At 67.1% G+C, this 56,410-nt stretch carries 51 protein-coding genes (1 of these 51 cut by a window edge); 22 read left to right on the top strand and 29 right to left on the bottom strand.

Translation table 11 applies throughout. From position 1 onward, the window contains the following. The 8 genes from C693_RS0115600 to C693_RS0115565 all read right to left on the bottom strand — a co-directional run. A protein-coding gene (locus C693_RS0115600) for a response regulator (protein WP_017463210.1) crosses the window boundary here: on the bottom strand, positions 1 to 24 show its beginning. Its footprint begins 342 nt before the window's first position; 24 of the gene's 366 nt are visible here — the first part of the coding sequence; it begins with the start codon at positions 22 to 24; its stop codon lies off the left edge, out of view. 79 nt (positions 25 to 103) lie between these two features. Further along, on the bottom strand, positions 104 to 1,099 hold the full coding sequence (locus tag C693_RS0115595; RefSeq protein WP_017463209.1) for a YhdH/YhfP family quinone oxidoreductase: 996 nt from the start codon (positions 1,097 to 1,099) through the stop codon (positions 104 to 106). Between the two features lie 15 nt (positions 1,100 to 1,114). Further along, complete coding sequence (locus C693_RS0115590; RefSeq protein ID WP_017463208.1) at positions 1,115 to 1,711, bottom strand: TIGR00730 family Rossman fold protein; 597 nt, start codon at positions 1,709 to 1,711, stop codon at positions 1,115 to 1,117. A 219-nt stretch (positions 1,712 to 1,930) separates the two neighbouring features. Beyond that, positions 1,931 to 3,358 carry a dihydrolipoyl dehydrogenase gene (gene lpdA / locus C693_RS0115585; protein WP_017463207.1) on the bottom strand — a complete coding sequence of 476 codons (1,428 nt, stop codon included), beginning with the start codon at positions 3,356 to 3,358 and terminating at the stop codon, positions 1,931 to 1,933. Between the two features lie 148 nt (positions 3,359 to 3,506). After that, a complete protein-coding gene (odhB, locus tag C693_RS0115580) occupies positions 3,507 to 4,712 on the bottom strand; it encodes a 2-oxoglutarate dehydrogenase complex dihydrolipoyllysine-residue succinyltransferase (RefSeq protein WP_017463206.1) in 1,206 nt (401 codons plus the stop codon). A gap of 81 nt (positions 4,713 to 4,793) precedes the next feature. Continuing rightward, complete coding sequence (locus C693_RS0115575; RefSeq protein ID WP_017463205.1) at positions 4,794 to 7,628, bottom strand: 2-oxoglutarate dehydrogenase E1 component; 2,835 nt, start codon at positions 7,626 to 7,628, stop codon at positions 4,794 to 4,796. A gap of 226 nt (positions 7,629 to 7,854) precedes the next feature. Next, positions 7,855 to 8,805 (bottom strand): GNAT family N-acetyltransferase, encoded by a 951-nt coding sequence (locus C693_RS0115570; RefSeq protein WP_017463204.1) that lies wholly within the window; start codon positions 8,803 to 8,805, stop codon positions 7,855 to 7,857. Then, positions 8,802 to 10,007: a cupin domain-containing protein gene (locus tag C693_RS0115565; protein WP_017463203.1), complete on the bottom strand. Its 1,206-nt coding sequence runs from the start codon at positions 10,005 to 10,007 to the stop codon at positions 8,802 to 8,804. The genes C693_RS0115570 and C693_RS0115565 overlap by 4 nt, the downstream gene beginning before the upstream one ends. A gap of 133 nt (positions 10,008 to 10,140) precedes the next feature. Between C693_RS0115565 and C693_RS0115560 the strand changes: the two genes are divergently transcribed. Genes C693_RS0115560 through C693_RS21945 form a run of 3 tightly spaced genes read left to right on the top strand, consistent with a single transcriptional unit; the run spans position 10,141 to position 14,344 of the window. Then, entirely contained in the window at positions 10,141 to 11,925 is a 1,785-nt protein-coding gene (locus tag C693_RS0115560) for an assimilatory sulfite reductase (NADPH) flavoprotein subunit (protein WP_017463202.1), read from the top strand. A gap of 2 nt (positions 11,926 to 11,927) precedes the next feature. Next, positions 11,928 to 13,625 (top strand): assimilatory sulfite reductase (NADPH) hemoprotein subunit, encoded by a 1,698-nt coding sequence (gene cysI / locus C693_RS0115555; RefSeq protein WP_017463201.1) that lies wholly within the window; start codon positions 11,928 to 11,930, stop codon positions 13,623 to 13,625. Continuing rightward, the gene (locus C693_RS21945; protein WP_017463200.1) at positions 13,622 to 14,344 is read left to right on the top strand and encodes a phosphoadenylyl-sulfate reductase; all 723 of its coding nucleotides are present in this window, start codon (positions 13,622 to 13,624) and stop codon (positions 14,342 to 14,344) included. The genes cysI and C693_RS21945 overlap by 4 nt, the downstream gene beginning before the upstream one ends. 271 nt (positions 14,345 to 14,615) lie before the next feature. On the opposite strand, the gene C693_RS21940 is transcribed toward C693_RS21945, so the two are convergent. After that, positions 14,616 to 15,623 carry a LysR substrate-binding domain-containing protein gene (locus C693_RS21940; RefSeq protein WP_017463199.1) on the bottom strand — a complete coding sequence of 336 codons (1,008 nt, stop codon included), beginning with the start codon at positions 15,621 to 15,623 and terminating at the stop codon, positions 14,616 to 14,618. A 256-nt stretch (positions 15,624 to 15,879) separates the two neighbouring features. Here C693_RS21940 and cysG point away from each other — a divergent pair, with 256 nt between their 5' ends. The 5 genes from cysG to gstA all read left to right on the top strand — a co-directional run bounded on the left by cysG (position 15,880) and on the right by gstA (position 19,935). Then, a complete protein-coding gene (gene cysG / locus C693_RS0115540; protein WP_017463198.1) occupies positions 15,880 to 17,352 on the top strand; it encodes a siroheme synthase CysG in 1,473 nt (490 codons plus the stop codon). Positions 17,353 to 17,422: 70 nt separating this feature from the next. Then, complete coding sequence (gene cysK, locus C693_RS0115535) at positions 17,423 to 18,364, top strand: cysteine synthase A (protein WP_017463197.1); 942 nt, start codon at positions 17,423 to 17,425, stop codon at positions 18,362 to 18,364. Positions 18,365 to 18,544: 180 nt separating this feature from the next. Next, complete coding sequence (locus C693_RS22715; protein WP_017463196.1) at positions 18,545 to 19,015, top strand: hypothetical protein; 471 nt, start codon at positions 18,545 to 18,547, stop codon at positions 19,013 to 19,015. 23 nt (positions 19,016 to 19,038) lie between these two features. Next, positions 19,039 to 19,260, top strand: a complete 222-nt coding sequence (locus tag C693_RS0115525) for a hypothetical protein (protein WP_017463195.1) — start codon at positions 19,039 to 19,041, stop codon at positions 19,258 to 19,260. A 66-nt stretch (positions 19,261 to 19,326) separates the two neighbouring features. After that, a complete protein-coding gene (gene gstA / locus C693_RS0115520; protein WP_017463194.1) occupies positions 19,327 to 19,935 on the top strand; it encodes a glutathione transferase GstA in 609 nt (202 codons plus the stop codon). A gap of 91 nt (positions 19,936 to 20,026) precedes the next feature. Here the strand turns inward: gstA and C693_RS0115515 are convergent, their stop codons facing one another. The 3 genes from C693_RS0115515 to C693_RS0115500 form a co-directional block, all read right to left on the bottom strand. After that, positions 20,027 to 20,650 (bottom strand): cytochrome c oxidase assembly factor Coa1 family protein, encoded by a 624-nt coding sequence (locus tag C693_RS0115515; protein WP_017463193.1) that lies wholly within the window; start codon positions 20,648 to 20,650, stop codon positions 20,027 to 20,029. Positions 20,651 to 20,797: 147 nt separating this feature from the next. After that, positions 20,798 to 21,019: a hypothetical protein gene (locus tag C693_RS0115505; protein ID WP_017463192.1), complete on the bottom strand. Its 222-nt coding sequence runs from the start codon at positions 21,017 to 21,019 to the stop codon at positions 20,798 to 20,800. Between the two features lie 83 nt (positions 21,020 to 21,102). Further along, entirely contained in the window at positions 21,103 to 21,498 is a 396-nt protein-coding gene (locus C693_RS0115500; RefSeq protein WP_017463191.1) for a GFA family protein, read from the bottom strand. A 369-nt stretch (positions 21,499 to 21,867) separates the two neighbouring features. On the opposite strand from C693_RS0115500, the gene tolB reads away from it, so the two are divergent. Next, the gene (gene tolB, locus C693_RS0115495) at positions 21,868 to 23,175 is read left to right on the top strand and encodes a Tol-Pal system beta propeller repeat protein TolB (RefSeq protein ID WP_017463190.1); all 1,308 of its coding nucleotides are present in this window, start codon (positions 21,868 to 21,870) and stop codon (positions 23,173 to 23,175) included. 70 nt (positions 23,176 to 23,245) lie between these two features. On the opposite strand, the gene purB is transcribed toward tolB, so the two are convergent. Beyond that, positions 23,246 to 24,613, bottom strand: coding sequence for an adenylosuccinate lyase (purB, locus tag C693_RS0115490; protein ID WP_017463189.1), 1,368 nt, complete (start codon positions 24,611 to 24,613; stop codon positions 23,246 to 23,248). A 5-nt stretch (positions 24,614 to 24,618) separates the two neighbouring features. On the opposite strand from purB, the gene C693_RS21930 reads away from it, so the two are divergent. The 3 genes from C693_RS21930 (at position 24,619) to C693_RS0115475 (ending at position 28,394) form a co-directional block, all read left to right on the top strand. Continuing rightward, a complete protein-coding gene (locus C693_RS21930; RefSeq protein WP_241762684.1) occupies positions 24,619 to 25,473 on the top strand; it encodes a TetR/AcrR family transcriptional regulator in 855 nt (284 codons plus the stop codon). Between the two features lie 30 nt (positions 25,474 to 25,503). Beyond that, complete coding sequence (locus C693_RS0115480) at positions 25,504 to 26,901, top strand: cytochrome P450 (RefSeq protein ID WP_052329405.1); 1,398 nt, start codon at positions 25,504 to 25,506, stop codon at positions 26,899 to 26,901. 107 nt (positions 26,902 to 27,008) lie between these two features. After that, positions 27,009 to 28,394 (top strand): class II fumarate hydratase, encoded by a 1,386-nt coding sequence (locus tag C693_RS0115475; RefSeq protein ID WP_017463186.1) that lies wholly within the window; start codon positions 27,009 to 27,011, stop codon positions 28,392 to 28,394. Between the two features lie 92 nt (positions 28,395 to 28,486). Here C693_RS0115475 and C693_RS0115470 read toward each other — a convergent pair whose 3' ends face one another. The 8 genes from C693_RS0115470 to C693_RS0115435 all read right to left on the bottom strand — a co-directional run bounded on the left by C693_RS0115470 (position 28,487) and on the right by C693_RS0115435 (position 34,113). Beyond that, positions 28,487 to 28,873, bottom strand: a complete 387-nt coding sequence (locus C693_RS0115470; RefSeq protein WP_017463185.1) for a PDZ domain-containing protein — start codon at positions 28,871 to 28,873, stop codon at positions 28,487 to 28,489. A 61-nt stretch (positions 28,874 to 28,934) separates the two neighbouring features. Beyond that, complete coding sequence (locus tag C693_RS0115465; RefSeq protein ID WP_017463184.1) at positions 28,935 to 29,639, bottom strand: hypothetical protein; 705 nt, start codon at positions 29,637 to 29,639, stop codon at positions 28,935 to 28,937. Positions 29,640 to 29,699: 60 nt separating this feature from the next. Then, a complete protein-coding gene (locus C693_RS0115460; RefSeq protein ID WP_017463183.1) occupies positions 29,700 to 30,248 on the bottom strand; it encodes a DUF2884 family protein in 549 nt (182 codons plus the stop codon). A gap of 75 nt (positions 30,249 to 30,323) precedes the next feature. Further along, on the bottom strand, positions 30,324 to 31,289 hold the full coding sequence (locus C693_RS0115455; RefSeq protein WP_017463182.1) for a hypothetical protein: 966 nt from the start codon (positions 31,287 to 31,289) through the stop codon (positions 30,324 to 30,326). Further along, complete coding sequence (locus C693_RS0115450) at positions 31,286 to 32,143, bottom strand: ABC transporter ATP-binding protein (protein ID WP_017463181.1); 858 nt, start codon at positions 32,141 to 32,143, stop codon at positions 31,286 to 31,288. The genes C693_RS0115455 and C693_RS0115450 overlap by 4 nt, the downstream gene beginning before the upstream one ends. Continuing rightward, positions 32,140 to 32,514 (bottom strand): GntR family transcriptional regulator, encoded by a 375-nt coding sequence (locus tag C693_RS0115445; protein ID WP_017463180.1) that lies wholly within the window; start codon positions 32,512 to 32,514, stop codon positions 32,140 to 32,142. The genes C693_RS0115450 and C693_RS0115445 overlap by 4 nt, the downstream gene beginning before the upstream one ends. A 4-nt stretch (positions 32,515 to 32,518) precedes the next feature. Beyond that, positions 32,519 to 32,845 (bottom strand): hypothetical protein, encoded by a 327-nt coding sequence (locus tag C693_RS0115440; RefSeq protein ID WP_017463179.1) that lies wholly within the window; start codon positions 32,843 to 32,845, stop codon positions 32,519 to 32,521. Positions 32,846 to 33,528: 683 nt separating this feature from the next. Beyond that, a complete protein-coding gene (locus tag C693_RS0115435; RefSeq protein ID WP_017463178.1) occupies positions 33,529 to 34,113 on the bottom strand; it encodes an FMN-dependent NADH-azoreductase in 585 nt (194 codons plus the stop codon). Positions 34,114 to 34,233: 120 nt separating this feature from the next. Here C693_RS0115435 and C693_RS0115430 point away from each other — a divergent pair, with 120 nt between their 5' ends. The 4 genes from C693_RS0115430 (at position 34,234) to C693_RS0115410 (ending at position 38,696) form a co-directional block, all read left to right on the top strand. Next, complete coding sequence (locus C693_RS0115430) at positions 34,234 to 35,205, top strand: LysR substrate-binding domain-containing protein (RefSeq protein WP_017463177.1); 972 nt, start codon at positions 34,234 to 34,236, stop codon at positions 35,203 to 35,205. 50 nt (positions 35,206 to 35,255) lie between these two features. After that, a complete protein-coding gene (locus C693_RS0115425; RefSeq protein WP_017463176.1) occupies positions 35,256 to 36,401 on the top strand; it encodes a pyridoxal phosphate-dependent aminotransferase in 1,146 nt (381 codons plus the stop codon). Then, positions 36,398 to 37,207, top strand: a complete 810-nt coding sequence (locus C693_RS0115420) for an amidohydrolase (protein WP_017463175.1) — start codon at positions 36,398 to 36,400, stop codon at positions 37,205 to 37,207. The genes C693_RS0115425 and C693_RS0115420 overlap by 4 nt, the downstream gene beginning before the upstream one ends. Positions 37,208 to 37,676: 469 nt before the next feature. Beyond that, positions 37,677 to 38,696 carry a peptidoglycan-binding domain-containing protein gene (locus tag C693_RS0115410; protein WP_017463173.1) on the top strand — a complete coding sequence of 340 codons (1,020 nt, stop codon included), beginning with the start codon at positions 37,677 to 37,679 and terminating at the stop codon, positions 38,694 to 38,696. An 89-nt stretch (positions 38,697 to 38,785) separates the two neighbouring features. Here the strand turns inward: C693_RS0115410 and C693_RS0115405 are convergent, their stop codons facing one another. Genes C693_RS0115405 through C693_RS0115395 form a run of 3 tightly spaced genes read right to left on the bottom strand, consistent with a single transcriptional unit; the run spans position 38,786 to position 42,113 of the window. Further along, positions 38,786 to 40,183, bottom strand: coding sequence for a pseudouridine synthase (locus tag C693_RS0115405; RefSeq protein ID WP_017463172.1), 1,398 nt, complete (start codon positions 40,181 to 40,183; stop codon positions 38,786 to 38,788). A gap of 12 nt (positions 40,184 to 40,195) precedes the next feature. Then, positions 40,196 to 41,197, bottom strand: a complete 1,002-nt coding sequence (gene scpB / locus C693_RS0115400; RefSeq protein WP_017463171.1) for an SMC-Scp complex subunit ScpB — start codon at positions 41,195 to 41,197, stop codon at positions 40,196 to 40,198. Then, entirely contained in the window at positions 41,190 to 42,113 is a 924-nt protein-coding gene (locus C693_RS0115395; protein ID WP_026107463.1) for a segregation and condensation protein A, read from the bottom strand. The genes scpB and C693_RS0115395 overlap by 8 nt, the downstream gene beginning before the upstream one ends. 731 nt (positions 42,114 to 42,844) lie before the next feature. Here C693_RS0115395 and C693_RS0115390 point away from each other — a divergent pair. After that, entirely contained in the window at positions 42,845 to 43,210 is a 366-nt protein-coding gene (locus C693_RS0115390; protein ID WP_017463169.1) for a PilZ domain-containing protein, read from the top strand. Between the two features lie 78 nt (positions 43,211 to 43,288). On the opposite strand, the gene C693_RS0115385 is transcribed toward C693_RS0115390, so the two are convergent. Then, complete coding sequence (locus C693_RS0115385; RefSeq protein ID WP_017463168.1) at positions 43,289 to 44,977, bottom strand: AMP-binding protein; 1,689 nt, start codon at positions 44,975 to 44,977, stop codon at positions 43,289 to 43,291. A 126-nt stretch (positions 44,978 to 45,103) separates the two neighbouring features. Here C693_RS0115385 and C693_RS0115380 point away from each other — a divergent pair, with 126 nt between their 5' ends. Further along, positions 45,104 to 45,544: a hypothetical protein gene (locus C693_RS0115380; protein ID WP_043598846.1), complete on the top strand. Its 441-nt coding sequence runs from the start codon at positions 45,104 to 45,106 to the stop codon at positions 45,542 to 45,544. 68 nt (positions 45,545 to 45,612) lie between these two features. Here C693_RS0115380 and acnA read toward each other — a convergent pair whose 3' ends face one another. Next, positions 45,613 to 48,363, bottom strand: coding sequence for an aconitate hydratase AcnA (gene acnA, locus C693_RS0115375; protein WP_017463166.1), 2,751 nt, complete (start codon positions 48,361 to 48,363; stop codon positions 45,613 to 45,615). Positions 48,364 to 48,801: 438 nt separating this feature from the next. On the opposite strand from acnA, the gene acnB reads away from it, so the two are divergent. Together acnB and C693_RS0115365 are read left to right on the top strand one after the other, a co-directional pair. Then, entirely contained in the window at positions 48,802 to 51,393 is a 2,592-nt protein-coding gene (acnB, locus tag C693_RS0115370; protein WP_017463165.1) for a bifunctional aconitate hydratase 2/2-methylisocitrate dehydratase, read from the top strand. A gap of 115 nt (positions 51,394 to 51,508) precedes the next feature. Then, entirely contained in the window at positions 51,509 to 52,414 is a 906-nt protein-coding gene (locus C693_RS0115365) for a LysR family transcriptional regulator (RefSeq protein ID WP_017463164.1), read from the top strand. A 17-nt stretch (positions 52,415 to 52,431) separates the two neighbouring features. Here C693_RS0115365 and hflD read toward each other — a convergent pair whose 3' ends face one another. From hflD to C693_RS0115350, 3 genes are read right to left on the bottom strand one after another with little or no spacing between them, the layout of a single operon-like run. Further along, on the bottom strand, positions 52,432 to 53,055 hold the full coding sequence (gene hflD / locus C693_RS0115360; RefSeq protein ID WP_017463163.1) for a high frequency lysogenization protein HflD: 624 nt from the start codon (positions 53,053 to 53,055) through the stop codon (positions 52,432 to 52,434). Positions 53,056 to 53,079: 24 nt separating this feature from the next. Further along, positions 53,080 to 54,192: a tRNA 2-thiouridine(34) synthase MnmA gene (gene mnmA, locus C693_RS0115355; RefSeq protein WP_017463162.1), complete on the bottom strand. Its 1,113-nt coding sequence runs from the start codon at positions 54,190 to 54,192 to the stop codon at positions 53,080 to 53,082. Next, a complete protein-coding gene (locus tag C693_RS0115350; RefSeq protein WP_017463161.1) occupies positions 54,189 to 54,674 on the bottom strand; it encodes an NUDIX hydrolase in 486 nt (161 codons plus the stop codon). Before C693_RS0115350 ends, mnmA begins: the two co-directional genes overlap by 4 nt. A gap of 123 nt (positions 54,675 to 54,797) precedes the next feature. Here C693_RS0115350 and clpS point away from each other — a divergent pair, with 123 nt between their 5' ends. Next, positions 54,798 to 55,124, top strand: a complete 327-nt coding sequence (clpS, locus tag C693_RS0115345) for an ATP-dependent Clp protease adapter ClpS (RefSeq protein ID WP_026107461.1) — start codon at positions 54,798 to 54,800, stop codon at positions 55,122 to 55,124. A 66-nt stretch (positions 55,125 to 55,190) separates the two neighbouring features. Next, a partial coding sequence (locus tag C693_RS0115340) for a Clp protease N-terminal domain-containing protein (RefSeq protein WP_017463159.1) occupies positions 55,191 to 56,410 on the top strand: 1,220 nt, incomplete at its 3' end.

Raw genomic sequence — 56,410 nt, 5'->3', positions numbered from 1 at the left:
GTCGACGATGAGGATGCGGGCCATAAGGTGGGGATCCCTTGTTCGAAGTGAATGGATTCTAAGGCGCGCCCGACGCGCTTCCAAGTCGAGGCGGCGATTGGGGTCAAGTGTTGGCGTGGCGCACGATGGTACGGCCGAAGGAGCCGCCGGCAAGCATGGCGGGGAACACCCCCGGCAGCTCCTCCAGCGTGACTTCGCGGGTGGCGATGCGATCCAGGTGCAGGGGCTTCCACGGAGCGGCCAGGTGTTCCCAGACCCGCTGGCGCTGGTCCCGCGCGGTTCCGGCCGAGGCAACGCCCAGCAGGTTCACGCCGCGGATGATGAACGGCATCACGGTACTTTCGAAACCGATGCCGCCGGCATTGCCGCACAGCGCCACGTTGCCATAGGGGGCGATCAGCGGCAGCAGGCCGGCGAGCATCGCTCCGCCGACGTTGTCCAGCGCGCCGCCGAAACGGGCGGAGTCCATCGGTTTGCCGCTGAATGCCAGTTCGTGGCGGTCCAGGCACTGCGCCGCACCGAGCTGGCGCAGAAACTCGAAATGGTCGGCCTTGCCGCTGATCGCGTGGACTTCGAAGCCGGCGCGGCTGTAGATGTCGATCGCCAGCATGCCCACGCCGCCGGTGGCACCGGTCACGGCGAGCGGGCCCTGTTCCGGGGTCTGGCGGTTGTCGAGCATCTGCAGCAGGCCCAGCGCAGCGGTGAAGCCGGCGGTGCCGAGGATCATGCTCTCGCGCAGCGAGAGGCCGTCGGGCAGGGGAATCGTCCAGCGAGCGTCCAGCCGCACGTATTCGCCGTAGCCGCCGTCGCGCGTCTCGGACAGGCCGGAGCCGGTGCAAAGCACGGCGTCGCCCTCCCGGAACGCCGGATCGGTCGAGGCGACCACGTGACCGGCAACGTCGATGCCGCCGTTGAGCGGGAACTGCCGCAGGATCCGCCCCTTGCCGGTGCCGGCCAGCGCATCCTTGAAGTTGACCGAGGAGTAGGCCGCCTTGACCAGCACCTCGCCGGGGGAGAGATCGCCGCTGTCCATGGTTTCAATGCCGGCACGGTAGCCGGCATCGTCCTGGCGGATGCGAAAGGCGCGGAAGGCAGTCATCGGCACGTCCTCGGATCAGGCCCGGATGCTGGCCGGGCCGATCACACGGGCAGCCTGGCCTCCGTCGTAGTCGATCATCCAGTCGAACAGCTCGGGCATCGAAGAGCCGAACCATACACTGTCGCGCTGCCCCGGTTGAACAAAGCCCTCGTCGACCATGTGGCTCATCAGCGTCTTGAGCCCGGCGTAGTAGCCGCGCACGTCGAGGAAAGCGCAGGGGTAGCGGTGCAGTCCAAGCTGGGCCCAGGTGAGCATCTCGAACATCTCGTCCATGGTGCCGAATCCGCCGGGCAGGGCGACGAAGGCATCGGACAGCTCGTACATGCGCGTCTTGCGCTGGTGCATGGTTTCCACCACCACAAGCTCGGTCAGGCCGGTATGCGCGACTTCCTTCTCGACCAGCTGGCGCGGGATCACGCCCACCACCTTGCCGCCGGCGGTCAGCACCGCATCGGCCACGGTGCCCATCAGGCCGACCTTGCCACCGCCGTAGACCAGGGCGACCCCGCGTCGGGCCAGCTCCGTGCCGAAGTCGCGCGCCAGCGCGAGGTAGGCCGGGTCGTTGCCGTTGGCAGAGCCGCAGTAGACGCAGAGGGAGGTGATGTGGGGCATGGGGCGAGAAGTGAGTTAAGAGAAGTGAGGAGTGAGAGGTGCCGTGCGAGGCAGCAGGTGGATGGTGGCGACGAGGAAGGGATCAGGGGATGTGGGGAAAAGAGCGAGCCGGCATTGGCGTTTCTCTCACTTCTCACTTCTCACTTCTCTTCACTCACTCCTAAAAAAGACAGCCCGCCCATGTCACCACGAGCGGGCCGCGATGTATCAACCGGGCGATCAATTGCCCTTGTGGATGGCGCGCTTGTCGACCGACAGGGCGGCCTCATGCACGGCTTCGGACAGCGTCGGATGGGCGTGGACGATGCGCGCCAGGTCTTCCGACGAACCCTTGAACTCCATCGCCACCACGCACTCGGCGATCAGCTCGGACACGCCCGGGCCGACCATGTGCACGCCGAGGATGCGGTCGGTCTCGGCGTGGGCCAGCATCTTCACCTGGCCGAACGCCTCGTTCATGGCCACGGCGCGGCCGATGGCGGCGAACGGGAAGGTGCCGACCTTGTAAGGCACGCCTTCTTCCTTGAGCTGCTTCTCGGTCTTGCCGGCCCAGGCGATCTCCGGCTCGGTGTAGATGACCCACGGGATGGTGTCGAAGTTGACGTGGCCGGCCTTGCCGGCGATCCACTCGGCCACCGCCACGCCTTCCTCGGAACCCTTGTGCGCGAGCATCGGGCCGCGCACCGCGTCGCCGATCGCCCATACGCCATCGACGCCGGTGTGGTTGTGCTCGTCGACCACGATGCGGCCACGCTCGTCCAGCTTCACGCCGGTGTCGTCGGCCAGCAGGCCATCGGTGTAGGCGCGGCGGCCCACGGCCACCAGCAGCTTGTCGACCACCAGGCTCTGCTCGCCGTCCTTGTCGGCGTAGACCAGGTGCACGCCGTCCTTCTTCACCTCGGCCTTGGACAGCTTGGCGCCCATCTTGATGTCCAGGCCCAGCTTGGTGAATTCCTTGAAGGCGATCTTCGCGATGTCCGCATCGGCCGCGCCGAGGAACTCCGGCATGGCCTCGAGCACGGTCACTTCCGCGCCCAGGCGGCGCCACACGCTGCCCAGCTCCAGACCGATCACGCCGGCACCGATGACGCCCAGGCGCTTCGGCACCTCGGTGAAGTCCAGCGCGCCGGCATTGTCGACGATGTGCTTGCCGTCGAACTTGGCGAACGGCAGCTCGATCGGCACCGAGCCCGAGGCCAGCACGACATTGGTCGCGCCGATCGTCTGCTTGCTGCCGTCGTTGGCGGTGATTTCCACCTGGTTGCCCTTGAGCAGCTTGCCCTTGCCGTAGAACGCAGTGACCTTGTTCGCCTTGAACAGCTGGCCGATACCGCCGGTGAACTGCTTGACGATCTTGTCCTTGCGGCCGATGAAGGTCGTCAGGTCGACCTTGGCGCCGTCGACGGTGATGCCGTGCACCGGCAGGTTGTGCGCGATGTTGTAGAACTGCTTGGACGAATCCAGCAGCGCCTTGGACGGGATGCAGCCGACGTTGAGGCAGGTGCCGCCGAGGGCCTGCTTGCCGTCCTTGCCGGTGAAGGCGTCGATGCAGGCCACCTTCAGACCGAGCTGCGCGGCGCGGATCGCGCCGACGTAGCCGGCGGGGCCGGCGCCGATGAAGATGACGTCGAATTTCTGGTCGCTCATGGCGGGGTTCCTTGCTGGCGAGCATCGGGCTCGCTGGTGAAGCGGAAGGTGGGCTCGATTGCCGGAAAGGCAACCGGCAAGGCCGTGGTTTCAGGCGCTTGCCGGCATCGGAGCCTCGTTACCTATTTTCTGATGGCGGGGGCCGCCATCAGAGACCAAGAAGCATGCGCTGCGGGTTCTCGAGCTGGTTCTTGATGTCGACCAGGAACAGCACCGCATCCTTGCCGTCGATGATGCGATGGTCGTAGGACAGCGCCAGGTACATCATCGGCGCGGCGATCACCTGGCCGTTCTCCACCACCGGACGCTCCTTGATGGTGTGCATGCCCAGGATCGCGCTCTGCGGCGGGTTCACGATCGGCGTGGACAGCAGCGAACCGAAGGTGCCGCCATTGGTGATGGTGAAGGTGCCGCCCTGCAGGTCGTCCAGGCCCAGCTTGCCGTCGCGCGCCTTCTTGGCGTAGCCGGCGATGCCCTTCTCGACGTCGGCGAAGCTCATGTCCTGCACGTCGCGCAGCACCGGCGTCACCAGGCCCTTGTCGGTGGACACGGCGATCGAGATGTCCTGGTAGCCGTGATAGATGATGTCGTTGCCGTCCACCGAGGCATTGATGACCGGGTGGCGCTTGAGCGCCTCGGCCGCGGCCTTCACGAAGAAGCTCATGAAGCCGAGCTTGATGCCGTTCGCCTTCTCGAACGACTCGCCCAGCGTCTTGCGCATCTTCACCACCTCGGCCAGGTTCACCTCGTTGAACGAGGTCAGCATGGCGATCGAGTTCTTCGACTGCATCAGGCGCTCGGCGATGCGGGCGCGGATGCGGGTCATCGGCACGCGCTCTTCCGGACGGGCGCCCGGGGTCGGCTTCGCGGCCGGTGCGGCGGCCGGGGCGCTGCCACCCTTGGCGTAGTTGACCAGGTCTTCCTTGGTCACGCGGCCGTCGCGGCCGGTGCCGGCGACCTTGGAGGGATCGATCTTCTCTTCCTCGGCGACGCGGCGGCCGGCGGGGGAGAGGTCGTCGGTGCCCTTGCCGGAGGCCGCGGGGCCGGCGGCCTGGGCCGGGGCGGCCGCCTTCGGCGCTTCAGCGGCCGGAGCCGGGGCCGGAGCGGAAGCCGCGGCGCCTTCCTCGATGATCGCGATCACCTGCTCGCTGTTCACCGTGTCGCCTTCGGCGTGGCGGATCTCCTTGAGCACGCCATCGACGGTAGCGGGCACCTCGAGCACGACCTTGTCGGTCTCGAGATCGACAAGGTTCTCGTCGCGCTTGACCGCGTCGCCGACCTTCTTGTGCCAGGTCGCGATGGTGGCGTCGGAGACGGACTCGGGGAGAACGGGGACTTTGACTTCGATGGACATCACAGGGTCCTTGCTGGGGTTGGCACCCGTCCGTGGGTGCAGGAGCAAAGCGGCCGTCCCGGCCACGCTATTCGGAATAGGTTACTCGGCCGAATGGTCGGTGCCGATCGGGGCGACCAGCGCCTGCTCGACCAGCGCCGCCTGTTCGGCGTTGTGCTCGTTCAGATGGCCGGCGGCCGGTGCTGCCGAGCGCGCGCGGCCGGCATACGACAGCGTGTGCTTCGGACCGATGCAGGCCTGCAGGTGGTGGCGAATCTGGAACCAGGCACCCTGGTTCATCGGCTCTTCCTGGCACCAGATCACCTCCTTGGTGGCGCTGAAGCGGGCCAGCTCGGCCGTCACTTCCGGACGCGGGAACGGATAGAGCTGCTCCACGCGCACCAGCGCCACGTCCTCGAGGCCGCGCTTTTCGGCTTCCTCGAGCAGGTCGTAGTAGACCTTGCCCGCGCACAGCACCACGCGCTTGACCTTCTTCACCGGCAGGTCGCGGTGCTCGCCGAGCACCAGCTGGAACGAGCCGTTCGCCAGTTCGTCCAGGGTGGAGACGGCCAGCTTGTGGCGCAGCAGCGACTTCGGCGTCATCACGATCAGCGGCTTGCGCACCGGGCGCAGCATCTGGCGGCGGATCATGTGGAAGTCCTGCGCCGGGGTGGTCGGCACGCAGACCTGCATGTTGTTCACCGCGCACAGCTGCAGGAAGCGCTCGAGGCGGGCGGAGGAGTGCTCCGGGCCCTGGCCCTCGTAGCCGTGCGGCAGGTACAGCGCCAGGCCGCAAAGGCGGTTCCACTTCGACTCGCCGGAGCTGATGAACTGGTCGATCACCACCTGGGCACCGTTGGCGAAGTCGCCGAACTGGCCTTCCCAGATGTGCAGCGTGTCGGGGTCGGTGGTGGAGTGGCCGTACTCGAAGGCCATCACCGCCTCCTCGCTGAGCAGCGAGTCGATCACCTCGACGTTGGCACCGTCGCGGAGGGTGGCCAGCGGCATGTAGGTATGACCGTCCTTCTGGTCGTGCAGCACCGCGTGGCGATGGAAGAAGGTGCCGCGACCGGAGTCCTGGCCGACCAGGCGCAGGTTGCTGCCGCCGTCGATCAGGGTGGCGTAGGCCAGGTTCTCGGCGAAGCCCCAGTCGGCCGGGACCTCCCCGGCGGCCATCTTGCGGCGGTCGTCGTAGATCTTGTTCACGCGCGACTGCAGCGTTAGGTCGCCCGGCAGGTCGAGGATGCGGTTGGCCAGCTCCACCAGCTTCTTCTTCGGCACGGTGGTATCGGCCGGGGTCGACAGCGAGTTGTTGTAGAAGCGCGCCCAGTCGATCTCCAGGTCGCGCACCGGGGTCGGGTTGAACTCGGCCAGCGGCGAGCCGGCCTCCAGGCGGTCGCGGTAGGCATCCAGGCGCTTCTGGCCATCGCCCTCGGCGATCACGCCTTCCTTCTGCAGTGCCTGGGCATAAAGGTCGCGGGTGGTCGGGCGCTTGCGGATGATCTGGTACATGAGCGGCTGCGTCGCTGCCGGCTCGTCGGCCTCGTTGTGGCCGTGGCGGCGGTAGCACACGACGTCGATGACCACGTCCTTGCGGAACGTCTTGCGGAACTCGTAGGCCAGGCGGGTGACTTCGATCACCGCTTCCGGGTCGTCGCCGTTCACGTGGAACACCGGCGCGTTGACCATCTTGGCCAGGTCGGTGCAGTACATCGTGGAGCGGGCGTCCTGCGGATTGGAGGTGGTGAAGCCCACCTGGTTGTTCACCACCACGTGCAGGGTGCCGCCGATGCGGAAACCGCGGGCCTGGGACATGTTGAACAGTTCCATGTTCACGCCCTGGCCGGCCAGCGCCGCGTCGCCGTGGATCAACACGGCCATCGACTGCTGGTGCTCGGTATCGCGGCGGCGCAGCTGGCGCGCGTGCACGGAGCCGGCGACCACCGGGTTGACGATCTCCAGGTGCGACGGGTTGAACGCCAGCGCGACATGCACGCCGCCCTTCGGCGTCTTCAGGTCGGACGAGAAGCCCATGTGGTACTTCACGTCGCCGGAATACGACGGATCGTCGATGTGCTCGAACTTGCCCTCGAATTCGTCGAACAGGGTCTTCGGCGGCTTGCCGAGGATGTTGACCAGCACGTTGAGACGGCCGCGGTGGGCCATGCCGATCACCAGTTCCTTGATGCCGTTGTCGCCGGCCATGCGCACCACGTCGTCGACCAGCGGGATGAGGCTGTCGCCGCCTTCCAGCGAAAAACGCTTCTGGCCCACATACTTGGTGTGCAGGTAGCGCTCCAGGCCCTCGGTGGCGGTGAGCACGTCGAGCAGGTGGCTCTTTTCTGACTTGTCGAGGCCGGCGCTGCCGTTGGCCTGCTCCAGGCGGCTGTAGATCCAGTTCCGCTGGGCGTGGTCGGAGATGTACATGAACTCGGCGCCGATGGTGCCGGTGTAGATCTTCTTCAGCCGGGCCAGCAGCTCGCGCAGCTTCATGCGCTGGCCGCCGCCGGCATAGGTGCCGCAGTCGAACTCGGTGTCCAGGTCGGCTTCGCTCAGGCCATGGAAGGCCAGGCCGAGGTCCGGGGCGTCCATCTTCTGCGCCAGGCCCAGCGGGTCGAGATCGGCGCCCAGGTGACCGCGCGAGCGGTAGGCGGTGAGCAGACGAAGCACGCCAGCCTGCTTGCGCGCATGGGCGTCGTCGACAGTGGCGACGGCACTGCGGCGCTGCTTTTGCGCAGACTCAATACGCGCAATGGCCGCGGTGTGGGAGACATCTCCCGACGCGCGGCCATTGAAGGTCTGGAAGTAGCTGTTCCACTCGGCGGGCACGGAGCCCGGGTCGCTCAGCCACGCCTCGTAAAGTGCTTCGACATAATCGGCGTTGCCGCCTGCGAGTTGAGAGGACTCGAAGAACTCGCGAATCAGGTTTGTGCTCACGTTACCACCGGTTGGGGGGAGGGGGCCGTCGACGCTGCCCGTGGCGCAGCGGAGGGCTGGCAAAAATCTTGTTAATTATAGCGCCGGGCTGCTGCGTCGCGACAACCCGGGCGTGGGGTTGGACGATGGTCTATGCAAGGGGGCCGACCGCCGTGATCGCCGGCTGGGCGGGGCTTGTGCCGGAACGGCGGCCCGAATCGGGCGGGCCCGCCCGTTCAGCCACGGTCTAGAGGCCAAGCGCGAGCAGTTCGGTAGCCGGCACCGAGCGCTCCCAGACCTCGTCGAACTGTTGCATCAGCGGCGCCTGCCCGGCACGGTCGTGGCGCGAAGCCCGACCCTGCGGGCGATCGTGGTCGGGCAGGAACAGGTAGCCACCGGCATCGTTGAGCAGCCAGCCGGCGCGATTGGCCAGGTCCACCTCTTCCACCGGGCGGCGGATCTGGATCACGCTGGACAGGCGCTGCGCCAGCGCAACCAGCCGGTGTCCGTCGCGCAGGGCAGCCCCGGTGTCGTGCAGAAGAATGCGGATGCGTGCACCGCGACCGGAGGTGGCGACGCGGCGGAGTTCGGCCAGTTCCCCGGCGCTGGCGTAGTGCTCGCCGTCCAGCCGAGGCAGGTGGATCGCCAGCATGTGGCGGGCGTCGGCCAGCAGCAGGTGCCGGGTGGCGTCTACCGAAGGTCGATCCTCGGCAGGCAGCAGGCCTGAGTCGCGGGCGGGGCGTGGGCCGGGGGCCGCGGACGTCAGCGCGCGGCGGAGGGGCTGATGCATGCGCCCGGCCGCTTCGAACAATTCACCGGCCGGTACGAAGCCTTCCCGGGCGTAGAACGGCACCAGCTCCACCGGGGCATCCAGTCGCAACTCGTCCCAGCCGAAGCTGCTTGCCCGCTCGATCAGCTGGCGCAACAGGGCGGTGCCGACCCCGTGGCGCTGCCAGGTGGGCAATACCGCGACGCGGCTGATCCGCTGGTCCGGCGTGAGCCGGGCGGCGCCGATCGGGCAGTCGGTATCGTCACGGGCGATCAGGTGAAGGGCCTGCGGGTCGCCGTCGTCGAACTCCCACGCGGCCGGCAAACCCAGCCCATCGATCAACACCATCCGGCGCAGCTGGCGGACCGCCTCGCGGTCGCCATCACGGGCCCAGTCGGCACTGACGATATGGAAGTTCTCGAGCTTCACCCGCGCTTCGCCTTGCGCGGAACCAGATGGCCGTCGTCGAGCAGGGCGACCAGCAGGGCCTGCTCGGTGGCGTCGGGTGCGCCAGCGAGGGCGATCTCGCGTTCGGTGCACAGTCGCTGGGCCAGCGTCGGCGTGGCCGGGTGGGCCTGGCCGTTGACGAACAGCATGCAGTCGTTGCGGGTGCGTGCCCAGGCCATGCGCGACCACGGGTGACGCACGAACGACACGCCTTTGGCCAGCAGCTTGTCCAGGGCGGCGGCCGTGACCGGCCGTTCGGCCGGCGCCGGCTGCTGGGCCAGCCGGTAGCGGGTGATGAAGCGGCCGAACCAGTCCAGCAGAGTCGCGTCGTTGTAGGCCCCGGCGAACGGCAGCACGGAGCGCAGGCGCTCCAGCGCGTTGCGGTCGATTTCGCCCGGATTGCGGGCCGCCGCCAGGTCCGGGTCGGTGTAGCGGGCCTCTTCGGGCAGGCGGTCGGCCAGGTAGTCGGCGAAATCGCCGATCAGTTCGGCCTGGGATGGAGCGCGCATGCCGACCGAGAAGGTCATGCAGGGGCCGCCGAAGGCCACCCCGTCATGCGGCACGTTGGGCGGCAGGTAGAGCATGTCGCCCGGCTCCAGCAGCCATTCGTGGGTAGGCTCGAACTGCGCCAGCTGCTTCAGCTCGACGTCGGGGCGGAAGTCCTTCGGCGCATCCGGGTCGGTGCTGATCGCCCAGTGTCGCTGGCCCAGGCCCTGGATCAGGAACACGTCGTACTGGTCCACGTGCGCGCCCACGCCACCGCCGGGCTCGGCGTAGGAAATCATGACGTCGTCCACGCGCCAGCTCGGCAGGAAGGCGAACGGTTCGAGCAGGGCGGCGACGTCGGCATCCCACTTGTCCACGTCCTGCACCAGCAGCGTCCAGTTGGCGTCGCCGGTGGTGGCGAAGTCGGCTTCGTCCAGCGGACCGGTCTTCACCTGCCAGCGGTCGCGTTTCTCGTCGTGGCGGATCAGTCGCGACAGCGCCCCGTCCTCGCAGGCCAGGCCGGCGAGGTCTTCCGGCGCGATCGGCGGTTCGAAGCCGGGGAAGGCATTGCGCACCAGAAGCGGGCGTTTTTGCCAGTAGTCGCGCAGGAACTGGGCGGTGGACATGCCGAGCGGCTGGCGGGCGGAACCGCGCACCTCGATCGGCAGCGGCTTGCGGGAGGGGGAGGAGATGGCCATGGGCGCAATTGTAGCCATGGCCGGGGGCCCCATGTCCGGTCGGCATAAGGACATCGCCAATGATCCTTTGGGCGCGCGCCCGGGCGAGGGCAAGCTGGTGCCATCCCGGTTTGGACGTCCAAAGGATTTGCCCGTGAACGCTACGCAGCCCGCCCTCGCGGCGCCGTCCGGCCTGGGCGAGGAACGCCAGACCCTGCTGCGCCAGCTGGTCGACGGCCTGGAGCCGGCCCAGCTGTACTGGATCGCCGCCTACGCCGCGCAGCAGGCAGCGCATCCGGTCGCGCGCCAGGCCCAGGCGCCGGCTGCCCGCCTCACCGTGCTGTACGGCAGCCAGACCGGCAATGCCCGCCGGGTCGCCGAGCGCTTTGCCGCGGAGGCCGAAGCGGCCGGCCTGCCGGTGCGACTGGTGCGGGCCGGCGCCTACCCGGTGCGCGAACTGGCGAACGAGCGCTATCTCGCCGTGGTGGTCAGCACCCAGGGCGAGGGCGAGCCGCCGGACGACGCGCGTGGTTTCGTCGAATTCCTGGCCTCCCGCCGCGCGCCGAAGTTGCCGGCGCTGCAATACGCAGTGCTCGGTCTCGGCGACTCCAGCTATCCGTTGTTCAACGCCATGGGCCGGGCCGTCGACGCACGGCTGGCCGAGCTCGGCGCGAAGCGGCTGGCCCCGCTGGCCGAGGCCGACGTGGACATCGAACCGGTGGCCGGACCCTGGGCCGAAGGCGCGTTGGCACTGGTGCGCGAAAGGCTCGCCCGCGAACTGCCCACCGCCTCGGTGACGCCGCTACGGGCAGCACCGATACGGCCGCAGTTCCATCGCGACCGGCCATTTCCGGCGCCGGTGCTGGCCAACCAGCGCATCGTCTCGCGGCATGCCGACCGCGATGTGCGCCATGTGGAGCTGTCGCTGGAAGGCTCCGGCCTTCGCTACGCGCCGGGCGACGCGCTGGGCGTGTGGCACCGCAACCCGTGGTCGCTGGTCGACGCCTTCCTCGCTTCGCTGGCGCTGGACGGTGACGCCGCGGTCGCCCGCGACGGCAAGACCCTGCCGTTGCGGGAGTGGCTGGCGCGCGAGCGTGAGCTGACGCGGTCCAGCCGTCCACTGGTGCAGGCTGTCGCCGAGCGTGCCGACAGCGCGGTGCTGCGCGCCATCCTGGAAGACGCCGAGGCGCTGAAGGCACTGCTTGCCAGCCATCAGCCGATCGACCTGCTGCGTGCCTATCCTGCCAGCTGGGATGCCGCGGCACTGGTCGCCGCGCTGCGCCCGCTGACGCCACGGCTGTATTCCATCGCCTCCAGCCCGCAGGCGGTGGGCGAGGACGAGGTGCACCTGACCCTGGCGGTGGTGGACTACCACGCCCACGGCGAGCCGCATCTCGGCGCCGCCTCGCGCTGGATCGCCGATGCCGACGAGGACGCCACGCTGGACGTCTTCGTCGAGGCGAACGAACGCTTCCGGCTGCCGGCGGACGGTGCGCGCGACGTGATCATGATCGGCCCCGGCACCGGCGTCGCGCCGTTCCGCGCCTTCGTGCAGGAGCGCCAGCAGGCAGGCGCGACCGGGCGCAACTGGCTGGTGTTCGGCAACCGGCACGCCGCCGACGACTTCCTCTACCAGGTCGAGTGGCAGCAGGCGCTCAGGGACGGCGCGCTGCACCGGCTGGATGTGGCCTTCTCGCGCGACCAGGCCGGGAAGCGCTACGTGCAGCACGTGCTGCGCGAGCGTGGCGCCGAGCTGTACGCCTGGCTCGCCGGCGGTGCGCATCTGTATGTCTGCGGTGATGCCGCGCAGATGGCGAAGGACGTGCACGCCGCGCTCGTCGAGATCGTCGCCACCCACGGCGGCACGACCCCCGAGGCCGCCCAGGCCCGGCTTTCCGAATGGCTGCAGGACGGGCGCTACGCCCGCGACGTGTACTAGAAATGAGCGAGACCCAATCCTTGCCCGTGTCCGAGATGGAGCGCATCAAGGCGGCCAGCCGGCTGCTGCGCGGGACCATCGTGGACGGGCTGGCCGACCCGGTCACCGGTGCGATCAGCGACGACGACAACAAGCTGCTGAAATTCCACGGCAGCTATCAGCAGGACGACCGCGACCTGCGCGACGAACGCCGTCGGCAGAAGCTGGAGCCGGCATATTCCTTCATGATCCGCGCGCGCCTGCCGGGCGGCGTGGTGACGCCGGCGCAGTGGCTGGCGTTCGACCGCATCGCCACCGAACACGCCAACGGCACACTGCGCATCACCACGCGGCAGACCTTCCAGTGGCACGGCGTGATCAAGCGCCGCCTGAAGCCGACGCTGCGCGCCATCCACGATGCGCTGGCCACCACCATCGCCGCCTGCGGCGACGTGGTGCGCACCGTGGTCAGCAGCGCGAACCCGGAAGTGCCCGACACGCACGCGCTGGCCTACGCCTGGGCCGCGAAGCTCTCCGAGCACCTGGAGCCGCAGACGCGGGCGTACCACGAGATCTGGCTGGACGGCGAAAAGGTCGTCGGTGAGGAGCACGAGCCGCTGTACGGTCCGACCTACCTGCCGCGCAAGTTCAAGATCGGCCTGGCGATCCCGCCGTTCAACGACATCGACGTCTTTGCCCAGGACCTGGGCCTGATCGCGATCATCGAGGGCGGTGAACTGCGCGGCTTCAACGTCGCCATCGGCGGCGGCATGGGCGCCAGCCACGGTGATCCGACGACGTATCCGCGGCTGGCCAGCGTGATTGGCTTCGTCACGCCGGAGCAGCTGATCGCCGTGGCCGAAGGCGTGGTCGGCGTGCAGCGCGACTGGGGCAACCGCAGCGAACGCAAGCACGCGCGGTTGAAATACACGCTGGATCACCGCGGCTTGGAAAATTTCGTTGCCGAGCTGGAGTCGCGCCTCGGCTTTGCGCTTGCGCCGGCGCGACCGTACGCGTTCGAGCACAACGGTGACCGCTACGGCTGGACCGAAGGTGGGGATGGGCACTGGCATCTCACCCTGCACATCGAGGCCGGGCGGCTGGCCGATGTGGGCACCGTGCGTTCGCTGAGCGGCCTGCGCGAGCTGGCGAAGGTGCACACCGGCAGCTTCCGCATGACCTGCAACCAGAACGTGATCGTTGCCGACGTGGCAGCGGCCGACCGGGCACGCATCGATGCGCTGATCGCTGAGTACGGCCTGGATGGCTACGCCCGGTCCAGCCCTATCCGTCGCCATGCGGTGGCCTGCGTGGCGCTGCCGACCTGCGGTCTGGCGATGGCCGAGAGCGAGCGCTACCTGCCGGACCTGCTGCCGAAGCTGGAAGCCCGGCTCGAACACCACGGCCTGGCCGACGCACCGATCCTGCTGCGCCTGTCCGGTTGCCCCAACGGTTGCTCGCGGCCGTATCTGGGCGAGATCGCGCTGGTCGGTCGCGCGCCGGGCCGCTACGACCTGCGCCTGGGCGCCGACTTCCGCGGCCAGCGGCTGAATCACATCTACCGCGAGAACATCGACGAGGCCGCCATCCTCGCCGCGCTCGACCCGCTGTTCGCCCGTTACGCCACCGAGCGCTTTGTGAGTGAGGGCTTTGGCGACTTCCTCGTGCGCACCGGCGAGGTCGGTGTGCCGCAGAAGATTCCCGCACAGGTGACTGCGTGAATCCTGCCTACCTCGACGCCGCTGCCCGCGATCCGGCCGTGCTCGGAAGGCTGGATGAATGGATGGGCCGGCTCAACGCGCCGGAGCGGGTGCGTTGGGTGATGCGCAACGTGCCGGGCCCGCTGGTGCTGTCGTCCAGCTTCGGGGCGCAGGCGGCGCTTATGCTGCACATGGTCACGCGCGAACAGCCGGATATCCCGGTGGTGCTGATCGACACCGGTTATCTGTTCACCGAGACCTATCGTTTCGTGGACCAGCTGGTCGACCGCCTCAAGCTCAACCTCAAGGTCTACCGCTCCGCGATGAGTCCCGCGTGGATGGAGGCCCGTCATGGCCGGCTGTGGGAGCAGGGCGAAGCGGGCATCAAGCGCTACAACGAACTGCGCAAGGTGGAACCCATGCTGCGCGCACTCGCCGAACTCGGCGCCGCCGGCTGGTTCTCCGGCCTGCGCCGCGTGCAGTCGCGCAGTCGCGAGCAGATTCCGTTCGTCCAGCGCCGCAACGATCGCTGGAAGTTCCACCCGATCGCCGACTGGCGCGACCGCGACGTGGGCCAGTACCTCGCCCAGCATGGCCTGCCGTACCACCCGCTGTGGGACCAGGGCTATGTCTCGATCGGCGACGTGCACACCACGCGCCCGTGGGAGCCGGGGATGGAAGCCGAGGAGACGCGGTTTTTCGGGCTGCACCGCGAGTGCGGCCTGCACGAGGCGGTGTAGGCAAGGCGGCCGGGAGCGTCTCTTCAGCCCGGTGGATGCGCATGGCGGGCGGTGGATCCAGCGTGCGCGGGAATGAGTGTGGGGGATATGCCCGACCGCCCGACAGGCAACGGGGAGGCCCGATCCGGGCGCCAGGCGGACGACCGGCACTCCGCCTGCCGGTCATTCCGGCATGGGCCGGTACCCGGGGACTCTTCGCATGGGTCTGGCTCCCGCAACATGCCGTCGCGCTTGCCGTGCGGGCCGTCGCGGGATCGGCATGCAGCGTCCGTCAGGCCTTCGCAGTCACCGGTTTGCCTGCCACCCTCACCGCCCGCTCGCGCCACGTCGGTGCCGTCGGCCATTCCACCGCCTCGCCGGCGGACAGGTGTCGGGCCAGCGCCTTGCGGTCCAGCTGCGGCGCGAAGTCGGCGATGAACGCGAGCGCGAACTCGCGCGGCACGCCGTCCCGTCGAAGCGCCACCCAGGTGGTGCACGGCGCGAACAGCGCGTCGGCGGAAAGGATGCGCAGATCCGATATGTCCGATGGGAGCAGGGCCATCTCGGCCAGCACGCCGATGCCGAGGCCGGCGCGCACGTAGGTCTTGATCAGGTCGGCATCGGCCGCGGTCATCGCGATCTGCGGGGTCAGCCCACGGGACTCGAAGGCGCGGCGCAGCGAGGACTCCGGTTTCAGCGACGAGTCGTAGCTCACCAGCGGGTGGGTGGCCAGCTCTTCCAACGTGGGCGCGCGATCGAGTGTCGCCAGCGGATGATCCTTCGGCACCACCACGCGGCGCTGCCAGCGGTAGGCGGGCAGGGCAATCACACCGGCCGGCGGTGCCCCGGCAGTGCTGACCACGGCCATGTCCACACCGCCGCCGGCGAGCAGATCCATCAGCTCGGCGTCGGCCGCCGGCTGCAGGTGCACGCTTACCTCCGGATACTGCCGGTTGAGCGCGGCGATCGCGCCGGGCAGGGCGAAGCGTGCCTGGGTATGGGTGGTGGCGATGCGCAGCGTGCCGCGCGCCTCGTTGCGCAGGTTGGCCGCCACCGACTGGATGTTGCCCACCTCGGCCAGGATCGTCCGTGCGCGCTCGAGCACCTTGCCCCCGGCGTGGGTGATCGCATCCAGACTCTTGCCCTTGCGGTTGAACAGCTGGAAGCCGAGCTCCTCCTCCAGCTGCTTGAGCTGCTTGCTCAGTCCCGGCTGGGTCGCGTGCACGCGCTCGGCGGCGACGGTGATGTTGAGTCCGGAGTCGGCGATCGCGATCAGGTAGCGCAGCTGGGTCAGCGTCATGCGGATGCCCCCGGCGGGCACGGGCGGGCGCCGGCTGGTTCCGGCGGCAGGTGGGCGGGGATGGAGGTGGACGGAATGATCTTCATTTGGACGTCTATACATCCGTTTGTTGCGGCGCGTCAAGCGAATGTCATTCCATCCTGCTCATAACCGGGCGGAATAAACACCTTTCCACAAATCATTTGTGGACGAGGGGTTGCGTTCCTAGCTTGGCTGGATGCGCCGCCCGGCGCCCCCAGGCGAGTAACCGACCGCGATGAAGCTGTACCCCCTGTTCGCCGACCTGCACGAACGGCCCGTCCTGGTGGTGGGAGGCGGCAGCGTGGCTGAGCGCAAGGCGGCCATGCTGCTCGATGCCGGTGCCCGGATCACTGTCGGCGCACCGGTGCTGTCGCCCGCGCTGCAAGCCTGGGTGGTGGCCGGGCAGATCGCCCACCGCGCCGGTACGTTCGAGCCGCACTGGCTCGACGAGGCCTGGCTGGTGGTGGCCGCCACCGACGACGCCGGATTGCACCAGCGCATCGCGGAACTGTCCGCCGCGCGACGCATTTTCGTCAACGTGGTCGACGACGCGGCGCGCTCCAGCTTCCATGTGCCGGCGGTGATCGATCGCGCGCCGATCACCATCGCGATCTCGAGCGGCGGCGATGCCCCGATGTTCGCCCGCCTGCTGCGCGAACGGCTGGAAACCCTGCTCGATCACTCGCTCGGCACGCTGGCCACGGTGGCGGTAAAGCTGCGCAAGCGCATCCGCCTGCGCCATCCTCAGCCGGCGGCGCGGCGCCGCTTCTACGAGCAGCTGTTCGCCGGACGTGTCGCCGGGCTGGTGCGACGCGGCCGCGTGGACGAGGCGCAGGCCGAGGCCGAGCGCCTGCTCGCTTCGGATGCCGCCGCTGCTTCCGGCAGCGTTGTGTTGGTCGGTGCCGGTCCTGGCGATCCGGGTTTGCTGACCCTGCGCGCACTGCGTGCGCTGAACGAGGCGGACGTGATCCTGCACGATCGGCTGGTCAGCGCCGAAGTGCTGGCGCTGGCGCGCCGCGATGCCGAGCGCATCGAGGTGGGCAAGCAGGCGGGCCACCACCACACCACGCAGGAGGGCATCCACGCCTTGATGCTCGAACACGCCCGCGCCGGTCGCCGGGTGGTGCGACTGAAGGGCGGCGATCCGTTCGTGTTCGGCCGCGGCGGCGAGGAGCTGGAGTTCCTGCGTGGGCATGGCATCCCCTATGAAGTGGTGCCCGGGATCACCGCTGCAGTCGCCTGCGCCGCCTATGCCGGCATCCCGCTCACCCACCGCGACCACGCCCAGTCGGTGCGCTTGCTCACCGCGCACTGCAAGGCGTCGCACGACACTCTGGACTGGCCCGCGCTGGCCCGGGAGCGGCAGACCCTCGCGGTGTACATGGGCGTGTCGCAGCTCGAAGCGTTCCAGCAGCGCTTGATCGCGCACGGCCGCGCGGCGTCCACGCCGTTCGCGCTGGTCGAGAATGGCTCGCGCCCGGAACAACGGGTGGTCACCGGTACGCTGGGCCGGCTCGCCCGGCGGGCAGCCGAGCAGGCGGTGAAGTCCCCCGCACTGCTCATCCTGGGCGAGGTGGCCGCGCTTGCCGGGTCGCTGGCCTGGTTTGGCGCTCCTCCGCTGGATGAAGCGCCGACCCCACCCCGTCCAGGGTGTGTCGACCGGCCGGCCGGCGCCGACCGCCTGCTCGCCGCCATTCACCACGCCTGAACACCTTTCCTCCGGAATCGGTGCAGCATTACCGATTCCGTTCCCCACCTTCCGGTCCCAGGAGCGATCCATGATCTACGACAACATCCTCGACACCATCGGCGATACCCCGATCGTGAAGCTGCACCGTCTCGCACCGAAGGGCGTGGACGTGTACGTGAAGGTGGAGGCTTTCAACCCTGGCGGTTCGGTGAAGGATCGCCTGGCGCTGGCGATCATCCTCGACGCCGAAAAGCGCGGTGTGCTCAAGCCCGGCCAGACCGTGGTGGAAGCTACCTCGGGCAACACCGGCGTCGGGCTGGCGATGGTCTGCGCCGCGCGCGGCTACCCGTTCGTGGCGGTGATGAGCGAGACGTTCTCCATCGAGAGGCGCAAGTTGATGCGCGCCTACGGTGCCAAGGTGGTGCTGACCCCGGCCGCCGAGCGCGGTACCGGCATGGTCGAAAAGGCCAAGGCGCTGGCCGCGAAGCACGGCTGGTTCTGGGCCAGCCAGTTCGAGAATCCGGCCAACCCGGCCTACCACCGCAGCACCACCGCAGCGGAGATCCTGCGCGATTTCGCCGGCAGGCGGCTGGACTACTTCGTCACCGGCTGGGGCACTGGCGGCACGCTCACCGGCGTGGGCGAGATGCTCAAGCTGGCACGGCCGGAGGTGAAGATCATCGCCACCGAGCCAGCCGGTGCCTCGCTGCTGGGCGGCAAGGAATGGCAGCCGCACAAGATCCAGGGCTGGACCCCGGATTTCGTGCCGGGCGTACTGAACCGCGAGGTGGTCGACGAGCTGCGTCCGGTCACCGACGAGCGCGCCCGCGAGGTGGCCCGGGCGCTGGCCAGGGAGGAGGGTATCTTCGTCGGCCTGTCCTGCGGCGGCACCCTGGCCGCGGCGTTGGACGTGGCCAAGGACGCGCCGCAGGGCTCGGTGCTTTTGGCGATGCTGCCGGACACCGGCGAGCGCTACCTCTCCACCTACCTGTTCGAAGGCGTCAACGAGGGTTCGGACGAGGTGGAGTGACCCATGCGCTGACCACTACCAGGGTCGCAGGATGAAGACTGCATCCTGCGACCAGCGGGTTGCGTCGGACCCGCCTCACATGGGCGGGAATGCCCCGCCGGAGCCGCAACGGTTCGGCCCCTTCGAGGCGCAACCGGGGTGCTAGGATGCGCTGGCATCGGAACCCAAGGAGGGCAGGCGATGGCTACGACGACGACCGATCTCTACCGCTCGGTGATGGGTGGGGGCTTCAAGAGCATAAAGCTGGGCGTCTATCCCGGGGACGGGGTGCTGGATCCGCGCTGGGAGCCGAAAGAGTATTTCAGCAGCAAGCTCAAGAAGATGGTCACCAGTCAGGCAGATGTCACCGTGGTGACCGGGGGCGAGGATGTGCCGGAGGTGTTGCCAGATGGCGGCACTTCGCTGCATGACGTGCCTGGTTGGTTTCCCAGCAAGGAATTCTTCATTCCTTCCGGCACCGAGTACTCCGATGAGGTGATCCGCATCGTCAAGGACGCCAAGCTCAAGACTAGTCCGTACAACCCGAAGCTGAAGGGCTACCACTATCAACTCGAGCCGCGCACCCGGATGACGGTCGAAGCGTTCAAGGGGGCGTTGGACAACATGGCGCGTGCCGCGGTGGCACGTCAGTGTGAGATGGTCAAAAAGTGACTGCCCCAGCAGCAGGTGAGCGAATGCCAAGCATCAGCCATCAGACATTGATCATCTCGATACAGGCCGTGGCTTCGGAGATCCGGAATTTGCGCGCGGCACTGGCCGAAGGTGACGCCGAGCCGGAGGAGTACCAGCTGCTCGAGGACTGGCAGCACGCTGCCGATGACCTGGAGCGGGCTTACGACGAGGCGGCCAGAACAGTGCTCAACCTGCCGCCCTACGACGAACTGGTCGGTGGATAGCGCCAGCGTTTCCGGCGCCCGCCTGCAGCGCTAGCATGCGTGTTTCCCCCGACCCGGAGATCGTGCATGAAGCTCTACTACCTCCCCGGTGCCTGCTCGCTGTCGCCCAACATCGTGGCGCACGAACTGGGCATTACGCTCACGCTGGACAAGGTGGACGGCAAGACCAAGCTCACCGCATCGGGCGAGAACTTCCTCGAGGTGAACCCCAAGGGCTACGTGCCGGCGATCCGGCTGGACGACGGCGAGGTGCTCACCGAGGGTCCGGCCATCGTGCAGTACCTGGCCGACCTGAAGCCGGAGAGCGGGTTGGCCCCACCGAATGGCACGTTGGCGCGCTACCGCCTGCAGGAGATCCTCACCTACATCAATTCTGAAGTGCACAAGACCTTCAGTCCGCTGTTCAATCCGGCGACCTCGGACGAGGCCAGGGCCGAGCGCGTGGATTACCTCAAGCGCCGCTACGGTTACATCGAGAGCATCCTGTCGCGCCAGCCGTACCTCATGGGCGATCACTTCAGCGTGGCCGATGCCTACCTGTTCGTGGTCACCAACTGGTCGCGCGTGATCAAGCTGGACCTGAGCGAATTTCCCGCGCTGCTGGCGTTCCAGAAGCGCGTCGGCGAGCGGCCTGCAGTGCAGGCGGCCATGCGCGAGGAAGGCTTGATCAAGTAACACGGAAGGGCGAAGGGCGCCGCTGCGCGGCACCCTTCGCCCGACAAGCCCCACATCCTTCGGGGCACCATGCTCTGGCGCGAGGCGCCCGCTACTTGGCCGGGTGATCGTCGGCGCCGGTGATATCGATTCGCTGGTGATCCCTTGCGTTTTCCAGCACGGCCTGGTCGAGCTTCCACTGGCCAAGCGCCTCGGTGGCCTTCACGTACACCGTCCCCTTGCCCTGCGGCCCTTCGACGTCGAATACGAGGCTGGCCTCGCCATCGGGTCCGGAGACGCGGATATTGCCATTGGGAAAGCCACCGGTAATCGGCTGGCCAAGCATCTGCACGGCCGTGGGATTGGAGTTGACGGCCCTGACGGCCATCTCGTAGGCCTCCGAGTTCTTCAGCATCGCGATGATGGCGGCGAACAGGCCGGCCATCATGATCGCGAACAGCCCCAATCCAAGCACACCCCCCAGAGCCCATTTGCGCTGGGTCGCCTTGAACGCCTCGACACTCTCCCAGCGCTTGTTCTGCCAGGCCCAGGTGCTGCCCTTGGCGCCAAGCACGAAGGGCATCGCCATGTTCACCAGCGGCACGAACATCAGGAAGGCGATGAAGGTGTTGTTGCCGATGCCCCAGATCCAGCTGAGCAGGAACGCGCCCCAGTTCCAGCGTTTGATCTCGGCCGGGACGGCGGCGGCGCTGCCGCCGCCCGATGTGTTTTCCATGAACTTCCCCGTGGTTGGTAGGCGGATGCCTGGATGAAGCGCTGCGCTGGGCCGATGGCGGTATTGCCGGCCTGATCTGCGCGTGCACCAGCGTGGCTGCGTCGCCAGGGGCCTCGGATCCTGCATCGGTGCCTGCTGAATGACTGTCTAGTCCTTGTCGTTTCTAGCCAGTCGCGCCTGCAGCTCCTGAACTTGTTTCTGCAGACGGAGCACGGAGCTTTGACCGAGCAGGATGATGCCCAGCGCGAAGGCCGCCAGAAGCCAGCCCTCGGCGCCCAGGCCGGTGTGTCGTGCGATGGACGAGCCGGAAAACGATGCGATGACAACGCCGGCGATGGCGGACAGGTCGCCGAGGGCTTTCATGTTCATGGGTCTTCCCTGAAGTGTCTGCCGCGAGGCTACTGCGAATTGTTCGCCCTCAGGTATCTCACCGTGCCCGGGCAGGTTGCTGCTCAGGCAAAGTGTTCTGCTGCTTCTGGCGGAATCACCCAGCCATGCATGCGCGATTCGTAGACCGAGACCGTCGGCGGCGGAAAGTGCGGATCGGCGAAGGCGCCGACCGGGATGGCGACAAAGCCCGGCATGGCCTGGGGTTCGTAGTACACGGTGTCACCGCATAAGGGGCAGAAGTGGAAGATGCAGGTCGTTCCCTCATCACCGGTCCGCGCGTAGGTGGTAGAGGTCCCGGACACGCTGACGTCCTCGCGGCGGAATCGTGCCTGTTCCGAGAAAGGACTGCCGGTGCGTCGCTGGCACGCCAGGCAATGGCAGATCGAGATGCGTACCGGTTCGCCGCTCACTTCGGCGATGAGCCGGCCGCAGGTGCATGAGGCATGGCGGATGGGCATGGCTGCTCCTTGGAATGGTGAGGCTCGTCGGGTCGGTCGATCGCGCTGCTCCTGGCTTCTGGATCGTGCGCGTAATCCATGCAGGCATTGCTGATGACCATGGGCAATCTAATACGGATATCCTCGTCAGATCCCTGGGACAGCGAGATGGACTTCGATGCAGGATGCGCTCTCTTGCTTCATTCCCTGCCACTGTCGAGCAGTCGCATGAGGCCTGTTTTCGTCGGATCTGGAGGGCATGGTCCCGGCCATGGTGTCAGGGTAGTCGGGACCGCGCGACACGGAGAAACCCATCCGGGTCGGAGGGGTTCCCGCAAGCGCACTGGATTCCGGCAAATGCCCGCGGTGAAACCCTCGCATGGATTGGGCTTGCGTCTCCTCATCGTGACTCTGGTTCTGATCGCCTGCCTTGCCAGCCCGGCACGCGCTCAGTCGTTGAGTGTGGATATCTTCGGCGGCACCAAAGCAGCCATTCCGATCGTGGTGGCACCGTTTGCCGATCAGGGCGCGGGACTCCTGCGGACCGATGTGGCCGAGGTGATCCGCAACGACTTCGACCGTTCCGGCAGGTTTCGCGCGCTGGACAAGGCGGACGTCGTCGAGACGCCGTCACGAGGCGCGGACATCCGGTTCGCCACCTGGCGGTTGCTGAAGCAGGACCTCATCGTCGTCGGTCGCAGCAGGGCCGCCGGCAACGGCATGGTGCAGGTGGCGTACGAACTGTGGGACGTGAACAAGGCCCAGCGCCTGCTGTCCCAGGCGATGCCGCCTGTCCCGGCGGCTGACCTGCGCAGCGTGGCGCATCAGATCGCCGACGCCATCTACGAGAAGATCACCGGCGTGCGTGGTGCGTTCTGGACGCGCATCGCCTACGTCACCTCGGTCGGGCGGGGCAGCCACCAGAGCTACTCCCTGATCGTGGCCGACTCTGACGGCTTCAATCCGCAGGTGGTCGCGGGCCACGCGAAGGAGCCACTGCTCTCGCCTGCGTGGTCGCCGGATGGAAACAAGCTCGCCTACGTGTCGTTCGCGAGCGGCAACTCGGCGATCTACGTGCAGGACCTGACCACCGGTGCGCGCACCCTGGTGTCAGGCCACGCCAAGGGCATAAACGGCGCGCCGGCGTGGTCGCCGGACGGCACCCGGTTGGCCATGTCACTGTCCTACGTGGGGAATCCCGAGATCTTCGTGATGAACCTGGCCACGCACCGGGAGACTCGCCTGACCAACAACCTCGCGATCGACACTGAGCCGGTGTGGTCGCCCGACGGGAAAAGCATCTATTTCACGTCCGATCGTTCCGGCCAGCCACAGATCTACTCGGTCCCGGCGACTGGCGGCGCGCCCACCCGTGTGACCTTCCAGGGCCAGAGCAATTACGACTGCGACGTGAGCTACGACGACAAACAGATCGCGATGGTTCAGGGGAACGACAACGTGTACCGGATCGCCATCCTCGACCGCAGCCTGGGCGATCAGGTGCGTTTCGTGTCACCGGGGCCGTACGAGGAGTCGCCCAGTTTTGCGCCAAACGCCAGTATGTTGCTGTATGCCTCCAGCAACGGTTCTCACGGCGTGCTGTATTCCGTTTCGGCCGATGGCAGCGTCCGCCAGCGCTTGATGCTGTCCGACGGCGACGTGCGTGAACCTGCCTGGGGGCCGTTCCGGCCGCGTTGAGCGACAGGGCAAAACAAAACGCCCCGGCGGATGACCGGGGCGTTCTGCATTCATCGGGGCCGAGGAGACTCTAGATGTCCCTGGCCAGTTCCTCAGCCAGGCCGATGTAGCCGCCCGGGGTGAGGGCCAGCAGGCGTTGCTTGTCGGCGGCGGGCAGGGCGAGGCCGTCGATGAAGGTGCGCATCGAGTCCTTGGTGATGCCCTGGCCGCGGGTCAGCGCCTTGAGCTGCTCGTACGGCTCGGGCAGGCCATGGCGGCGCATCACGGTCTGCACGGCTTCGGCGAGCACTTCCCAGCTGGCGTCCAGATCCGCGGCGAGGCGGTCCGGGTTCACCTGCAGCTTGCCCAGACCCTTGGCCAGCGACTCCAGCGCGACCAGCGTGTGGCCGAAGGCGGTGCCCAGCGCGCGCAGCACGGTGGAGTCGGTGAGGTCGCGCTGCCAGCGGCTGATCGGCAGCTTCTCGGCGAAGTGGCCGAGCAGCGCATTGGCGAGACCGAAGTTGCCCTCGGCGTTCTCGAAGTCGATCGGGTTGACCTTGTGCGGCATGGTCGACGAACCCACCTCGCCTGCCTTCAGCGCCTGCTTGAAGTAGCCCAGCGAGATGTAGCCCCAGATGTCGCGGGCCAGATCGATCAGCACGGTGTTGGCGCGACGCACCGCTTCGCAGTATTCGGCGACGCCGTCGTGCGGCTCGATCTGCGTGGTGTAGGCGTTGTAGTCCAGGCCCAGGCTCTCGACGAAGCGCTGCGAGAACGCCCGCCAGTCCAGCTCCGGGTAGGTGATGGCGTGGGCGTTGTAGTTGCCCACCGCACCGTTGATCTTGCCGCTGATCTCCACCTCGGCCAGCTGCTTGCGCTGGCGCTCCAGACGGGCGACCACGTTCGCCAGTTCCTTGCCCAGCGTGGTCGGCGAGGCGGTCTGGCCGTGGGTGCGCGAGAGCATCGGCAGCGCGGCGTGGGTGTGGGCCAGCGTGCGCAGGGTGGCGATGATCCTGTCGAACGCCGGCAGCAGCACCTGGGTGCGCGCGTCGCGCAGCATCAGCGCGTAGGACAGGTTGTTGATGTCCTCGCTGGTGCAGGCGAAGTGCACGAACTCCTTGGCCTTGGCCAGCGCCGGATCGGCGTCCATGCGCTCCTTGATGAAGTACTCCACCGCCTTGACGTCGTGGTTGGTGGTGGCCTCGATGGTCTTGATGCGGGCGCCGTCCTCCACCGCGAAACCGTCGGCGATGGCCTTCAGCGTGGCGATCTGGGCGGCGGAGAACGCCGGCAGCTCGGCGATGCCCGGCTCGGCGGCCAGCGCCAGCAGCCAGGCGATCTCCACCTGCACGCGCCGGTGCATCAGGCCGTATTCGCTGAAGATCGGACGCAGCGATTCGGCCTTGCTGGCGTAGCGGCCGTCCAGCGGGGACAGGGCGGTGAGGGTAGTAAGGGCCATGGAAAATGCCTGGATTCCTGAGGAAGCAAGCCGGCAATTGTAGCCGCGACACCCGCGTGCTGCCGCTTCATGGCTTGCCGGAATGTTCTGGCGCCAGCGGCCCTGTTCCGATTGATCATGAAATTCATACGACGTATAGTTTTGTACAAAGTATGATTTTTGGGTGTTCCATGAAAAAGCCGAGCGTCTCCGCTGAATCCGGGCGCCGCGAGCGAAAGCGGCAGCGGCTGGCCTCGCATTTAGCGGCAACCGCATTTGAGCTGTTCGAAGAGCAGGGCTATGACGCGGTCACCATGGAGCAGATCGCCGCCGAAGGAGATGTCGCCAAGGCAACGCTTTACAACTACTTCCCCATGAAGGAAGCGCTGGTGGCGTTCCGCTTCAACGAGGAGATCATCCAGGGGATGCAGGCGCTGGCGGCTGAGCTGGATACACAAGTCACGTTTGCCGCACGTATGCGCTTGCTGTTACGCGCGTCAGCGGCCTGGCATGCATCGAAGCGGCCGTATCTGCCGCATTACCTGCGCTACATCAACAACCATTCGATGACCGGGGACATCAAGCCGGACACGACCACCGCAAGCAGTACCAGTTGGAAGGTGCTGGCTGAGATGTTCAAGGCGGCCCAGCAGCGTGGAGAGGTGGCATCGGCGATACCCGCGGAAAAGCTCGCCTGGTCCTTCGAATTCCTGCTCTACGGCGCGGTAACCGGATGGTTGATGCACCCGGATCGCGATCTGGTAGATGAATTTCTGCTTGTGTTCGATTTGCTGATGAAGGGGGTGGCCGCCAATACCGGTCCAGCGGGGGCCGCAGCAAGATCATCCCGTCAGCGCGGTGCGGCGCGTTCTTCCGTTTGATCTGCCTATCTCCGGTCCTGGGGTCTTCGTATGGAAACTGCACAAGCGCGCGAATCTACCGTAGTTCGGCCATGGCCCCTGGGCCTTCCGTTGTTGACCGAGGTGCGTAGAGATCCATTGGGGGCGATGGAACGTTTTCATGCCGAGTGCGGGGACGTCGCGCACCTGCGTGTGCTTTCCACCGACCTGTATTACCTGTTCCATCCGGCCCTCGCGCGTAGCGTGCTGGTGGATCATCAGGACATTTTCACCAAGGAAGAGCGCACGCTGGATATTTTCCATACGGTCCACGGTGCCAATGTGATCACCACCGACGGCCCCGTGTGGGAGCGTCAGCGACGCATCCTCAAGGGGTCTTTTACCCTGCAACGGATCGAGGCCTGCTCTGGATTGATGGCTGCTGCGGCTGACCTGGGCATCAGCAGCGAACTGCCCCAGCGCGGTGGTGAAACGAGCCTGATCGATGTCGACCGTTTTACGACGCGGATCACCATGGATGTCATTCTTCGGGCGCTTTTCGGTTATCGGGGCTCCCGCTCCCGTGAAGAGTCGGACGCGATCTCTGGTGCCGTGCGCGCGTTGTCGCGCCAAGTGATGCGCGAGTTCTTCTGGCCGGTGCGCCCATCGTCGTGGTGGCCATATCCAGGGCGCGCGGACAAGCATCGTCATCTGGAGTTGCTGCGCGGACTCATCGAACCGCGGATTAGGGAACGCAGGGGTGCCACCGAGACGGCCCTACCGCCGGCAGCGGACATGCTGGACCTGATGCTGGCTGCGCGTGACGAGGCGGCGGACGCAGAGTCTCCGGCGTTGACCGATGAGGAGATCTACGCCAACTGCATCGGTCTGTTCGGTGCGGGCCACGACACGTCAGCCAGTGTGTTGGCGTGGTGGATTGGGCTGATGGCGGCGCATCCCGATGTGGCCGAGCGAGTGCGAGAGGAGGCGCGCGCCCGGCCAGGAGTGCCCGGTTCCGCACGCAGCCTGGGCGAAGCCCCTTACCTACACGCTACGCTAAAGGAAGCCATGCGCCTGTACCCGCCGTCGGCGGCAACGTTCACGCGCAAGGCGACACGAGAAGCGCATCTCGACGGCCTCACCATTCCATGCGGTGCCTTGGTAGTGATTCCCATCTGGAGCTTGCATCGCGACGATCGCTGGTTCCCCGCGCCGGAGGTGTTCCAGCCAGAGCGCTTTCTCCCGGGTGCGGCGACTGTTCCCCGCGGAGCTTTCATGCCATTCGGGGCGGGGCCGCACGTTTGCCTGGGACAGCAGTTTGCGATGGTCGAAATGGCACTGATCGCCGACCGACTGCTGCAGGCCTACGACTTCGCTCTGCCCCGTGGAACGGATCTCCCGGTGCCTCGGGTGGAACTGGTGCTCAAGCCGGCGTCGCCGTTGAGAGTCGAGTTCACTCGCCGTCACTGAGCATGGCCCCTTCCCCACTGAGCGGTGTGCGCACCGATTGGTATGCGCTGCCGGGATATCGGACAGAGGCGATATAGTCGGTTCTTCCTCTCTTCCCTGGAGTCGATATGAGCGGATTCCGCATCGAACACGACAGCATGGGCGAGCTGCGGGTGCCTGCCGATGCGCTGTACGGCGCGCAGACGCAGCGGGCGATCGAGAATTTCCCGGTCTCCGGGCTGACCTTGCCACGCGCGTTCATTCGCGCGCTCGGCCTGATCAAGGCCGCTGCCGCCGAGGCCAACCTGGCGCTGGGACACCTGAAGAAGCGGCAGGCCAGCGCGATCCGCAAGGCCGCGCTGGCGGTGGCTGACGGCCAGTTCGACGACCAGTTCCCGATCGACGTGTTCCAGACCGGTTCGGGCACCAGCACCAACATGAACGCCAACGAGGTGATCGCCCACCTGGCCGGCAAGGCCGGCGCCAGGGTGCACCCGAACGACCATGTGAACTACGGGCAGAGCTCGAACGACGTGATCCCCACGGCGATCCACGTCAGCGCCACCCTGCTGGCTGCCGGAGAGCTGCTGCCGGCGCTCAAGCACCTGAAGAAGACCATCGAGCGACGCGCGCGCGAGCTGAAGAACGTGGCCAAGACCGGCCGCACCCACCTGATGGATGCAATGCCGGTGACCTTCGGCCAAGAGCTCTCCGGCTGGGCCGCGCAGATTGGTGCCGCGATCGAGCGGATCGAGGATGCGCTTAAGCGCCTGCGTCGCCTGCCGCAGGGTGGCACGGCGGTGGGCACCGGCATCAATGCCGACCCGAAGTTCGGCGCCACCTTCGCACGCGAGCTGAAGAAGCTCAGCGGGCAGAAGTTCGAGACCGCCGACAACTACTTCGAGGGCATGGCCGCGCAGGACGGCGCGGTGGAACTGTCCGGCGCGCTGAAGACGCTGGCGGTGGCGCTGATGAAGATCGCCAACGACCTGCGCTGGATGAATTCCGGTCCGCTGGCGGGCCTGGGCGAGATCGAGCTGCCGGCGTTGCAGCCCGGCTCGTCGATCATGCCGGGCAAGGTGAACCCGGTGATCCCGGAGGCCACGGCCATGGTGGCGGCGCAGGTGATCGGCAACGACGCCACCATCACCATCGCCGGGCAGTCCGGCAACTTCCAGCTCAACGTGATGCTGCCGGTGATCGCCTACAACCTGCTGCAGTCGCTCGCGCTGTTGGCCAACGCGTCGCGCCTGCTGGCGAACAAGGCGATCGACGGCTTCAAGGTGAACCAGGCCCGGGTGGACGAGGCGCTGGCGATGAACCCGATTCTGGTCACCGCGCTGAATCCGGTGATCGGCTACGAAAAGGGGGCGGCGACGGCCAAGCAGGCCTACAAGCAGAAGCGCCCGATCATGGACGTGGCGCTGGAGACCACCGGGCTGTCGAAGGACGAGTTGAAGAAGCTGCTCGACCCGGTGGCACTGACCAAGGGGGGCATCCACAGCGGTGGCTGATCGCCGTGGCTATCGACGGTCTGATTCACTGAACGGAAACGCCCGGTGCCTGCCGGGCACCGGGCATTGCGTGGCGGCTACCCTTCGCCGGATCAGGGGTGCGGATGCACCAGCGCACCGAGTTTCCCGGCGGCGAGCGCGACATGCACGGCATGCCCCCTGCGTTCGAGCGTGAGCTTTACCGGGTCCTGCATGTGCGCGTTCGCGTAGGTCACCAGATCCTTTACATGGGCGACGGACTGGCCATCGACGGCGGTGATGCGGTCGCCCGCATGCAGGCCGTCACGGCCGTCAGGTGTGATCATGGCGACCACGACGCCCTTGCCGTCCTTCGAGGACAGGTTGAGGGCCTGTCCGTTGGCTCCCTTCCAGGTCAGGCTCTCGGCGGTGCCGTGCATGCTGACGTACCAGCCGGCATGGGCGGGGGCGGCCAGTGCAGCGGCCAGGGCGAATGCGGCGGTCAGCGCGATATGACGCATGTGGATCTCTCCTTGAAGTGGCCGTGCCCCCGTGACCGGGCGGCTTCCTGCGGCAGGTTGGTCAGTCGTTGTCGCTGTCGTCGTGGATATTCTTGCCGCAGTCGTCCACGTCCTTCTGCGTCATGGTGGCGTAGGGGCGGAACTCCGGCATCGACGCGGCCAGTTTCTGTTGCGAGGCGAGCATCTCGGGCATGCGTCCGCACAGCTTGAGCGCGGCAGCCTTGATCTGCTCGGTCTGTGGCTTGATCCGCGCTTCGATGTCCTTGTCGCTCTTTCCGGTCAGTGCGCCCCAGATGGCTTCCTTGGCGGCCTGCGTACCGATGGCGGCGCCGCTGGCGCCGATGTCCATGCCGGCCTCGGCGACACCGATGATCTGCTGGCGATAGTCCAGCAGCATGGTGTGCTGTTCCGGCGTGGCCGACACGGTCTTGCCGGCGATCACCAGGTCGCCCTGCGGGGTGATCACCGCCTTGGGCCGGTTGCCCTGGTCGTGGGGCTCATCGTGGTCGTCGCCGACGTTGACGTGGACATTGCTGATGTCGATGTCCTGCGTGACCAGCTCGCGCTTGGCCTGGTCGATGCCCTTCTGCACCTGTTCGGCGATGAACGAGGGCGAGGTCTTCTGCTGGACCTCTTTCGCCGCATCGGCCATGCCACTGGATGCGCTGGAGGCGGCGGAGTCGGTCTGGTCGCTTCTGCCGCAGGCGGCCAGTGGCAGGGTGATGGACAGTGCCAGCAGGGCGGCGGTTATCGCACTACGTTTCATGGAAAGCCTCCTTGTTCGTCGGGATGGGGCGCGGTGCCGTAAGCCCAGTGCACTGCCGGATCAGTTGTCGTTGTCCTTGCGACAGTCGTCCACGGCGTTTTCGCCGATCAGTCCGCCGTAGGGCTTGAAAGCAGGGAGCGCCGCAGCGAGTTGTCCCTGCGCCGCGCGGATGCCGGCGAGGTCGTCGCAGATCTTCATCGCTGCCTGTTCGACCTTGTCGGCCTGGGCCTGCACCCTGGCGTCCGCCGACTTGTCGTCGCCGCCACTGACAATGCTGGCTGCCGCTCCCTTGAGTGCCTCGCCGGCAATGGCTACGCCAGCCTTGCCGGTTTCGATGCCGTGAACACGCACGGCGGTAGCGGCGGCGTAGTACTGCAGCAGCAGGGCACGTTGTGCGGGTGTTACCTGCACGGGTTGGCCGTCGACGCTGAACTCACCGGTATGGTCGATGCTGGCGACGGGGCTGCCGACGGCATGCAGGCGGACCTGGTCACCGGAGACCCGGATGGCGCCGTTCGCGATGCTCGTGTTGCTCAGGGAGCCGTGGTCGCCGCAGGCGGCAAGCGCTGCCATGGCGAGAGCGAGCAGGACAGGTTGAATCAGTTTCATGAGACGCTCCGGAGATCCTTTGCCGGGAAAGAAAACGCGGCGGCCCTGCGGCCGCCGCAACGGGGAGAACTTGCGTCAGCTGTCGTCGCGCCAGCGGCGGAACCAGATGGCCCCGGCGATCAGGCCCGCGCCGATCACCACGCCGATCCACAGGTTGGGCGTGGCGACGGCGGCCCAGCTGCGGCTCAGGTTCATGATGTCCAGGCCGCTTTCGCCATTGATGGTCAGCGCATGCGGACTGCCGTTGTAGGCCGTGAAGCTGCCACCGGGGAACACGCTGAACAGGCCGCGGACCACGATCTCCTTCCAGAACCAGCTGGCGGGCAGGTTGAACAGGCCCATGATGCCGAACCAGCTGATCAGCAGGCCGGAAGCCACCGGCAGCACCACCGCCCAGAGGAAGGGCTTGGTTCGTGCCCAGGCCGAGCACAGCAGCAGCCAGCCGGCGGAGGGCAGGGCCCACAGCACGTACACCGGGATGTAGCCGAGCAGGTTGCCCATGACCCGGAACGGGTGGGCCAGGGTGAGCAGCTGCCACACGTTGACGCCGTGGAAGGACAGCGTGATCGCGACCATCACCAGTTGGGCAAAGCCCGCTGCGATGCCGGCCAGCACGGCGATCACCGGAGCCAGCACGGTCGCACTGACCAACTTGGACAGCACCGTGCTCGTGTCGGAGATCGGCAGCGACTTCCAGAACAGGATGCTGCGGTCGCGGCGGTCGTCGTACAGGGCACCGAGGCAGTAGAAGAACACCACGAAGCCCAACACCACGGTGATGATGGCCATGGAGGAGTACATGGCCACATCCAGCGCCATGCCGACCTTGCTCATGTCGCCGGCATCCATCTGCGACATCACGTTGCGCAGCTCGCCGCTGGCGCCGAAGTTGACGCCGTGGCGGGCGCCGATCACCTCGGCGGTGATGATGCCCATCAGGTTCAGCAGCAGGAATACGCCGCCAGTGATCACCGGTGCCCAGAGGAAGCCGCCGCGGTGCTCCCAGAACTCGCGCTTGACGAGCCAGAGGAAGGTTTTCATTGGTAAGTCCCCTTCATGGTGGCGACGAACAGGTCGCTGACGGAGGGCCGGCGGGTTTCGCCCAGACCTTCCAGCACAGCCTTGTCGGCGCCGTCGAACAGGAAAATGCTCTTGCCGAACACGGTGCGTTCGTCGATCGGACGCAGCGCACGTGCGGCCTCGGCGCGATCGGCGCTCACCATCACCTCGACGAAGCGGTCGCCCATGGCGTCCATGTCGGTATCCAGCACGATCTTGCCGTCGCGGATGAACATCAGGTCGGTGAGGATGTGTTCGATCTCCTCCACCTGGTGGGTGGTGACGATGATCGTCTTGTCCTCGTCGAAGTAGTCCTCCAGCAGGCGCTGGTAGAACTCCTTGCGGTAGAGGATGTCCAGGCCGAGCGTCGGCTCGTCCAGTACCAGCAGGCGGGCGTCGATCGCCATCACCAGGGCCAGGTGCAGCTGCACGATCATGCCCTTGGACATCTGCTTCACGCGCTGGTTGGGGGTGAGCTTGGTGCGCTTGAGCAGTGCTTCGCACCTGGTGCGGTCGAAGCGGGGATGGATCGCCTCGACGAAGTCGATCGCGTCATGCACCTTCATCCAGCGCGGCAGCACGGCCACGTCGGCGATGAAGCAGACCTGTTCCATCAGCTTGTTGCGCTGGGTGCGCGGATCCAGACCCAGCACGTGCAGCTCGCCTTCGAACGGGGTCAGCCCGAGAATCGCCTTCAGCGCGGTGGTCTTGCCGGCGCCGTTCGGGCCGATCAGGCCCACGATGCGGCCGGACTCAATGGTGAAGCTGGCATCGTCCAGGGCGATCGTGTTCTTGTAGTGCTTGCGCAGGCCGCGCGCGGTGATCACGGCGTTCATGCGGGTTTCTCCGTGCCGTCGCCGGCTTCTCGCAACAGGGTTTTCAGGTCGAGCCCGAGCCGCTGCAACCGGGCAAAGAGGGTCGGCCACTCTTCGCGCAGGAAGCGCTCGCGCTCGGACTTGAGCAGTGCCTCGCGCGCTCCATCGTTGACGAACATGCCCAACCCCCTCCTTTTTTCAACCAGTTGATCATCGACCAGCTCCTGATAGGCCTTGGAGACGGTCAGCGGATTGATCTGGAAATCCGCTGCCACCTGGCGTACCGACGGCAGCGGGTCGCCCTCGTTCAAGGCGCCGTCCAGGATCATCGCCACCACGCGTTCGCGCAGCTGGCGGTAGATCGGGACGCTGTCGTTCCAGGTGATGGTCATGAAGTTATTCCTTGGTGCTGATGCGGCCGAGCTTGTTGCCAAACGAATAGTAGGGCATGGCCATCGGCGCCCCGATCAGCGGCAGGTCGGCTTCGGCGCGGACGCCCAGGCCGCCCGGAGCCGGCTGGCCGATCACCTCGGTGACGGCGGTCAGCGCGGCGGCGCGCATTTCCTCGGCCGAGGGGGTGACGTTGACGGGAGCCAGGTCGATCACCTTCACACCATTGATCTCGGCAACCGGAGCCACGGTGATGCTGTGGTTGACGGCGGCGAGGCTGGCGGCGGTGATCAGGACGGCGGCGGACAGCGCGAGCAGGTTCGGTGCTTTCATGGCGGGTCTCCTTTAGTGACCTCGTGGACCGGTGTTGTAGTGAACTATAACACCATATTCGGAGCCGTCAATAGACCGAATCGAAATTCACAACATGACTGATGGCCTATGCCGAAAGCCGGGTGCCTGCGCCGTTTCACCAGCGGGAGCCCATGCGGCCGGCCCTTCGTGCCCGGTATCGGGGCGGGAGATTCCGGCCATTCCGCCGGCCGGGCCGGGTTAGTCGGGTTGGTCCGGAAGCGGGCAAGGCGTCGATGCACGGCGCGTCGGGATTGCGGCCGTCAGGGAGATTCGGGCAATGGGGCGCCCATGCATCGGGGCCTGGGCGGTGCGATGGCCCGGTCCGCACGGAGGATGCCCCGGCGCGAACCGTCGGCGCCGGAGAACAAGGCGTCCGGGATGCGCCGAGGGGCGGGCGGATCGCTACGTGTATATGCTGCGCGGCCGGCACGCCCCGGCATCAGGGGAGCTCCACGGTGGGGAACTCCGGCCGCGCCGACGGTCAGCGAGCGGCTGACCGGTGCGACGAGATATGTGCAACGCGCGGTGGGATTGAAGGGTCGGCGACCTGTGCCGGAGGCCCCACGGGCGGGTGATCCTCCGGCGCGGGCGAGCCCGGATATGGTACGACGACCGTAGGCGACGCCTTGCTCGCGGCGCCGACAGGGACGCGCAGCGGTTGGTCAGGCTGCCTTGCGAAGAGCCAGCTGGCCGATGGTCGCGTTGGCGTGCTCCATCGCTTTCTGGCGGGCCTCGTCGCCCATCGCCACGCCCTCGGCACGGACAAACTCCACATCGGTGATGCCGATGAAGCCCATCGCGGTGCGCAGATAGTTTTCCTGGAAGTCCATGGCCGCGGCCGGACCCTGGCTGTAAATCCCGCCGCGCGACGAGGCGATCACCACGCGCTTGCCACCAGCCAGCCCCTCGGGGCCATTGGGGCCGTAACGGAAGGTGCGGCCGGCCACCATGACGCGGTCCAGCCACGCCTTCAGCGTGCTGGTAATGGAAAAGTTGTACATCGGCGCGCCGAGCACCACGATGTCGGCGGCCAGGAACTGCTGCAGTACGGCTTCGTCCTTCTGGGCGGCCTCGCTGCTGGCGTCGGCGTGCGGTTGCCAGTGCGGCAGCGGTTCGGCGGCGAGGTCGCGATAGGCAACGGTACTGGCCACACCGTCGCGCTGGAGCTGGGCGACGATCGAGGCGGTGAGCTGGCGCGACACGGAATGGCCGCCCAGGGCGCTGGTATCGAGATGCAGAACGTTCATGGGAATCCTCGTTTTCATGCCAATGCCGGGTGATCCGGCGCTGGATGAAACGATAGATTGGAAACAATTAATGGATAAGATGGGTATTTCGGGACGTATCGTCCCAAAAGGGAAACGATCATGTATCCATTGACCGGTACTCTGCAGGACCTCAACGATCTCTACTTCTTCGCTGCCGTGGTCGAACACAAGGGCTTTTCGGCTGCAGGGCGGGCGCTGGGCATTCCCAAGTCGCGCCTGAGCAAGCGCATCGCTCAGTTGGAAGAGCGTCTGGGTGTGCGCCTGCTGCAGCGGACCACGCGGCGCTTCGTGGTGACCGAGGTGGGCGAGCGCTTCTACGGTCATTGCCGGGCCGTGCTGGAAGAGGCGCAGGCGGCCCAGGACGCCGTGGACGAGCTGCGTGCCGAGCCGCGTGGCATGGTGCGGCTTAGCTGCCCGGTGTCGTTGACCCAGACCATGCTGGCGGACGTGCTGCCGGACTTTCTGCTGCAGTACCCGAAAGTGCAGGTGCGCGTGATGGCGTCGAACCGCCGGGTGGATGTGATCAGCGAGGGGGTCGACGTGGCCATCCGCGTGCGTACCAAGCTGGACACCGATGCGACCCTGGTGGCACGCAGCTTCGGCCACTCCCGGGTGCTGCCCGTGGCAAGTCCCCGATTGCTGGACGAATACGGTCGTCCGTCCACGCCGCAGGAACTGTCCGCATTGCCGGCGTTGTCGATGCAGGAACACGACGGCACACAGAGCTGGGAGCTGATCGACGCAGCCGGGGAGCGGGTGGTGGTGGACATCCAGCCGCGGCTGGTCTGCGGCGACTTCGCCATGCTCTTGTCGGCCGCCCAGCGCGGCGCGGGCGTGGCCATGCTGCCGGAGTTCGTCTGTGCCCCGGCAGTCTCGCGTGGCGAACTGGAAGTGCTGCTGCCGGAGTGGGGCACACCCGAGGGCATGATGCACTTCGTCTACCCGAGCCGGCGTGGACAGCTGCCTGGCGTGCGAGCGCTGGTGGAGTTCCTTGCCGAGCGGCTGCCAGCCGCCGCGCGGCGCGAGAGCGACATCTGCACGGGCCAAAAGCCGAACGCGCCAGCCGCGTGACGCGTGCTAGCATCGACGTTTAGCCATCCAAACGCACAGACGCCAGACACATGCAGATAACCAGCAAGCTTCCCGTGGTCGGCACCACCATCTTCAGCGTGATGAGCCAGCTCGCGGCGGAGCACAAGGCAGTGAACCTGGGGCAGGGCTTCCCCGACTACGAGCCGCCGCAGGCGCTGCGTGAGGCGGTGACCCGGGCGATGGCCGAGGGTCGCAACCAGTATGCGCCGGGCATCGGCCTGGCGCCGCTGCGCGAGGCGATCGCCCGCAAGACCGAGCGCCTGTACGGCCATGCGGTGAACCCCGACACCGAGGTCACGGTGACCTCCGGCGCCACCGAGGCGATCTTTTCGGCGATCGCCGCGCTGGTGCGCCAGGGCGACGAGGTGATCGTGTTCGATCCGGCCTACGACTGCTACGAGCCGGCGATCGACCTGCAGGGCGCGCGGGCGGTGCACATTCCGCTGACCCAGCCCAGCTTCGCGATCGACTGGCAGCGCGTGCGCGATGCCATCACGCCGCGCACGCGGATGATCCTGGTGAACTCGCCGCACAATCCGTCCGGCGCCGTGCTGTCGGCCGACGACCTGGACCAGCTGGCCGACGTGCTGCGTGACACGGGGATCATCGTGCTGTCCGACGAGGTCTACGAACACATCGTCTTCGACGGCGCCGCCCACCAGAGCGTGCTGCGGCACCCCGAACTGGCCGCGCGCAGCGTGGTGGTGTCCAGCTTCGGCAAGACCTACCACTGCACCGGCTGGAAGGTCGGCTATGCGGTGGCCCCGGCCGCGCTGAGCCACGAATTCCGCAAGGTCCACCAGTACGTCACCTTCTGCACCTTCCATCCGGCGCAGGTCGCCTTCGCCGAATTCCTGGAGAGCCACCCGGAGCACTACCTGGAGCTGCCGGCGTTCTACCAGGCCAAGCGCGACCGTTTCCGCGCGCTGCTGGCACCCTCGCGCTTCAAGCTGCTCGACGTGCCGGGCGGCTACTTCCAGCTGGTCGACTACTCGGCGATCCGCGACGAGGACGACCTCGCGTTCTGCCAGTGGCTGGTGCGCGAGGGTGGCGTGGCGGCGATCCCGCTGACGCCGTTCTGCGCCACGCCGCCGGGCACCCGGCTGGCACGGCTGTGCTTCGCCAAGAGCGATGCCACGCTGGAGCAGGCGGTCGAACGCCTGGTGCGCCTGTGAGCATCCTGCAGCCGCTGGTCGTCACCCTCGTGCAGGGCGCCACGCGCTGGCACGACGCCGAGGCGAACCGCGATTACTACGGCAGTCTGGTGCGCGCGCATGCGGGCGCGACGGACCTGTTCGTGCTGCCGGAAACCTTCCTGTCCGGCTTCAGCAACGACACCCGCGTCAGCGCCGAGACGATGGACGGACCGGGCGTGGCGTGGCTGCGCGCGCTGGCTACCGAGGTCGGCGCGACGATCACCGGCAGTCTGGCGATCCGCGAAGGCGAGACGGTCTACAACCGGATGCTGTGGGCGACCCCGCAGGGAGACCTGCAGCAGTACGACAAGCGCCACCTGTTCCGCATGGCCGGCGAGCACACCCGCTACGGCGGCGGCCGCGAGCGGCTGATCGTCGAGCTGAAGGGCTGGAGGATCCTGCCGCAGGTCTGCTACGACCTCCGTTTCCCGGTGTGGCTGCGCAATGGCCGCAACGAACAGGCAACCGGTGGCATGGACTACGACCTGGCGCTGTTCGTGGCCAACTGGCCGGCGCCGCGCCGGCAGCCGTGGCGCACGCTGCTGCGCGCCCGCGCGATCGAGAACCTCAGCTACGTCATCGGCGTGAACCGCGTGGGCATGGACGGCAACGATCTTCCGTATGCGGGCGACAGCGCCGTGCTGGATCCGGTGGGCGAGCCGCTGATCGAACTGGGTGCGCAGGAGCAGGTGGCGACCGTGCGCATCGATCCGGCGCCACTGCTCGCCCATCGCGAGCGCTTTCCCGCCTGGATGGATGCCGACGCGTTCCAGCTGCTGTCGTGAAGGATGACGGGCGTGTAGGGGATTTCTCGGCATGCCTGTCGGGTCATCGCGCGACGATGAGCGAGGCGCGGAAAAAGGTGATTTCCTCCACCTTTTGCGCTTGATCCGCCACATCTCCGGCCCGTAGCCTTGCGCGGCGTCTGGCGGAACCGGGGCACGGCAAGTGCGCTTTGGCCGCTGGCGCAAAGCCAGGGGATGCAAACCAATGCTCAAGGACGAGTTCATGCGGGCGCCGTCGCGCGCGCCCATCACGTACCACGTCGTCGACGTTCCGCCGATGCCGCCCGACGGCGGACCGGCACGCTAGGTCGCCGCCGCCAGGGCCGGACCGGTCCGCGTTGCGGCTATCCCGAACCTTCCGCACATGGCTCCCCGCGCGACGGGGACGGATGGTCTTGGCCCGCGCGGCGGGGTTCGGTGGTTCGACGCTCCCTCCGTTCCTCCCACTCGTTTCCATCATGGAGTAATCATGAGAATTGACTCTCTCAAGCAGGGCGCTCTTGCCCTTGCGATCGTTGCCTTCACGGGCCTGGCCGGCTGCTCGACCCTGCAGACCGGCGGCGGCAAGAACCCGGTCGCCGGGTCGGCCGGCGGCGCCAACAGCAAGAACGCCAATCCGACCCTCGAGCATTGCCCGAAGCCGCTGGGGACGCTGGCCGTGGAGGAGGACGAGGGCGAGCCGTGGTACGCCATGCTGACCCAGCAGTACCACTTGCCGTCGACCACGCCGCTGATCCGCATGATGATCCAGCAGAGCAACTGCTTCGTCGTGGTCGATCGCGGTCGCGGCATGACCTCGATGATGCGCGAGCGCGACCTGGCCGCTTCCGGTGAATTGCGCTCGAGCAGCAATCTGCGACCGCACCAGATGGTGGCCGCCGACTACGTGGTGACGCCGAACATCCAGTTCTCGCAGGACACGGGCGGCGGGGCGGCGGGCCTGGCCGGGCTGGTGCCCTACGGTGCGCTGGTCGGGGCGGTGGTCGGCTCGATGAAGACCAGCGAGGCGTCCACCACGCTGATGCTCACCGACACCCGGTCGGGCGTGCAGGTGGCGATCGCGCAGGGCAGCGCGAAGAACATGGATTTCGGGTTCGGGGGGCTGTTCGGTGGTGCGGGTGCCGTCGGTGCTGCCGGCGCGTACGCCAAGACGCCGCAGGGCAAGGTGATCGCGGCGGCTTTCCTCGACTCCTACAACCAGATGGTCAAGGCGGTGCGCGAATACGCGCCGCAGCACGTATCCGGTGGCCTGGGCACCGGCGGTGCCCTTTCCGTGGATGGCGAGTCCCCGTCGGGTGCAGGTGATGTGGCGGGCCTCTCGCTCCGGGATGCGCAGCGCAAGCTGGCGTCGCTCGGTCTCTACAAGAGTCGCATCGACGGCCGTCCGGGCCCGGGCACTTCGTCCGCGCTGAGCAGTTTTCAGCGCATTCGGGGTCTGGACGTGACCGGCAAGCTCGATCCGGCCACGGCCAAGGCACTGCAGCAGTAGCGTCCGCGCGGCATGGTTTCGCCGCCGTCACGAAAAAGCCGCCCATTCGGGCGGCTTTTTCGTCTGCAACCGCGGACGACTCGGATCCGTCAGTGATTGCCACCGCGGTTGCCGCCGGGGCGCTTGCCGCCACGACCGCCGCCGCTGTTGCCGCCCGGCCGGGGGCCCCGGTTGCCGGCGTTGCCGCGATTGCCTGCATTGCCACGGTTGCCAGCGTTGTTGCCACGGTTGCCGCCTGGGCCGCGCTTTTCGCCGCCGAAGCCGCTGTAGGGAGCCGCCGCGCCGGCGGCACCCGCGCCACCGCCGCCGCGACGGCGCTTGGCGCCACCGGGCTTGCCCTGGCCACCGCCGGCCGGCTGGCCGTCACGGGTTTCACCGGCGAACCAGGTGCGCACCGAGGGCAGTTCCTGGCCGGGCGCCACGCCGCGCTTGCTGCGGCTCTTGCGGGGCTGGCCCGGGCGCTCCGGGCGGGCGACGTTGCCGTTCACCTCGCGACCGGGGCGACGCCCCTTGCCGCGCGCCGGTTCGTCGCGGATACGGTCGAACGCCCGCAACTCGCGTGCTTCGTCGGCGGCGGCGCTGCTCCACGCGGTGGCGGCGCCGCGTTCCGGGCGGTACTCGGTGACGTGGCGAGGGGCACGGCGCTGGTGCAGCACCGGGCTGAGCGTCAGCACCGGCTGGGGCGCGCCCAGCCCGGTGAGCTTGCGCAGCTCCTTCACGGCGTCCTCGCCCAGCGACTCGCAGTCGCCGCGGCGCAGGGCGCGCGGCAGCTGCACGTTGCCGTAGCGGATGCGCTTGAGACGGCTGACCAGGAAGCCCTGCGAATCCCACAGGCGGCGCACCTCGCGGTTGCGGCCCTCGCGGATCACCACGCGGAACCAGCTGTGGCTGCCGCCGCGGCTGATGATGGCGATGTCGTCGAAGCGGGCGGGGCCATCCTCCAGTTCCACGCCGGCCTTGAGCCTCTCGATGATCTCGTCGGGCACTTCGCCATGGACACGGCACAGGTACTCGCGCTCCAGCCCGCTCTTGGGATGCATCAGCGCGTTGGCGAGCTCGCCATCGGTGGTAAGCAGCAGCAGGCCGGTGGTGTTGATGTCCAGCCGGCCCACGGCGACCCAGCGCGCGCCCTTCAGGCGCGGCAGTTCCTCGAACACGGTGGGGCGACCTTCCGGATCGTCCCGGGTGGTCATCACGCCTTCTGGCTTGTGGTAGACCAGCACCTCGGTTTCGTCGCGGTTGTCGGTGGCGACGACGAACTGCTTGCCGTCGATCACCACGCGGTCGCCGGCATGCACGCTGGCGCCGATGGCGGCCGGCTGGCCGTTGAGCTCGACTTCGCCCGCCTGGATGCGCTGCTCGAGCATCCGGCGCGAGCCGAGCCCGGCGTTGGCCAGGACCTTGTGCAGGCGCTCTTCCAGAGCGGGCTCGTTTTCGGCCCGTGCGGGGCGCTTGAGGGTAAGTAGGGATTTCTGCGGCGCAGTCATGCGCGTGACTCCTCAGGAATGCTTGTCGGCGTCGCCGTTGTCGGCGTCCGCGGGGATCGCTGCCTCGTCGGCAGTGGTCGGTTCGGTGGACAGCCCGTCAGGGGCTGGCGGGGTGCCGTCGCGCGGGTGCGCGACGGACGAGGGTTCTTCTTCGGCGCCATCGGAGGCCGCGGCGGCTTCCTCGGTGTCATCGTTCGCGGCCTCTTCCGTGCCGTTCGGATTGGCGGCTTCGGCGAGATCATGAACGTCGAAATCCGCGCCCGGGTCGATATCGTCTCTGGCTGCGGTGGCGTCGGCCGGCTCTGCCGGATCGGCATCCCCGGCGCTGGCCGCCGCCTGCGCCTCGGCCTCTGCCTCGGGATCGATCGGCAGGTCCTTCACCACCCGCGCCGGCAGCGGTTCGGGCTCGAAGCGCAGCTGCGGGTCTTCCATGTCGCGGATCTCCGACAGCGGCGGCAGCTCGTCCAGCGACTTCAGGTTGAAGTAGTCGAGGAACGCGCGGGTGGTGCCGAACAGCGCGGGCCGGCCCGGCACGTCGCGGTGGCCGACCACGCGGATCCAGTCGCGCTCCTCCAGCGTCTTGATGATGTTGGAGGACACCACCACGCCGCGGATCTGTTCGATCTCCGGGCGGGTGATCGGCTGGCGGTAGGCGATCAGTGCCAGTGTCTCCAGCAGCGCGCGGGAATAGCGGCTGGGGCGCTCGGTCCACATCCGCGACAGCCACGGATGCACGGCCTGCTTCACCTGGTAGCGGAAGCCCGAGGCGACCTCCTTCAGCTCCACGCCGCGCCCCTCGCAGTCGCCAGCCAGCGCCTCGAGGGTGCGCGCGACGAGCTCGCGGGTCACTTCGTGTTCTTCGCCGAACAGCTCGACCAGCTGGGCCATCGTCAGCGGGTTGCTGGAGGCAAGCAGGGCGGCTTCGACGATCGGCTTGAGCTGCTCGATGCCGAGCGGCTCCTGGCGGTCCGGTTCGTCGCGGACTGGGCTGGCGAGTTCCTGGTTGTCACTCATAGGCGGAGGCTTCTCCGGCGGATTCATCGGTGGGCGCGTCGGCGTCGGTGGCGTCCTGGTAGTCGCCCGCGTCGGCCTTGGCCCGGAGGTAGATCGGCGCCAGCGGCGCCTCCTGCACGATCTCGATCAGCATTTCCTTGGCCAGCTCGAGCATGGCCAGGAAGGTCACCACCACGCCGAGCCGGCCTTCGGCCGGATCGAACAGCGTTTCGAAGCGCTGGAAATTGACGCTCTCCAGCTTGCCCAGCAGTTCGCCCATGCGCTGGCGGACGCTGAGGGCCTCGCGCTTGATGGCGTGATGGCCGAACAACTCCGCGCGGTGCATCACGTCCTTGAGCGCCAGCAGCATTTCCTTCAGGTCCAGCGGTGGCGGCAGGCGGATCACCGTGCGCTCGCCCGCGTCGACCTGTACCGGCACCGTGTCGCGTTCCACGCGGGGCAGGGCGTCGATGTCCTCGGCGGCCTTCTTGAACCGCTCGTACTCCTGCAGCCGGCGGACCAGGTCGGCGCGGGGATCCTCTTCCACCCCTTCTTCGGTGGGCGGCCGCGGCAGCAGCAGCCGCGATTTGATCTCGGCCAGGATCGCGGCCATCAGCAGGTATTCGGCCGCCAGTTCCAGCCGCATGACATCGCGCATCAGCTCGATGTAGGCCATGTACTGGCGGGTGATCTCGGCGACCGGGATGTCCAGGATGTCCAGGTTCTGCCGGCGGATCAGGTAAAGCAGCAGGTCCAACGGACCCTCGAACGCTTCCAGGATGACTTCCAGCGCGTCCGGCGGGATGTACAGGTCCTGCGGCATCTGCAGCATCGGTTCGCCGCGCACGATCGCCAGCGGCATCTCCTGCTGCTGCGGCATCGAAGCGAACACGTCCGCTGGACTGGTTGTCTGAGGCTCGCTTGGCTCAGTGCTCATCAATGCATGTCGTTGGGCCACCGCCCGGAAAGACGGTGATTGCACACGATTGGTACCGGACCCGTCCATCCGGCTCGCGCCGAGGGATACGGGGCTTGCACGCGCCGACGTAGCCGCGCTGTGTGGAAACGCTCCTTGCTGCAGATGCCCGGCCTGGCTGGCGCCTTGGTTGCGAATGCCCGGCGATATCCCTGGGGAATCATCGGGCGGGTCGCGACCAACCGCTGGGCGTCCGGTCCGGGATATGAGCCACGGTCGAGGCGCACGTGCCGTTGGGCGTCGGAGACGCTACGGGCATGTCAGTCGGTCGGCGGAGAGCATCGAACGTGGCTCTCGGGACGCTCTCCACTGCCTCGCCGGCAGGATGGCGCCCTGTCTTAACCCCACGAATGGCCCAAGGGTAATGGCTGGTTTGCCGCAAGTCCAGCAGCCGGGAGGCCATCGCATCATCGGGGCGCAATGTGCCGCTGATCGTCCATCCTTGGCACTCCGGCCCGGTTCGTCATGGTCGTCAGTGCCGCTTCGATGGCCGTTTGGTGCGAATGGCGGATCTGACTTCGGTTCTGGCACATCGCTTGCTTCACCCGCTTGTCCCTGCGTGGACTTCGTGCCCCAATACGGTTCTGCCGGATCGGGGGCCGCGCGTCGGGAACATTCTTCACCGGCAGGTCCTCCCGGACCCTTCGGTGCGAGGGAATCAGGCCTCCGGGGGACGGGGCAAGCGAGGGAGCATGATGGCAGTAGACAAGAATGCGACGGGCTTCGGCGAGGAACATCTGCGCCCGGCCAGGATGCGCATCGAGACAACGGTGCTGATGAGTCGTGGAGACCAGTCGCACCCGAGCGAGCTGGTGGATATTTCGGCCACTGGCCTGCTGGTGCGGCGGCCTCTGGGCTGGTCCGGCGAGCTGGGGGAACCGTGGGTGCTGGACATGATCTTCGGCAGCGACCTGCACATCCATCTGGAGGCGACGGTGGCACGGATCTCCGACCATCACGTCGGATACGCGTATTCCCGGATTCCCGAGGACAAGCAGGTGCCGCTGTGGAATCTGCTCGGCGGTTACGCCGACATCCTGGAGCAGTGGAACAACTGAGCGCGACCGTTTCGCAACCCCGCACAGGAAAACGCCCGCGTCACGCGGGCGTTCTTGCATCCGCGGGCACCTGGCCGGTCAGTGGGTGACGGCCGGCTTCTTCTCGTCCCGCAGCTCGCGCCTGAGGATCTTGCCGACGTTGCTTTTGGGCAGGTCGTCGCGGAACTCGATGAGTTTCGGCCGCTTGTAGCCGGTGAGGTTCTCGCGGCAGAACTCCTTGAGCGCCTCGACGGTGAGGTTCGGGTCCTTGCGCACCACGAACAGCTTCACCACCTCGCCTGAGTGTTCGTCCGGGACGCCCACGGCCGCGACTTCCGACACGCCAGGGTGCTGCATCACCGTGTCTTCGACCTCGTTCGGATACACGTTGAAGCCGGACACCAGGATCATGTCCTTCTTGCGGTCGACGATGTAGAAGTAACCGTTCTCGTCCATCCGGGCGATGTCACCGGTGTGCAGCCAGCCATCGTCGCCGAGCACCTTGGCGGTCTCCTCCGGGCGCTGCCAGTAGCCCTTCATCACCTGCGGACCCTGCACCATCAGTTCCCCCACTTCACCGACCGGCAGCGGCTGGTTCTCTTCCGACCAGATCGCCACGTTGGTGGACGGGATCGGCAGGCCGATCGAGCCGTTGTATTCCTTCAGGTCGAGCGGGTTGATGCAGGCGGCAGGCGATGTCTCGGTGAGGCCGTAGGCTTCGGCCAGGGTGCAGCCGGTGACCTTCTTCCAGCGTTCGGCCACGGCACGCTGCACCGCCATGCCGCCACCCAGCGTCAGGTGCAGGCGCGAGAAATCCACCTCGGCGAAGCCGGGCGTGTTGAGCAGGCCGTTGAACAGCGTATTGACGCCGGTGAGCGCGGTGAAGCGCGACTTCTGCAGCTCCTTGACGAACCCGGGCATGTCGCGCGGATTGGTGATCAGCCAGTTCAGGCCGCCCAGGCGCATGAACACCAGGCCGTTCGCCGTCAGCGAGAAGATGTGATAGAGCGGCAGGGCGGTAATGATGACCTCCTCGCCCTCCTTCGCATTCCGGCCGATCCAGCTGCCGGCCTGCAGCATGTTGGCCACCATGTTGCCGTGGCTGAGCATCGCGCCCTTGGCCACGCCGGTGGTGCCACCGGTGTACTGCAGGAAAGCCAGGTCATCGTGGCTCAGCATGACTTTCGGCAGCGGGTGATGAGCCCCGCGCGCCAGGGCATCGTTGAAGCGCACGGCCTGCGGCAGGTCGTAATCCGGCACCATTTTCTTCAGGTGCTTGGCCACCGTGTTGACCAGCATGCCCTTGAGGCCGCCGAGCAGGTCGCCCACGCCCGTGGTGACGATGTGCTCGATATGGGTCTCGGCGACCACCTGCTGGACCGTCGAGGCGAAATTGTCCAGCACCACGATCGCCTTGGCGCCGGAGTCTTCCAGCTGGTGCCTGAGCTCGCGGGCGGTATAGAGCGGGTTGGTGTTGACCACCACCAGCCCCGCACGCAGCGCGCCGAACAGGGCCACCGGATACTGCAGCACGTTGGGCATCATGATCGCGATGCGATCGCCCTTGACCAGCTTGAGTTCGCCGGAGAGATAACCGGCGAACTTCGCGCTCATCGCGTCGATCTCGCCGTAAGTGAGCTGCTTGCCGAAGCTGGCGAAAGCCGGCCGCTCCTTGAACTTGCCGAAAGACTCCTCGAGCACCGCGACGACGGATGCGTAGGCACCCAGGTCGATCTCGGCGGGGACACCCTCCGGATAGTGGTCAAGCCACGGACGCTCTTTGCTCATGGTGATCCTTGCGCTCCTGGAAACGGACAGCCGCCTGCCGCGGCCGGTCATCGACATGACGCGGCATTGGAGCATACGCTCGCGTATAGCGGCAAGCCGCGCCGCAACGACCCGGAAGCCTCCCGCATGCGCCTGCACCGATGCCTTTTATTGCTGCTTCTGGCGACCGTTTCCGCAGTGCTGGTCGGGTGTCATCACCGGCCCGCCGAGGAGGCGGTGCGGCGCGCGGTGGCCGCGACGGAGCATGCGGCCGAGGCGGTCGATGCCGGAGCTTTCAGGGATCGGCTGAGTGAGGATTTCACCGGCAATCGGGGCGAGGTCGATCGCCGGCAGCTGGTCGACCTGTTGCGCCTGGCGCGGCTGCGGGGCGAGACCATCCACGTGCTGATGGGGCCGCTGTCGATCGAGCCGCGTGGCGATCGTTTCCTGGTGACATTCACCGTGACGCTCTCCAGTGGCGGCCGTCTGCTGCCTTCCGATATGGGGATCTACCGGGTCGAGAGCGCATGGCGCCGGGAAGGTGGTGACTGGGTCTGCTACGCGGCCACCTGGTCGCGACCGCGGTAGCGCTGAGCCGGAAGAAAGAAAAACGCCGCCCGGAGGCGGCGTTTTGCCGGGGCGGACAGCCCGGATGCTCAGGCCGACTTTCTGCCGGCCAGCTGGCGCAGCACATACTGCAGGATGCCGCCATGGCGGAAGAACTCGCGCTCCTTCGGCGTCAGCAGCATCACGTTCACGGTGAACTCTTTCTTGCTGCCGTCGGCGGCGGTGGCCACCACCTTGGCTTCCTTCGACTCGCCGCCGCCCAGGCCGGTGATCTCGAACGACTCCTTGCCGGTAAGGCCCAGTGACTGCGCGTTCTCACCTGCCTTGAAGGTACACGGCAGCACACCCATGCCGACCAGGTTGGAACGGTGGATGCGCTCGAAGCTCTCGGCGATCACCGCCTTCACGCCCAGCAGCAGGGTGCCCTTGGCCGCCCAGTCGCGCGAGGAACCGGTGCCGTACTCCTTGCCGGCCAGCACGATCAGCGGCGTCTTCTCTTCCTTGTACTTCATCGCCGCGTCGTAGATCGCCATCTGCTCGCCCGAGGGCACGTGCAGGGTGTAGCCGCCCTCGACCCCGTCCAGCATCAGGTTCTTGATGCGGATGTTGGCGAAGGTACCGCGCACCATCACGTCGTCGTTGCCGCGACGGGAGCCGTAGGAGTTGAAGTCCTTCGGGTCGACGCCCTTCGAGATGAGGAAGCGGCCCGCCGGGCTGTCCTTCTTGATCGAACCGGCCGGCGAGATGTGGTCGGTGGTGATCGAATCCCCGAACAGGCCCAGCGCGCGTGCGCCGTGGATGTCCTCGATTGCATCGAGTTCCATCGTCATGCCGTCGAAGTACGGCGGGTTCTTGATGTAGGTGGAATCGTTCCACTGGTAGACCGCCCCGTCAGGCGAGGCGATCCGGTTCCAGCGGCTGTCGCCCTTGAACACGTCGGCGTAATTCTTCTCGAACATGGCCGGGTTGATCGCGCCCGCGATGGTGTCGGAGATCTCCTGGTTGCTCGGCCAGATGTCCTTGAGGAATACGTCCTTGCCGTCCCGATCCTGGCCGATCGGCTGGTGCGTCAGGTCGATGTCGAGCGTGCCGGCCAGCGCGTAGGCAACCACCAGGGGCGGGGAGGCCAGATAGTTCATCTTCACTTCCGGATGCACGCGGCCTTCGAAGTTGCGGTTGCCCGAAAGCACCGAGGCGACGGCCAGGTCGCCTTCGCCCACGCCCTTGCTGATCTCGGCCGGCAGTGGACCGGAGTTGCCGATGCAGGTGGTGCAGCCATAGCCGACGATGTAGAAGCCCACCTTCTCGAGCTCCTTGAGCAGGCCGGTCTTCTCCAGGTAGTCGGTGACCACCTTGGATCCCGGGCCGATCGACGTCTTCACCCACGGCTTGGCGGTCAGGCCCCTGGCGGCGGCCTTCTTCGCGACCAGGCCGGCGCCGAGCATCACGGCCGGGTTGGAGGTGTTGGTGCACGAGGTGATCGCGGCGATCACCACCGAACCGTCCCTCAGGTCGAAGGTTTCGCCGCCCTTGCTGACGCGCACGCTGCCTTCGCCCAGGCTATTGGCCTCGTTGCCGATGGCCGCCGAGCCGCCCTCGTTCTGGAAGCCTGCGGCGTCGCCGTTCTTTTTCCTGCGATTGGCGGTGAGTCCGCCGACTGCGTCGTGGAAGCTTTTCTGCACGCCTTCCAGCAGCACGCGGTCCTGCGGACGCTTGGGGCCAGCCAGCGAGGGCTTCACGTCGGCCAGGTCCAGTTCCAGCGTGGTGGTGAACTCCGGCTCCACCGCGTGCTCGTCGTGCCACATGCCCTGGGCCTTGGCATAGGCCTCGACCAGGGCGATCTGCTCGTCGCTTCGGCCGGACAGGTGCAGGTAGTTCAGCGCTTCCTGGTCGACCGGAAAAATGCCGCAGGTCGCGCCGTACTCCGGCGCCATGTTGGCGATGGTGGCGCGGTCGGCCAGCGCCAGGTGCTTCAGGCCCGGGCCGAAGAATTCGACGAACTTGCCCACCACGCCCAGCTTGCGCAGCATCTGGGTGACCGTCAGTACCAGGTCGGTGGCGGTCACACCTTCGGCCAGTTTGCCGGTCAGCTTGAAGCCCACCACCTGCGGAATAAGCATCGACGAAGGCTGGCCCAGCATGGCCGCCTCGGCCTCGATACCGCCGACGCCCCAGCCCAGCACGCCGAGGCCGTTGATCATGGTGGTGTGGGAATCGGTGCCGAACACGGTGTCCGGGTAGGCCCAGCGCTCGCCGTCGACCTCGCCGGCAAACACCACGCGGGCCAGGTGCTCCAGGTTCACCTGGTGCACGATGCCGGTACGCGGCGGCACCACCTTGAAGTTGTTGAAGGCCTTCTGGCCCCAGCGCAGAAACGCGTAGCGCTCCTGGTTGCGCTCGAACTCGATCTCGACATTCTTTTCCAGCGCCGACTCGGAGCCATAGGTGTCCACCTGCACCGAGTGGTCGATGACCAGTTCGGCCGGCGCCAGCGGGTTGATCTGGGTGGCGTCGCCGCCGAGCTTGACCACGGCATCGCGCATCGCGGCGAGGTCGACCACGCAGGGCACGCCGGTGAAGTCCTGCAGCACCACGCGCGCGGGCATGAAGGCGATCTCGGTGTCCGGCTCGGCCTTGGCCTTCCACGTGGCCACCGCCTCGATCTCCTTGGCGGTCACGGTCACGCCGTCCTCGTGGCGCAGCAGGTTCTCCAGCAGGATCTTCAGCGAGTAGGGCAGGCGCTTGAGGTCGAACTGCTGGCCCAGTTTGGCCAGGCTGGCGAACCGGTAGGTGGTGCCGTTGGCCGTGAGGGTGTCGCGGGTGGCGTAGGTGTCCAGCATGGCTAACTCCTTTATTGCTTGAGGCTGGCGGACGCAGGGCGTAACAGCGACATGGTACGCGCGTCCTGGTCAAGGCGACGTGGCGATGCGATGGCGGCGTGCCACCACGGATCTTCCCGGCCCATCGGGACGCGATCGTGTCGAATCGTGCGCACCGTGATGTCGGGTCGCCGGCCGGTGACGACAAGCGCGGTGGTGGGGCCACCTCTTGCACGATTTCGAACGCTCCCGGAAACGGTGTCTTGCGTTGCGGCTGGCTTGGCGCGGCTGGCAAAATACGCAGGTTAAGTGCCGCCGTGAGGCGGCTTCGGGCCTTGCTTTCATGCTGGTCGATGGTCGCTTTCCGGAGAGGTTTTTCCGGAGTGGCATCCACCGTTGAACGGCGACGGGCAGGGCCACCCGGTACCCGCGCGCACCCACCCCAAGGGACTCAAAATCATGCTCACCGCTTATCGCCAACTCGCCGCCGAACGCCAGGCCCTCGGCGTCCCGCCGCTGCCGCTCACCGCGCAGCAGACGGCCGAACTGATCGAGCTGCTGAAGCAGCCGCCGGCCGGCGAGGAGGCCTTTCTGGTCGAGCTGCTGAGTGAGCGCGTGCCGGCCGGCGTGGACGACGCGGCCAAGGTCAAGGCCTCGTATCTCGCCGCCGTGGCCCTTGGCACCGAAGTCTGTCCGCTGATCAGCCGCGAGAAGGCGACCGAGCTGCTCGGCACCATGCTGGGCGGCTACAACATCCATCCGCTGATCCAGCTGCTGGACGATACGCAGCTGGGCGGCATCGCTGCCGAGGCGCTGAAGAAGACCCTGCTGATGTTCGATTCCTTCCACGACGTGAAGGAAAAGGCCGACGCCGGCAATGCCCACGCGCAGGCCGTGCTGAAGAGCTGGGCCGAGGCCGAGTGGTTCACCTCGCGTCCCGAGGTGCCGGAGTCGCTGACCATCACCGTGTTCAAGGTGCCGGGCGAGACCAACACCGACGATCTGTCGCCGGCGCCCGACGCCACCACCCGCCCGGACATCCCGCTGCACGCGCTGGCGATGCTGAAGAACAAGCGCGAGGGCGCGCCGTTCCAGCCGGAAGAGGACGGCAAGCGCGGCCCGATCCAGCTGATCGCCGACCTCAAGGCCAAGGGCCACATGGTCGCCTACGTCGGTGACGTGGTCGGCACCGGCTCCAGCCGCAAGAGCGCCACCAACTCGGTGCTGTGGTGGACTGGCGAGGACATCCCGTTCATCCCGAACAAGCGCTTCGGCGGCGTCTGCCTGGGTTCGAAGATCGCCCCGATCTTCTACAACACCATGGAAGACGCCGGCGCGTTGCCGATCGAGCTGGACGTGTCGAAGATGGAGATGGGCGACGTCGTCGAGCTGCGCCCGTATGAAGGCAAGGCACTGAAGAACGGCGAGGTGATCGCCGAGTTCCAGGTGAAGTCGGACGTGTTGTTCGACGAGGTGCGCGCCGGCGGCCGCATCCCGCTGATCATCGGCCGTGGCCTCACCGCCAGGGCGCGCGAGGCGCTGGGCCTGCCTGCCTCGACCCTGTTCCGCCAGCCGCAGCAGCCGGCCGACACCGGCAAGGGCTACTCGCTGGCGCAGAAGATGGTCGGCCGCGCCTGCGGCCTGCCGGAAGGCAAGGGCGTGCGCCCGGGCACCTACTGCGAACCGAAGATGACCTCGGTCGGTTCGCAGGACACCACCGGTCCGATGACCCGCGACGAGCTGAAGGACCTGGCCTGCCTGGGTTTCTCGGCCGACCTGGTGATGCAGTCGTTCTGCCACACCGCGGCCTACCCGAAGCCGGTGGACGTGAAGACCCATCACACCCTGCCGGAATTCATCTCCACCCGCGGCGGCATCTCGCTGCGCCCCGGCGACGGCGTGATCCACAGCTGGCTCAACCGCATGCTGTTGCCGGACACCGTCGGCACCGGCGGCGACAGTCACACCCGCTTCCCGATCGGCATCTCGTTCCCGGCCGGCTCCGGCCTGGTCGCGTTCGCCGCGGCTACCGGCGTGATGCCGCTGGACATGCCCGAATCCGTGCTGGTGCGCTTCAAGGGCGAGCTGCAGCCGGGCGTGACGCTGCGTGACCTGGTCAATGCGATCCCGTACTACGCGATCAAGCAGGGCCTGCTCACGGTCGCCAAGCAGGGCAAGAAGAACATTTTCTCCGGCCGCATCCTGGAGATCGAAGGCCTGCCGGACCTGAAGGTGGAGCAGGCGTTCGAGCTGTCCGACGCCTCGGCCGAGCGTTCGGCCGCCGGCTGCACGGTGCGCCTGAACAAGGAGCCGATCATCGAGTACCTCAACAGCAACATCACGCTGCTGAAGTACATGATCGCGCAGGGCTACAAGGACGCCCGCAGCCTGCAGCGCCGCATCGCCAAGATGGAAGAGTGGCTGGCCAGCCCGCAGCTGCTCGAGCCGGATGCCGACGCCGAATATGCCGCAGTGATCGAGATCGACCTGGCCGACGTGCACGAGCCGATCGTGGCCTGCCCGAACGACCCGGACGACGTGAAGACCTTGTCCGACGTGGCCGGCGCCGCCATCGACGAGGTGTTCATCGGTTCGTGCATGACGAATATTGGTCACTTCCGGGCGGCGTCCAAGCTGCTGGAAGGCAAGCGCGACATCCCGACCAAGCTTTGGGTGGCCCCGCCGACCAAGATGGACGCGCAGGAGCTGACCAAGGAAGGCCACTACGGCACTTTCGGCACCGCCGGCGCGCGTATGGAGATGCCGGGCTGCTCGCTGTGCATGGGCAACCAGGCGCAGGTGAAGGAGGGCGCGACGGTGTTCTCCACCTCGACCCGCAACTTCCCCAACCGCCTGGGCAAGAACTCCAACGTCTACCTCGGTTCGGCCGAGCTGGCGGCGGTGTGCTCGCGCCTGGGCCGGATCCCGAGCAAGGCCGAGTACATGGAGGCCATGGGCGTGATCAACGCCAGCGGCGCGGCGATCTACAAGTACATGAACTTCGACCAGATCGAGGACTTCAAGGAAGTCGCCGACACCGTCGCCGGCTGAACCGGCCCGCGATGAGCCCGACAAAGCCCGGCCCCGTGCCGGGCTTTGTCGTTATGCTTCCCCGCACGCCAGGCGGGCAGCCCTGCTCCCGGGCACTGAGGAACCCAATACCCGGATGATTTCCAGCCTCCTGTCGGTCGTCTCGCTGCGCGATCTCACCCTGGTCCAGGCGGTCAGCCGCCATGGCAGCTTCAACAGCGCCGCGCGGGCCATGCACATCAGTCCGTCGGGCCTGTCGCATCAGGTGCAGAAGGTCGAGCAGGCGCTGGGTGCGCCGCTGTTCGAACGCGGCGGGCGACGCATCGTGCCTACCGCCGGCGGCCAGCGACTGCTGGCTCAGATCGCCGCCGTGCTGACTGCAGCCGAACACCTGCAGCAGGCCGCCCGCGCCGGCCAGGTCGCCTTCGGCGGCGAGCTTCGGTTGGGCGTTCCCGCCTCGCTCGGGCCGTATCTGTTGCCGCACCTGATCGCGCCGTTCCCGCAGCACTTTCCGGGTACCCGGCTCAGCCTGTCCGAGGGCAAGCCGAAAGGGCTGCTGCGCCGCCTGCACGAGGGCGAGCTCGATGCCGTGCTGGGGCCGCCGCCAGCGGTGTCGCCCGCGGGCATCGCCAGTCGCCCGCTGTTCTTCGAGCCATGGGAGGTGATGCTGCGGGCTGATCACCCGCTGGCCGGAAAGTCGACGCTGGCGCTCAACCAGCTGGACGCCGCCGAGGCCACGGTCATGGCCGAGTACCACCAGGACGGCGTCGCCGAGGCCGGCCAGGTACAGGACGTGAGCCTGGAGAGTCTTGCCGCACTGGTCGAGCTGCGCGGCGGCTATGCGCTGGTACCGGCGCTGGCGCGTGACCGGTTGTCGTCGATTGCGGCGGTGACCCTGGCCAAGATCCGTGGGCCGGCGCCCGGTCGGGATATCTCCCTTTACTCACGCGAGGCTTCGCCGTGGGGCGAGGATCTGATCGCGTTCGCCGAGCTGCTGCGGCAGATCGCCCGGCGCCGGCCGGGACTGCGCCTGCTCGACTGAGTGGCGGGCGTACTGCCTCAGCCGTTGTCCAGGGTGGAGCCGGTGAGCAGGCCGCGGGCGAGCATGGCGCACTGCTTGCGGTGCAGTAGCAACTGCCACTGCCGGCCACCGACCTGCCGCCACAGCACCGCTGAGCGGACGGCCGCCAGCAGGCTGGTGCGCACCCGCTCGACGATGGCTTCCTGGCGCAGCATCTGGGGATTGCCGGTGACCATCACGCGCGGCTTCAGCGTGGACAGCGTGGATACGTAGAGCGCGGCCAGCCGGCCGATCACCTGCGGCGAATACCTGCCGAAGTGGTCGATCTGCCGCTGCGCGGCCAGCAGGCCCTGCTGCAGGTCGTTGCGCAGATTGCCGTGGCGGGCGAGGGTGCGCTCCAGTCGCATCACGGTGATCGCCATGCGGGTCACCGCCATGTCGCTGGAGCTGTCCTCCAGCTGGGTGATCAGGGTGCGCAGCCCCAGCCGCAGGGCCGACGTGCGACCGTAGACGCCGACCACCGAATCCGCATCGATGCGGAAGACGCTGTCCACGCTGGTTTCGAATGCCGCCTCGTCGCAGCGCCCCTGATTCGCCAGCTGCTGGGCGAGCGAGGTGGCCTGGAACAGTCCGGCTAGGGCGAGCACGCGCTCTTCGTTCATGGCAAACAGGCTGGGGACCACTTCTCACGACTCCGATGAAACAGGGGGCAGGCCGCCAAACGGGGCGTCGGTAACGGCAATCACGGCACCGCCCAGGCAGGCCTCGCCGTCATAGAAAACCACCGACTGCCCAGCCGTGACAGCGCGCTGGGGCTCGTCGAAACGCACCTCCAGCCGCTCGTCCCGCAGCAGCACTTCGCAGGCAACGTCGGTTTGGCGGTAGCGCGTCTTGGCGGTGCAGCGGAAGCGACTGGCAGGCGCTTCGCCCGCGATCCAGTGGGGGTTGTCGGCCACCAGCCGGGTTGACTGAAGCCAATGGTTCTCGCCGCCCTGGGCCACGTACAGGATGTTTGCCGGCACGTCCTTGCCGACCACGTACCAGGCTTCGCCGCTGGCGCCGTGGCGCCCGCCGATACCCAGGCCCTGGCGCTGGCCGAGGGTGTAGTACATCACCCCCTGGTGTTCTCCAACCTCCCTTCCGTCGGGAGTGCGCATGGCGCCGGGCCGGGCCGGGATGTACTGGCCCAGGAACTCGCGGAAATCGCGTTCGCCGATGAAGCAGATGCCGGTGGAGTCCTTCTTGGCGTGGGTCGGCAGGCTGGCCTCGCGCGCGATGACACGCACCTGTTCTTTCGCCAGTTGCCCGATCGGGAACAGCGTGGCGGCGAGCTGGGCCTGGCCGATCGCATGCAGGAAGTAGGTCTGGTCTTTTGTCCGGTCCGCTGCGCGGAGCAGCCGGTACCTGCCGTCGCGCTGGTCGACCTGTGCGTAGTGGCCGGTGGCGATCTTCTCCGCGCCCAGTGCGCGGGCCTCGTCGAGAAAGGTCTTGAACTTGATCTCGCGGTTGCACAGCACGTCCGGATTCGGCGTGCGACCGGCGCGGTACTCGGCCAGGAAGTGCTCGAACACGCCGTCCCAGTACTCGGCGGCGAAGTTGCGCGTGTGGAACGGAATGCCGAGGCGTCCGCATACGCCCAGGGCGTCCTTGCGGTCGGCATCGGCGGTGCAGGGTCCGGAGCGCTCGTCCTCTTCCCAGTTCTGCATGAACAGGCCTTCGACCTCGTGGCCGGCCTGCTGCAGCACCAGGGCGGCGACCGACGAGTCGACCCCGCCGGAGATGCCCAGCATCACTTTCACGGGTAACGATCCCCGTCGAGCAGGCTGGTCACCGTGGCCAGCGGCAGGCGCTGGCCCGCCAGCCAGGCGTCGATGCTCAGCAGCACCAGCGGGCTGCGCAGGCGGTCGCCGAGTGCCTCGATCTCCTCGCGGGTCAGCCACAAGGCACGCCGGATGCCGGTGTCCAGCGGACGGGCCGGATCGTGACCGATCGGGCGCGCAGCGAAGCTGAATCGCACCACGCCATCGCCGTGCTCGGTGCTGCGCCACTGATGGATGCCGATCAGGTGCTGCAATTCGACCGTCCAGCCGGTCTCCTCCAGCGTCTCGCGGGCCGCGGCAGTGAGCAGGCTTTCGTGGTCGTCGAGGTGGCCGGCCGGCTGGTTGTAGGCCAGCCGGCCGCCGACTTCCTCTTCCACCATGAGGTAGCGGTCGCCATCCGCCACCACACAGGCGACGGTGACGTGCGGGCACCACACGGACGAGGATGACGAAGCGGGCATGTCGGCTTGCCTTGCGGCACTGGAAAAGCGTTCATTGTGCCATCACCTCTGTCCCCGTCGCCAAAGCTGCATCCCCGGCGGCGTAGAATCCGTATCAACCGGCAAGCGACCTATTTTTTCCTGATGGCAAACCAACCCGAACACGAGCAGAGCCCCGGACACGGGCTGGCGCTGGAACCCTCCCGTCCGGAGGTGGCACGGCCGCCGCTGTATCAAGTTCTGCTCATGAATGACGATTTCACTCCCATGGACTTCGTGGTGGAGGTGCTCCGCGGCTTCTTCGCCATGGACCAGGAGAAGGCGGTGCAGGTGATGCTCCACGTGCACACCCGCGGACGGGGTGTTTGCGGCGTGTTTACCCGGGAGGTGGCCGAGACGAAAGTCACCCAGGTGAACGAATATTCACGTGCCCATCAGCACCCGCTGTTGTGCACTATGGAAAAGCTGTAGGCGACCCCACTTTGGCGATATCGCGGCACCCCCACGCCGCAGCCATACAACCGGGAGACGGTCCGGATGTTCAGCAAGGATCTCGAAGTCACCATCGGCCAGTGCTACAAGCAGGCACGCGAACAGCGTCATGAGTTCATGACGGTGGAGCACCTGCTGCTTGCCCTTACCGACAACCAGTCCGCGTCCGGCGCCTTGCGGGCCTGCGGCGCCGACATTCCGCGGCTTACCAGCGAGCTCGAAAAGATCATTGCCGAGACCGTTCCCGTGCTGCCGCACGGTGACGAGCGCGACACCCAGCCGACGCTGGGCTTCCAGCGTGTGCTGCAGCGTGCGGTCTACCACGTGCAGTCCTCCGGCCGGAAAGAGGTCACCGGTGCCAACGTGCTGGTGGCGATCTTCGGCGAGAAGGACTCGCATGCCGTGTACTTCCTGCACCAGCAGGAGATCACCCGGCTGGACGTGGTCAACTACATCTCGCACGGAATCGCCAAGATCGGCGAGGAGCCGTCGGCCGGCCCGGCGGCCGGTGAGCGCGAAGGCGAGGAGGCAGGCGAGGGCAAGGGCAATCCCCTGGCCGAGTACGCCAGCAACCTCAACGAACTGGCGCTGGAGGGCAAGATCGATCCGCTGATCGGTCGGGCCGACGAGATCGAGCGCACCATCCAGGTGCTGTGCCGACGTCGCAAGAACAACCCGCTCTACGTCGGCGAAGCCGGTGTGGGCAAGACCGCGCTGGCCGAGGGCCTGGCCAAGCGCATCGTCGACGGCGAGGTACCTGAGGTGCTTGAGGACGCCACGATCTGGTCGCTCGATCTCGGCGCACTGGTGGCCGGCACCAAGTACCGCGGCGATTTCGAGAAGCGCCTGAAGGCGGTGATCGGCCAGCTCAAGAAGCAGCCGGGCGCGATCCTGTTCATCGACGAGATCCACACCATCATCGGCGCCGGCTCGGCCTCCGGCGGCACCATGGACGCCTCGAACCTGATCAAGCCGATGCTGGCCTCGGGCGAGCTGCGCTGCATCGGCTCGACCACCTTCCAGGAATTCCGCGGCATCTTCGAGAAGGACCGCGCCCTGGCCCGTCGCTTCCAGAAGATCGACGTGGTCGAACCCACCGTGGCCGACTCCATCGAGATCCTGAAGGGGCTGCGCAGCCGCTTCGAGGAGCACCACGCGGTGGCCTACACCAACGAGGCGCTGAAGGCGGCTGTGGACCTGTCGGTCAAGCACATCCCCGACCGGTTGCTGCCGGACAAGGCGATCGACGTGATCGACGAGGCGGG

It is taken from the genome of Dyella ginsengisoli LA-4 (genome assembly GCF_000334915.1).
Taxonomy (GTDB): domain Bacteria; phylum Pseudomonadota; class Gammaproteobacteria; order Xanthomonadales; family Rhodanobacteraceae; genus Dyella_A; species Dyella_A ginsengisoli_A.
Note: the sequence above shows the minus strand (reverse complement) of the source record. Positions and strands in the feature narration are given on the sequence as shown.

Excerpts from the sequence above, each read along its gene's own strand:
- C693_RS0115395 (WP_026107463.1), bottom strand. The coding sequence starts at position 42,113 with ATGAGCACTGAGCCAAGCGAGCCTCAGACAACCAGTCCAGCGGACGTG.
- acnB (WP_017463165.1), top strand. The coding sequence starts at position 48,802 with ATGCTCACCGCTTATCGCCAACTCGCCGCCGAACGCCAGGCCCTCGGC.
- cysG (WP_017463198.1), top strand. The coding sequence starts at position 15,880 with ATGAAGCTGTACCCCCTGTTCGCCGACCTGCACGAACGGCCCGTCCTG.
- C693_RS21940 (WP_017463199.1), bottom strand. The coding sequence starts at position 15,623 with ATGACGCTGACCCAGCTGCGCTACCTGATCGCGATCGCCGACTCCGGA.
- C693_RS0115365 (WP_017463164.1), top strand. The coding sequence starts at position 51,509 with ATGATTTCCAGCCTCCTGTCGGTCGTCTCGCTGCGCGATCTCACCCTG.
- odhB (WP_017463206.1), bottom strand. The coding sequence starts at position 4,712 with ATGTCCATCGAAGTCAAAGTCCCCGTTCTCCCCGAGTCCGTCTCCGAC.
- C693_RS22715 (WP_017463196.1), top strand. The coding sequence starts at position 18,545 with ATGGCTACGACGACGACCGATCTCTACCGCTCGGTGATGGGTGGGGGC.
- C693_RS0115410 (WP_017463173.1), top strand. The coding sequence starts at position 37,677 with ATGAGAATTGACTCTCTCAAGCAGGGCGCTCTTGCCCTTGCGATCGTT.
- C693_RS0115450 (WP_017463181.1), bottom strand. The coding sequence starts at position 32,143 with ATGAACGCCGTGATCACCGCGCGCGGCCTGCGCAAGCACTACAAGAAC.
- C693_RS0115480 (WP_052329405.1), top strand. The coding sequence starts at position 25,504 with ATGGAAACTGCACAAGCGCGCGAATCTACCGTAGTTCGGCCATGGCCC.
- C693_RS0115445 (WP_017463180.1), bottom strand. The coding sequence starts at position 32,514 with ATGACCATCACCTGGAACGACAGCGTCCCGATCTACCGCCAGCTGCGC.
- C693_RS0115430 (WP_017463177.1), top strand. The coding sequence starts at position 34,234 with ATGTATCCATTGACCGGTACTCTGCAGGACCTCAACGATCTCTACTTC.
- C693_RS0115425 (WP_017463176.1), top strand. The coding sequence starts at position 35,256 with ATGCAGATAACCAGCAAGCTTCCCGTGGTCGGCACCACCATCTTCAGC.
- C693_RS0115380 (WP_043598846.1), top strand. The coding sequence starts at position 45,104 with ATGCGCCTGCACCGATGCCTTTTATTGCTGCTTCTGGCGACCGTTTCC.
- C693_RS0115350 (WP_017463161.1), bottom strand. The coding sequence starts at position 54,674 with ATGCCCGCTTCGTCATCCTCGTCCGTGTGGTGCCCGCACGTCACCGTC.
- C693_RS0115590 (WP_017463208.1), bottom strand. The coding sequence starts at position 1,711 with ATGCCCCACATCACCTCCCTCTGCGTCTACTGCGGCTCTGCCAACGGC.
- C693_RS0115390 (WP_017463169.1), top strand. The coding sequence starts at position 42,845 with ATGATGGCAGTAGACAAGAATGCGACGGGCTTCGGCGAGGAACATCTG.
- scpB (WP_017463171.1), bottom strand. The coding sequence starts at position 41,197 with ATGAGTGACAACCAGGAACTCGCCAGCCCAGTCCGCGACGAACCGGAC.
- acnA (WP_017463166.1), bottom strand. The coding sequence starts at position 48,363 with ATGCTGGACACCTACGCCACCCGCGACACCCTCACGGCCAACGGCACC.
- C693_RS0115505 (WP_017463192.1), bottom strand. The coding sequence starts at position 21,019 with ATGAACATGAAAGCCCTCGGCGACCTGTCCGCCATCGCCGGCGTTGTC.
- cysK (WP_017463197.1), top strand. The coding sequence starts at position 17,423 with ATGATCTACGACAACATCCTCGACACCATCGGCGATACCCCGATCGTG.
- C693_RS0115405 (WP_017463172.1), bottom strand. The coding sequence starts at position 40,183 with ATGACTGCGCCGCAGAAATCCCTACTTACCCTCAAGCGCCCCGCACGG.
- clpS (WP_026107461.1), top strand. The coding sequence starts at position 54,798 with ATGGCAAACCAACCCGAACACGAGCAGAGCCCCGGACACGGGCTGGCG.
- C693_RS0115470 (WP_017463185.1), bottom strand. The coding sequence starts at position 28,873 with ATGCGTCATATCGCGCTGACCGCCGCATTCGCCCTGGCCGCTGCACTG.
- C693_RS0115465 (WP_017463184.1), bottom strand. The coding sequence starts at position 29,639 with ATGAAACGTAGTGCGATAACCGCCGCCCTGCTGGCACTGTCCATCACC.
- C693_RS0115435 (WP_017463178.1), bottom strand. The coding sequence starts at position 34,113 with ATGAACGTTCTGCATCTCGATACCAGCGCCCTGGGCGGCCATTCCGTG.
- cysI (WP_017463201.1), top strand. The coding sequence starts at position 11,928 with ATGAGCGAGACCCAATCCTTGCCCGTGTCCGAGATGGAGCGCATCAAG.
- purB (WP_017463189.1), bottom strand. The coding sequence starts at position 24,613 with ATGGCCCTTACTACCCTCACCGCCCTGTCCCCGCTGGACGGCCGCTAC.
- C693_RS0115455 (WP_017463182.1), bottom strand. The coding sequence starts at position 31,289 with ATGAAAACCTTCCTCTGGCTCGTCAAGCGCGAGTTCTGGGAGCACCGC.
- C693_RS0115385 (WP_017463168.1), bottom strand. The coding sequence starts at position 44,977 with ATGAGCAAAGAGCGTCCGTGGCTTGACCACTATCCGGAGGGTGTCCCC.
- C693_RS0115525 (WP_017463195.1), top strand. The coding sequence starts at position 19,039 with ATGCCAAGCATCAGCCATCAGACATTGATCATCTCGATACAGGCCGTG.
- gstA (WP_017463194.1), top strand. The coding sequence starts at position 19,327 with ATGAAGCTCTACTACCTCCCCGGTGCCTGCTCGCTGTCGCCCAACATC.
- C693_RS0115500 (WP_017463191.1), bottom strand. The coding sequence starts at position 21,498 with ATGCCCATCCGCCATGCCTCATGCACCTGCGGCCGGCTCATCGCCGAA.
- hflD (WP_017463163.1), bottom strand. The coding sequence starts at position 53,055 with ATGAACGAAGAGCGCGTGCTCGCCCTAGCCGGACTGTTCCAGGCCACC.
- C693_RS0115440 (WP_017463179.1), bottom strand. The coding sequence starts at position 32,845 with ATGAAAGCACCGAACCTGCTCGCGCTGTCCGCCGCCGTCCTGATCACC.
- C693_RS21930 (WP_241762684.1), top strand. The coding sequence starts at position 24,619 with ATGCCTGGATTCCTGAGGAAGCAAGCCGGCAATTGTAGCCGCGACACC.
- C693_RS0115475 (WP_017463186.1), top strand. The coding sequence starts at position 27,009 with ATGAGCGGATTCCGCATCGAACACGACAGCATGGGCGAGCTGCGGGTG.
- C693_RS0115515 (WP_017463193.1), bottom strand. The coding sequence starts at position 20,650 with ATGGAAAACACATCGGGCGGCGGCAGCGCCGCCGCCGTCCCGGCCGAG.
- lpdA (WP_017463207.1), bottom strand. The coding sequence starts at position 3,358 with ATGAGCGACCAGAAATTCGACGTCATCTTCATCGGCGCCGGCCCCGCC.
- C693_RS0115460 (WP_017463183.1), bottom strand. The coding sequence starts at position 30,248 with ATGAAACTGATTCAACCTGTCCTGCTCGCTCTCGCCATGGCAGCGCTT.
- C693_RS0115595 (WP_017463209.1), bottom strand. The coding sequence starts at position 1,099 with ATGACTGCCTTCCGCGCCTTTCGCATCCGCCAGGACGATGCCGGCTAC.
- C693_RS0115565 (WP_017463203.1), bottom strand. The coding sequence starts at position 10,007 with ATGGCCATCTCCTCCCCCTCCCGCAAGCCGCTGCCGATCGAGGTGCGC.